The organism is Sphingomonas paucimobilis NBRC 13935 (assembly GCF_000739895.2).
Classification (GTDB): domain Bacteria; phylum Pseudomonadota; class Alphaproteobacteria; order Sphingomonadales; family Sphingomonadaceae; genus Sphingomonas; species Sphingomonas paucimobilis.
On sequence record NZ_BBJS01000014.1, the window covers coordinates 113,812 to 169,620 of the forward strand.

The 55,809-nt window shown below is 64.9% G+C and carries 56 protein-coding genes and 1 tRNA gene (2 of these 57 cut by a window edge); 34 read left to right on the plus strand and 23 right to left on the minus strand.

The window, feature by feature from the left end:
• From SP6_RS05165 to SP6_RS05180, 4 genes are all read right to left on the minus strand, one after another.
• Positions 1–460, minus strand: the 5' portion of a protein-coding gene (locus SP6_RS05165; protein ID WP_007403256.1) for an endonuclease/exonuclease/phosphatase family protein. Its footprint begins 236 nt before the window's first position; only the first 460 of its 696 coding nucleotides appear in the window; it begins with the start codon at positions 458–460; the stop codon falls past the left edge of the window.
• 56 nt (positions 461–516) lie between these two features.
• Positions 517–588: transfer RNA gene (locus tag SP6_RS05170), tRNA-Thr, on the minus strand.
• A gap of 19 nt (positions 589–607) precedes the next feature.
• A complete protein-coding gene (locus tag SP6_RS05175) occupies positions 608–1,471 on the minus strand; it encodes a hypothetical protein (RefSeq protein WP_007403574.1) in 864 nt (287 codons plus the stop codon).
• On the minus strand, positions 1,452–2,795 hold the full coding sequence (locus SP6_RS05180) for a replication-associated recombination protein A (protein ID WP_007403304.1): 1,344 nt from the start codon (positions 2,793–2,795) through the stop codon (positions 1,452–1,454). The genes SP6_RS05175 and SP6_RS05180 overlap by 20 nt, the downstream gene beginning before the upstream one ends.
• A 126-nt stretch (positions 2,796–2,921) precedes the next feature.
• Here SP6_RS05180 and SP6_RS05185 point away from each other — a divergent pair, with 126 nt between their 5' ends.
• A complete protein-coding gene (locus SP6_RS05185) occupies positions 2,922–3,536 on the plus strand; it encodes a PadR family transcriptional regulator (RefSeq protein ID WP_007403390.1) in 615 nt (204 codons plus the stop codon).
• Positions 3,533–3,823, plus strand: a complete 291-nt coding sequence (locus SP6_RS05190; protein WP_007403556.1) for a DUF2218 domain-containing protein — start codon at positions 3,533–3,535, stop codon at positions 3,821–3,823. The genes SP6_RS05185 and SP6_RS05190 overlap by 4 nt, the downstream gene beginning before the upstream one ends.
• A 3-nt stretch (positions 3,824–3,826) precedes the next feature.
• Here SP6_RS05190 and SP6_RS05195 read toward each other — a convergent pair whose 3' ends face one another.
• Positions 3,827–4,972: a glycosyltransferase family 4 protein gene (locus SP6_RS05195; RefSeq protein WP_037567638.1), complete on the minus strand. Its 1,146-nt coding sequence runs from the start codon at positions 4,970–4,972 to the stop codon at positions 3,827–3,829.
• 96 nt (positions 4,973–5,068) lie between these two features.
• On the opposite strand from SP6_RS05195, the gene radA reads away from it, so the two are divergent.
• The 18 genes from radA (at position 5,069) to mazG (ending at position 22,457) form a co-directional block, all read left to right on the plus strand.
• The gene (gene radA, locus SP6_RS05200) at positions 5,069–6,442 is read left to right on the plus strand and encodes a DNA repair protein RadA (RefSeq protein ID WP_007403417.1); all 1,374 of its coding nucleotides are present in this window, start codon (positions 5,069–5,071) and stop codon (positions 6,440–6,442) included.
• Positions 6,443–6,499: 57 nt separating this feature from the next.
• Complete coding sequence (locus SP6_RS05205) at positions 6,500–7,054, plus strand: CvpA family protein (RefSeq protein ID WP_126053112.1); 555 nt, start codon at positions 6,500–6,502, stop codon at positions 7,052–7,054.
• Complete coding sequence (locus SP6_RS05210) at positions 7,051–7,491, plus strand: iron-sulfur cluster assembly scaffold protein (RefSeq protein ID WP_007403583.1); 441 nt, start codon at positions 7,051–7,053, stop codon at positions 7,489–7,491. Before SP6_RS05205 ends, SP6_RS05210 begins: the two co-directional genes overlap by 4 nt.
• Positions 7,491–9,242, plus strand: a complete 1,752-nt coding sequence (locus SP6_RS05215) for a cation:proton antiporter domain-containing protein (RefSeq protein ID WP_007403500.1) — start codon at positions 7,491–7,493, stop codon at positions 9,240–9,242. The genes SP6_RS05210 and SP6_RS05215 overlap by 1 nt, the downstream gene beginning before the upstream one ends.
• A gap of 2 nt (positions 9,243–9,244) precedes the next feature.
• Positions 9,245–9,574: a DUF423 domain-containing protein gene (locus SP6_RS05220; protein WP_007403280.1), complete on the plus strand. Its 330-nt coding sequence runs from the start codon at positions 9,245–9,247 to the stop codon at positions 9,572–9,574.
• A gap of 46 nt (positions 9,575–9,620) precedes the next feature.
• The gene (gene metG / locus SP6_RS05225; RefSeq protein WP_007403317.1) at positions 9,621–11,177 is read left to right on the plus strand and encodes a methionine--tRNA ligase; all 1,557 of its coding nucleotides are present in this window, start codon (positions 9,621–9,623) and stop codon (positions 11,175–11,177) included.
• Entirely contained in the window at positions 11,177–11,953 is a 777-nt protein-coding gene (locus SP6_RS05230; RefSeq protein ID WP_007403493.1) for a TatD family hydrolase, read from the plus strand. The genes metG and SP6_RS05230 overlap by 1 nt, the downstream gene beginning before the upstream one ends.
• Entirely contained in the window at positions 11,950–12,714 is a 765-nt protein-coding gene (locus SP6_RS05235; RefSeq protein ID WP_007403221.1) for an MBL fold metallo-hydrolase, read from the plus strand. Before SP6_RS05230 ends, SP6_RS05235 begins: the two co-directional genes overlap by 4 nt.
• Positions 12,711–13,286: a retropepsin-like aspartic protease family protein gene (locus SP6_RS05240; RefSeq protein ID WP_007403492.1), complete on the plus strand. Its 576-nt coding sequence runs from the start codon at positions 12,711–12,713 to the stop codon at positions 13,284–13,286. The genes SP6_RS05235 and SP6_RS05240 overlap by 4 nt, the downstream gene beginning before the upstream one ends.
• Positions 13,287–13,467: 181 nt before the next feature.
• Entirely contained in the window at positions 13,468–13,788 is a 321-nt protein-coding gene (locus SP6_RS05245; RefSeq protein WP_007403276.1) for a transporter permease, read from the plus strand.
• A 4-nt stretch (positions 13,789–13,792) separates the two neighbouring features.
• Positions 13,793–14,440, plus strand: coding sequence for a YjbE family putative metal transport protein (locus SP6_RS05250; protein ID WP_007403320.1), 648 nt, complete (start codon positions 13,793–13,795; stop codon positions 14,438–14,440).
• Between the two features lie 184 nt (positions 14,441–14,624).
• Positions 14,625–15,908 (plus strand): PQQ-dependent sugar dehydrogenase, encoded by a 1,284-nt coding sequence (locus SP6_RS05255; protein ID WP_007403437.1) that lies wholly within the window; start codon positions 14,625–14,627, stop codon positions 15,906–15,908.
• Positions 15,909–15,949: 41 nt separating this feature from the next.
• Entirely contained in the window at positions 15,950–16,771 is an 822-nt protein-coding gene (locus tag SP6_RS05260) for a hypothetical protein (RefSeq protein ID WP_156146117.1), read from the plus strand.
• A 50-nt stretch (positions 16,772–16,821) separates the two neighbouring features.
• On the plus strand, positions 16,822–17,826 hold the full coding sequence (locus SP6_RS05265; RefSeq protein WP_007403242.1) for an alpha/beta fold hydrolase: 1,005 nt from the start codon (positions 16,822–16,824) through the stop codon (positions 17,824–17,826).
• A 117-nt stretch (positions 17,827–17,943) separates the two neighbouring features.
• Positions 17,944–18,948 carry an SDR family oxidoreductase gene (locus SP6_RS05270; protein ID WP_037567632.1) on the plus strand — a complete coding sequence of 335 codons (1,005 nt, stop codon included), beginning with the start codon at positions 17,944–17,946 and terminating at the stop codon, positions 18,946–18,948.
• Between the two features lie 56 nt (positions 18,949–19,004).
• Positions 19,005–19,205, plus strand: coding sequence for a hypothetical protein (locus SP6_RS05275; RefSeq protein WP_037567523.1), 201 nt, complete (start codon positions 19,005–19,007; stop codon positions 19,203–19,205).
• A gap of 131 nt (positions 19,206–19,336) precedes the next feature.
• Complete coding sequence (locus SP6_RS05280) at positions 19,337–21,631, plus strand: GH92 family glycosyl hydrolase (protein ID WP_007403362.1); 2,295 nt, start codon at positions 19,337–19,339, stop codon at positions 21,629–21,631.
• 88 nt (positions 21,632–21,719) lie between these two features.
• Positions 21,720–22,457 carry a nucleoside triphosphate pyrophosphohydrolase gene (gene mazG, locus SP6_RS05285; protein WP_007403595.1) on the plus strand — a complete coding sequence of 246 codons (738 nt, stop codon included), beginning with the start codon at positions 21,720–21,722 and terminating at the stop codon, positions 22,455–22,457.
• On the opposite strand, the gene hflX is transcribed toward mazG, so the two are convergent.
• The 7 genes from hflX to dusB are packed head-to-tail and all read right to left on the minus strand — an operon-like array spanning position 22,438 to position 31,550.
• Positions 22,438–23,730, minus strand: a complete 1,293-nt coding sequence (gene hflX, locus SP6_RS05290) for a GTPase HflX (RefSeq protein WP_007403325.1) — start codon at positions 23,728–23,730, stop codon at positions 22,438–22,440. The genes mazG and hflX overlap by 20 nt on opposite strands.
• Positions 23,727–24,329 (minus strand): RNA chaperone Hfq, encoded by a 603-nt coding sequence (hfq, locus tag SP6_RS05295; RefSeq protein ID WP_082052429.1) that lies wholly within the window; start codon positions 24,327–24,329, stop codon positions 23,727–23,729. Before hfq ends, hflX begins: the two co-directional genes overlap by 4 nt.
• Before the next feature lie 31 nt (positions 24,330–24,360).
• Positions 24,361–25,737, minus strand: a complete 1,377-nt coding sequence (gene ntrX, locus SP6_RS05300; RefSeq protein ID WP_007403616.1) for a nitrogen assimilation response regulator NtrX — start codon at positions 25,735–25,737, stop codon at positions 24,361–24,363.
• A gap of 7 nt (positions 25,738–25,744) precedes the next feature.
• A complete protein-coding gene (locus tag SP6_RS05305; protein WP_042468639.1) occupies positions 25,745–27,991 on the minus strand; it encodes a sensor histidine kinase NtrY-like in 2,247 nt (748 codons plus the stop codon).
• Between the two features lie 52 nt (positions 27,992–28,043).
• Positions 28,044–29,501 carry a nitrogen regulation protein NR(I) gene (gene ntrC / locus SP6_RS05310; protein ID WP_007403537.1) on the minus strand — a complete coding sequence of 486 codons (1,458 nt, stop codon included), beginning with the start codon at positions 29,499–29,501 and terminating at the stop codon, positions 28,044–28,046.
• The gene (locus SP6_RS05315; protein WP_042468641.1) at positions 29,498–30,565 is read right to left on the minus strand and encodes a two-component system sensor histidine kinase NtrB; all 1,068 of its coding nucleotides are present in this window, start codon (positions 30,563–30,565) and stop codon (positions 29,498–29,500) included. Before SP6_RS05315 ends, ntrC begins: the two co-directional genes overlap by 4 nt.
• The gene (gene dusB / locus SP6_RS05320; protein WP_007403299.1) at positions 30,549–31,550 is read right to left on the minus strand and encodes a tRNA dihydrouridine synthase DusB; all 1,002 of its coding nucleotides are present in this window, start codon (positions 31,548–31,550) and stop codon (positions 30,549–30,551) included. Before dusB ends, SP6_RS05315 begins: the two co-directional genes overlap by 17 nt.
• Before the next feature lie 91 nt (positions 31,551–31,641).
• Between dusB and SP6_RS05325 the strand changes: the two genes are divergently transcribed.
• From SP6_RS05325 to SP6_RS05335, 3 genes are read left to right on the plus strand one after another with little or no spacing between them, the layout of a single operon-like run.
• A complete protein-coding gene (locus SP6_RS05325) occupies positions 31,642–32,802 on the plus strand; it encodes a bifunctional 2-C-methyl-D-erythritol 4-phosphate cytidylyltransferase/2-C-methyl-D-erythritol 2,4-cyclodiphosphate synthase (protein ID WP_007403330.1) in 1,161 nt (386 codons plus the stop codon).
• Positions 32,799–33,329 carry a hypothetical protein gene (locus SP6_RS05330; protein ID WP_007403413.1) on the plus strand — a complete coding sequence of 177 codons (531 nt, stop codon included), beginning with the start codon at positions 32,799–32,801 and terminating at the stop codon, positions 33,327–33,329. Before SP6_RS05325 ends, SP6_RS05330 begins: the two co-directional genes overlap by 4 nt.
• Positions 33,329–33,829, plus strand: a complete 501-nt coding sequence (locus SP6_RS05335) for a CinA family protein (RefSeq protein ID WP_007403458.1) — start codon at positions 33,329–33,331, stop codon at positions 33,827–33,829. Before SP6_RS05330 ends, SP6_RS05335 begins: the two co-directional genes overlap by 1 nt.
• Here the strand turns inward: SP6_RS05335 and SP6_RS05340 are convergent.
• Both SP6_RS05340 and lipA read right to left on the minus strand, forming a co-directional pair.
• Positions 33,790–34,248 carry a type II toxin-antitoxin system RatA family toxin gene (locus SP6_RS05340; RefSeq protein ID WP_007403530.1) on the minus strand — a complete coding sequence of 153 codons (459 nt, stop codon included), beginning with the start codon at positions 34,246–34,248 and terminating at the stop codon, positions 33,790–33,792. The two genes, SP6_RS05335 and SP6_RS05340, sit on opposite strands and share 40 nt — an antisense overlap.
• Positions 34,248–35,171 carry a lipoyl synthase gene (gene lipA / locus SP6_RS05345; protein ID WP_037567519.1) on the minus strand — a complete coding sequence of 308 codons (924 nt, stop codon included), beginning with the start codon at positions 35,169–35,171 and terminating at the stop codon, positions 34,248–34,250. Before lipA ends, SP6_RS05340 begins: the two co-directional genes overlap by 1 nt.
• A 149-nt stretch (positions 35,172–35,320) precedes the next feature.
• On the opposite strand from lipA, the gene SP6_RS05350 reads away from it, so the two are divergent.
• Positions 35,321–35,977, plus strand: coding sequence for a carbonic anhydrase (locus tag SP6_RS05350; protein ID WP_007403421.1), 657 nt, complete (start codon positions 35,321–35,323; stop codon positions 35,975–35,977).
• Between the two features lie 94 nt (positions 35,978–36,071).
• On the opposite strand, the gene aspS is transcribed toward SP6_RS05350, so the two are convergent.
• The gene (gene aspS / locus SP6_RS05355) at positions 36,072–37,886 is read right to left on the minus strand and encodes an aspartate--tRNA ligase (RefSeq protein WP_007403455.1); all 1,815 of its coding nucleotides are present in this window, start codon (positions 37,884–37,886) and stop codon (positions 36,072–36,074) included.
• 172 nt (positions 37,887–38,058) lie between these two features.
• On the opposite strand from aspS, the gene rnd reads away from it, so the two are divergent.
• Complete coding sequence (rnd, locus tag SP6_RS05360) at positions 38,059–39,237, plus strand: ribonuclease D (RefSeq protein WP_007403490.1); 1,179 nt, start codon at positions 38,059–38,061, stop codon at positions 39,235–39,237.
• Complete coding sequence (locus SP6_RS05365; protein ID WP_007403487.1) at positions 39,234–39,521, plus strand: I78 family peptidase inhibitor; 288 nt, start codon at positions 39,234–39,236, stop codon at positions 39,519–39,521. The genes rnd and SP6_RS05365 overlap by 4 nt, the downstream gene beginning before the upstream one ends.
• On the opposite strand, the gene SP6_RS05370 is transcribed toward SP6_RS05365, so the two are convergent.
• From SP6_RS05370 to SP6_RS05385, 4 genes are read right to left on the minus strand one after another with little or no spacing between them, the layout of a single operon-like run.
• Positions 39,508–40,980 (minus strand): Ppx/GppA family phosphatase, encoded by a 1,473-nt coding sequence (locus SP6_RS05370; protein ID WP_007403507.1) that lies wholly within the window; start codon positions 40,978–40,980, stop codon positions 39,508–39,510. The two genes, SP6_RS05365 and SP6_RS05370, sit on opposite strands and share 14 nt — an antisense overlap.
• A 17-nt stretch (positions 40,981–40,997) precedes the next feature.
• Positions 40,998–43,163 carry an RNA degradosome polyphosphate kinase gene (locus tag SP6_RS05375; protein ID WP_037567517.1) on the minus strand — a complete coding sequence of 722 codons (2,166 nt, stop codon included), beginning with the start codon at positions 43,161–43,163 and terminating at the stop codon, positions 40,998–41,000.
• A gap of 20 nt (positions 43,164–43,183) precedes the next feature.
• The gene (locus tag SP6_RS05380; RefSeq protein WP_007403213.1) at positions 43,184–43,792 is read right to left on the minus strand and encodes a P-loop NTPase family protein; all 609 of its coding nucleotides are present in this window, start codon (positions 43,790–43,792) and stop codon (positions 43,184–43,186) included.
• Entirely contained in the window at positions 43,789–45,045 is a 1,257-nt protein-coding gene (locus SP6_RS05385) for a heavy-metal-associated domain-containing protein (RefSeq protein WP_007403342.1), read from the minus strand. Before SP6_RS05385 ends, SP6_RS05380 begins: the two co-directional genes overlap by 4 nt.
• 59 nt (positions 45,046–45,104) lie before the next feature.
• On the opposite strand from SP6_RS05385, the gene purM reads away from it, so the two are divergent.
• Genes purM through SP6_RS05405 form a run of 4 tightly spaced genes read left to right on the plus strand, consistent with a single transcriptional unit; the run spans position 45,105 to position 47,686 of the window.
• Positions 45,105–46,238: a phosphoribosylformylglycinamidine cyclo-ligase gene (gene purM / locus SP6_RS05390; protein WP_007403425.1), complete on the plus strand. Its 1,134-nt coding sequence runs from the start codon at positions 45,105–45,107 to the stop codon at positions 46,236–46,238.
• On the plus strand, positions 46,228–46,806 hold the full coding sequence (gene purN, locus SP6_RS05395) for a phosphoribosylglycinamide formyltransferase (protein ID WP_037567515.1): 579 nt from the start codon (positions 46,228–46,230) through the stop codon (positions 46,804–46,806). The genes purM and purN overlap by 11 nt, the downstream gene beginning before the upstream one ends.
• Positions 46,803–47,090, plus strand: a complete 288-nt coding sequence (locus SP6_RS05400; protein ID WP_007403269.1) for an MmcQ/YjbR family DNA-binding protein — start codon at positions 46,803–46,805, stop codon at positions 47,088–47,090. The genes purN and SP6_RS05400 overlap by 4 nt, the downstream gene beginning before the upstream one ends.
• Entirely contained in the window at positions 47,087–47,686 is a 600-nt protein-coding gene (locus SP6_RS05405) for a hypothetical protein (protein ID WP_007403536.1), read from the plus strand. Before SP6_RS05400 ends, SP6_RS05405 begins: the two co-directional genes overlap by 4 nt.
• A 52-nt stretch (positions 47,687–47,738) precedes the next feature.
• Here SP6_RS05405 and SP6_RS05410 read toward each other — a convergent pair whose 3' ends face one another.
• The 4 genes from SP6_RS05410 to SP6_RS05425 form a co-directional block, all read right to left on the minus strand.
• The gene (locus SP6_RS05410; protein WP_007403252.1) at positions 47,739–48,257 is read right to left on the minus strand and encodes a GNAT family N-acetyltransferase; all 519 of its coding nucleotides are present in this window, start codon (positions 48,255–48,257) and stop codon (positions 47,739–47,741) included.
• A complete protein-coding gene (gene ndk / locus SP6_RS05415) occupies positions 48,257–48,679 on the minus strand; it encodes a nucleoside-diphosphate kinase (protein ID WP_007403624.1) in 423 nt (140 codons plus the stop codon). Before ndk ends, SP6_RS05410 begins: the two co-directional genes overlap by 1 nt.
• Positions 48,680–48,903: 224 nt before the next feature.
• Positions 48,904–49,344 (minus strand): DNA polymerase III subunit chi, encoded by a 441-nt coding sequence (locus tag SP6_RS05420; RefSeq protein WP_007403233.1) that lies wholly within the window; start codon positions 49,342–49,344, stop codon positions 48,904–48,906.
• 19 nt (positions 49,345–49,363) lie between these two features.
• Complete coding sequence (locus SP6_RS05425; protein WP_007403229.1) at positions 49,364–50,830, minus strand: leucyl aminopeptidase; 1,467 nt, start codon at positions 50,828–50,830, stop codon at positions 49,364–49,366.
• A 180-nt stretch (positions 50,831–51,010) separates the two neighbouring features.
• Between SP6_RS05425 and SP6_RS05430 the strand changes: the two genes are divergently transcribed.
• The 4 genes in view from SP6_RS05430 to rsmA are tightly spaced (at most 58 nt apart) and all read left to right on the plus strand, a layout consistent with a single transcriptional unit that may run on beyond the window.
• On the plus strand, positions 51,011–53,239 hold the full coding sequence (locus SP6_RS05430) for an LPS-assembly protein LptD (protein WP_007403346.1): 2,229 nt from the start codon (positions 51,011–51,013) through the stop codon (positions 53,237–53,239).
• Positions 53,240–53,297: 58 nt separating this feature from the next.
• Positions 53,298–54,680 (plus strand): peptidylprolyl isomerase, encoded by a 1,383-nt coding sequence (locus tag SP6_RS05435; protein ID WP_170170834.1) that lies wholly within the window; start codon positions 53,298–53,300, stop codon positions 54,678–54,680.
• A gap of 13 nt (positions 54,681–54,693) precedes the next feature.
• A complete protein-coding gene (gene pdxA, locus SP6_RS05440) occupies positions 54,694–55,689 on the plus strand; it encodes a 4-hydroxythreonine-4-phosphate dehydrogenase PdxA (RefSeq protein ID WP_113667497.1) in 996 nt (331 codons plus the stop codon).
• Between the two features lies 1 nt (position 55,690).
• Positions 55,691–55,809 carry the beginning of a 16S rRNA (adenine(1518)-N(6)/adenine(1519)-N(6))-dimethyltransferase RsmA gene (gene rsmA / locus SP6_RS05445; RefSeq protein ID WP_007403531.1) on the plus strand. It continues 706 nt past the right edge of the window, so 119 of the gene's 825 nt are visible here — the first part of the coding sequence; its start codon is at positions 55,691–55,693; its stop codon lies off the right edge, out of view.

Sequence of the window (55,809 nt, forward strand, 5' to 3'; positions counted from 1 at the left end):
TCACGGTGGGATGCTGATGAAGACAACTGGCCAAATGCGACAGGATCGCGCCCGCCTGGCGCCGCCGCCACAGCCCCGACAAATCGAGATGCATGCCGACGATCCGCAATATGCCGGCATCGGTGCTCAGATCGGCCATCACCGCGCCGCGCGGTTCCAGTGAGGGAAGGTGGATCGCCTCGAAATCCAGCACCCGGGTCGATTTGCGCACCAAGAGGGTATTGCCGTGCCAGCCGAGCGACCGCGCCTTCATCCCATAGATGATCGGCTTCCAGTCGCTATGATCCTCGATCAGATGAAGCGGCAGCACGCCTTCGCGTTCGCCGAAGCGGCGATCGGCTTCCTGCAAGGCGACGATATCGGCATCGACCTCACGCAATACATCCAGGATACGATCGGGATTGCGCCGCCGGTCGGCGCCGATGCCCTTGCGAATATTGTAGCTGGCAACCTTGATCATTCCGCCACTGAAACGCAGCGATGGGGTTTTAGTGCCACCTGGATCAAGAAGGACGGTGCCGGATGAGGGGATCGAACCCCCGACCTTCGGTTTACAAAACCGCTGCACTACCGCTGTGCTAATCCGGCGTTGCCGATCCCCCTAGCGTCAAGCGACGCCAAAGGTCCAGCCCTCCGTTTGTGCGATCTGCAATGTCAGGCCCGAGGGATGCCAAAGCTCTTCGCGGCCCGCCATGGCGCGGAGCCATGCCGCCGTAAGGATCGCGTCCGTGCTATGATCGTCATAGACGGCAAGTGGCGTATGCGGTTCGCTGCCTAGATGCGCCAAGGCGGTGTCGAGCGCTTCGGCACTGCGCATCTTGCTACGCCCCCGCGATCGCCCGGCATCCCGCGCCGCGATCGAGGTGTAGATTTCGATCACCACCGCGCCGCTCGGCGGCACGGGATCGAAGGGCCAGATCGCGATTCGACCGTCCAACCGGTGGAGCAGCCGCATCCCCGCGAAGCTCGCCTTGGCGACCTGGGACGCACCGATCGCGTCATAGACGGTGGAAGGTTTACGCGTACCGTCCCCGGCCATTTCGCAGCGCCGCCAATGCAGAAAATCGGCCTTTCGCCCATCGGCGGCACCGAAATAGAAATGCCGCCCGCGCCGGGCTTCCAGAAAACTGCGCGCGCCCAGATCGGGATCGTCGCAACTCCGTTCGACATGAGCCCATAAAGCGCGCGCATCCGCCGTGGGCAAATCGCCGGGCAGATGCGCTCCGCGTTCCACGAACGGCGCCGAGAAACTGAAGTCGAACCCGATCAACAACGGCTCGTCGGCACGTTCGAGCAGCCACCGCGCCACACCTTCGCGCGACCAGAAACGGCCCGGTGGTGCGACAAGCGTCGGCGCGGCTTGCCCGGTCGTGCAGCAGGCCATGGCGATACCCTTGTGCGAATGGCCATGCGCCCCCGACCAGTCGATCGCGACGAAGCCGGAAAAACGGTCAGGCGCGATCTTCGTCACCGCTCGCGCCCTGAATGGCGCGCCGCCGCTCGTCCCACCAAGCCATGCGCTCGGCGATCCGCTTTTCCAGCCCGCGCCCGGACGGTTCGTAGAAAGCCTGCGCCGGCAGCTCATCGGGCCAGTAATTGGCCCCCGAAAAGCCACCATCGGCGTCATGATCATATTGATAACCGGCGCCATAGCCGATCTGCTTCATCAACTTGGTTGGCGCGTTCAGGATATTAGCCGGGGGCATCAGCGACCCGGTTTCCTTGGCGGTCCGCCAGGCCCGTTTCTGCGCCATATAGGCCGCGTTCGACTTGGGCGCGGTCGCGCAATAGAGACAGGCCTGAACGATCGCCAATTCACCCTCTGGCGAGCCCAGAAAGTCATAGGCCTCCTTGGCCGCCAGGCACTGGGTCAGCGCCTGCGGGTCGGCCAAGCCGATATCCTCGATCGCCGCACGGGTCAGCCGGCGTAGGAGGTACAGCGGTTCTTCACCGGCTGTCAGCATCCGCGCCAGATAGTAGAGCGCCGCCTGCGGGTCGGAACCACGGATCGATTTGTGGAGCGCCGAGATCAGGTTGTAATGCCCTTCGCGATCCTTGTCATAGACCGCGACCCGACGTTGCAGCAGCGCCGACAGTCCAGCGGCGTCGAGCGGCTCGGGCAGGTCGACCGAAAACAGCGTCTCGGCCTGATTGAGCAGAAACCGGCCATCGCCATCGGCACTGGCGATCAGGGCATCACGCGCCGCCGGTTGCAGGGGGAGGGGGCGCTCCATTTCCGCCTCGGCCCGCGTCAGCAACTGGTCGAGTGCGCTTTGTCCCAATCGGTGGAGGATCAGCACCTGAGCCCGGCTGAGCAACGCCGCATTGAGTTCGAAGGACGGATTTTCCGTGGTCGCGCCGACCAACGTCACCGTGCCATCCTCGACAAAGGGCAGGAAACCATCCTGCTGCGCCCGGTTGAAGCGGTGGATTTCGTCCACGAACAACAGGGTCCGCTGGCCGGCGCGGGCATGGTCACGCGCCTCGGCAAACACCTTCTTCAAATCGGCCACACCCGAGAACACCGCCGAGATCGCGGCGAAGCGCAGTCCCACCTCCGCCGCCAGCAGACGCGCGATGGTCGTCTTGCCCGTGCCCGGCGGACCCCAAAGGATCATCGAGGATAATCGCCCCGCCGCCACCATCCGTCCGATGGCGCCTTCCGGTCCGGTCAGGTGATCCTGGCCGACGACATCCTCCAACCGCTCCGGGCGAAGACGATCGGCCAGTGGCGCATTGGCCAGGGACTGGGCGGCAGGGGGGGCGGGGTCCATCCCCGCGAACAGATCGGCCATGGCGTGCATGTAGGCAGCGGAAGCGCCCTCGTCATCCTTTCAGCGAAGATATATCGCAAAGCATCTTGACTCTCGCGCACTAAGATATATCTTGATTGTGTTAAGAATAACGCAAGGCACTTTATCATGTTTCGCTTCCCTCACGGCGGCGGTCGCCGCCATCATCATCCGGGCATGGAGCACGGCTTCAACCCAGCCCTGGACATTGAGCGATTTTTTCACTGGGCCGAACGGCTGCACGATGGTGAGCATCGTCGCCGGGGCGGCGGCGGACGCAGCCGGCGCATGTTCGACGGCGGCGAACTGCGGCTCGTCCTCCTCAAGCTGATCGCCGACGAACCGCGCCATGGCTATGATCTGATCCGCGAGATCGAGGCGATGACCGGCGGCGCCTACGCGCCCAGCCCCGGCGTCATCTATCCAACGATCACCCTGCTCGACGAGATGGGCTTTATCGAGGAACAGCGTTCGGAAGGCGCCAAGAAGCGCTTCGCCGTGACCGAAGCCGGGCGTGCGCACCTCACCGAAAATGCCGATCAGGTCGAAGCGCTGTTCGCCCGGCTCCAGGCGCTCGGCGAACACCGGCAGCGCACCGATGCCGCCCCGATCCGACGCGCCATGAGCGGGTTGAAGATGGCCGTGGTCGAGCGCTTCGGCGGCGGCGACGCGTCGCAGGAGATGATCCATGAGGTCGCGGCGATGATCGACGAACTCGCCCAGAAGGTGGAGCGGCTGAAATGAGCGTCTCGGTCGCCCGGGTGCCGACCCTGTCGGCCAGCCGCTATCTCCAGCAACTGGCGAAGCATTGGAGCCACAAGATGGAGGTGGTCTTTACCCCGGAAGAGGGGACGATCGTCTTTCCCAACGGGGCAAGGCTCGAGATGCGGGCGGACAGCCAAACGCTCGACCTCGTTCTGACCGTCCCCGAGAGCGAGGACCAGGCCCGCATGCGCGAGGTCGTCGCCAGCCATCTCGACCGCTTCGCCTTTCGCGAGGCTCCGCTGACCTTCGACTGGCGCGAAGGCTGATCGTCAGGTGCCGTTGGCGAACAAAGCGCGATAGGCGTCGATCACGGCCTCATTCACCTTGTCCCACCGGTAATCGGCGACGCGGGCCCGCCCTGCGTCGCTGAACCGGCGGCGCAGGGCGGCATCGGTGGCGATCCGCTCCAGGGCATCGGCATAGCCGTTGATATCGCGGGGCGACACCAGAAACCCCGTCTTGCCATCGGCGACCAGGTCCATGGCGCCGGTTGCGTTCGCCGCGACGACAGGCACGCCGGCCGCCATGGCTTCGGTCGTGACGTTGCCGAAGGTTTCGGTGACGCTGGGGTTGAAGAAGATGTCCATCGAGGCCACCGCACGCCCCAGATCGTCGCCGGTCTGATAGCCCGCGAGGATCGCGTCCGGCGTGGCGCGCGCGAACCAGTCCTGCGCCGGGCCCTTGCCGATCACCAGCACCTTGTGCGGCACGCCCCGCTGTCGCAGTTCAGCCAGCACCTCGGCAAAGACGTCGAGGCCCTTTTCCTTGACCAGCCGCCCCAGGAAACCGATCGCCACATCCTGATCGCCGATGCCCAGCGACCGCCGCCATTCCAGGCTGCGTCGAGAGGGCTGGAACCGGTCATGGTCAATACCGCGCGACCAGATGCTCATCGGCGGCGTCACGCCCCATCGGCGCAACAGATCGATCATGCTGGGGCTGGGCGCGACGATCCGGTCGAACTTGTTGTAGAAGCGGGTCAGCAGCCGGATGATTGGCCGCTCCATGAAGCCTATGCCATAATAGGCCGGATAGGTCTCGAACCGCGTATGGACCGAAGCGAGCGAAGCGACACCCGTTTCGTGCGCCCAGCGAACGGCAGCATGCCCCAGAAATTCAGGCGCCGAGACATGGACGACATTGGGGGCAAAGGCCTCCAAATCGGCGCGCACCGACGCCGGCAACCCGCGCGCCAGCTTATAGTCCGCCCGGAAGGGCATCGGAAAGGAAGGAACATCGACCAGATCGCCGACCGGCGGAAAGGCCGGAGTCTTGGAGGTCGGCGAATAGACGCGCACCGCTACCCCGCGATCCAGCAAATGGCCGACCAGCAGGTTCAGGCTCTGGTTCGCGCCATCGCGCGTGTAATTATAATTGCCGCTGAACAGAGCGACGCGAAACTGATCTGGGGTCATGGAGCCCGCCCCATAGCGGTGTGACCGGCCGATGACCACCATCGCCGGTGCAACACGACATGTTCCATTTTCGTTCCGCGCGGGTTAGAGGGGGGCATGGCCAAGATCCAGAAGCGCTATGTCTGCCAGTCCTGCGGCTCGGTATCCTCGCGGTGGCAGGGGCAATGCCCCGATTGCTCCGAATGGAATACCATGCTGGAGGAAGCGCCGGTGCAGCTGACGCCCTTTGCCGCCAAGCATAATCTGCAAGGGGGCGGCCGGGCGATCCAGCTCGTCGGGCTGGACGCCGATATCCCGCTGCCGGATCGGATGGCGACCGGGATCGCCGAACTGGATCGGGCGCTGGGCGGCGGCTTTGTCGAAGGATCAGCCACGCTGATTGGCGGCGATCCCGGCATCGGCAAATCGACGCTGCTGCTCCAGGCGGCGGCGAAGCTGGCCATGGCAGGAAAACCGGTCGCCTATGTCTCGGGCGAAGAGGCGGCCGATCAGGTGCGCCTGCGCGCGCGGCGGCTGGGGCTGGGGCAGGCGCCGGTAAGGCTGGCGGCGGCGACCTCGGTGCGCGATATCCTGACCACATTGTCGATCGGCACGCCGCCCGCACTGCTCATCATCGACTCGATCCAGACCATGCATTCCGACCTGATCGAGGGTGCGCCGGGTACGGTCAGCCAGGTTCGTGCCTCGGGCCAGGAGCTGATCCGCTTCGCCAAGGAACGCGGCACGGCCGTCGTGCTGGTCGGCCATGTCACCAAGGACGGCTCGATCGCGGGCCCCCGCGTCCTCGAACATATGGTCGATACCGTTCTCGCTTTCGAAGGCGAGCGCAGCCACCAGTATCGCATCCTGCGTGCCATCAAGAACCGCTTCGGCGGCACCGACGAGATCGGCGTGTTCGCGATGCAGACCGAGGGCCTGACGGAGGTCGGCAATCCCTCGTCGCTATTCCTGACCAATCGCGAGGAAGGCGTGACAGGCGCGACCGTCTTTCCCGCGTTGGAAGGGACGCGGCCGGTGCTGGTGGAAATTCAGGCGCTGACCGTCCGGCTCGCCTCCGGTGCAACGCCGCGGCGTGCGGTCGTCGGCTGGGACAATGGCCGGCTGGCGATGATCCTCGCGGTGCTGGAGGCGCGGTGCGGGCTGAGCTTCTCCTCCGCCGAAGTCTATCTGAACATCGCGGGAGGCTACCGCGTCCAGGACCCGGCGGCCGATCTGGCGGTGGCGGCGGCGCTGATCTCGGCGCTATCGGAGCGGCCGGTACCCGCCGACGCGATCGTCTTCGGCGAAATCGCGCTGTCGGGTGAAATCCGCTCGGTCGCGCACGGACCATTGCGGCTGAAGGAAGCGGGAAAACTTGGGTTCGAGAAGGCCATGGTGCCGCGTTCCGTGGCAAACGACGAGGGCGGCCTGGCCATGACAGGCTTTCGCACGCTGGCCGAGTTCGTTGACCATATGCTGGGGCGGGGGTAGCGGAATAGTGCCGCGTCGCCCATTTCCGTGCGATCGGCATGGGAGTTGGGTACGAAGTTGACGGCGCTCGATATTCTCGTCCTGATCGCGGTGTTCGGCGCGGCCGTTCAAGGCTTTCTGCGCGGTTTCGTCACGGAAGTGCTCGCCCTTTTCGCCTGGATCGCGATCGTCGCGGCGCTCAAGCTCTTCCATATTCCGCTGGCCCAGGCGCTGACCGGCGTGGTCGGCACGGTGTCCGGTGCCGCGGTTCTGGCCTTTGCACTGATCGTTGGCGTGACCTATCTGGGCGGGCGGATCGTGGCGCGGGCCATCGGAGCACGCACCCGGACATCCGTGCTTGGTCCGATCGACCGCGCGTTGGGCTTTGGCTTTGGCGCCTTGAAGGGCTTGATCCTGGCCAGCCTGATCTTCCTGGTCGTGGCCCTCATGGTCGACACCGTCAGCGGTGGCCCCGCCCGGCGCCCCGAATGGATGGTCAAGAGCCGCACCTACAAGCTACTGAACGCGACCAGCGCCGGTATTGCCGATTTTGTTGATCGGCGGCGGCGGGGCCTTCCGGTCTTTGGCGCGCCCACGCCGCCCGCCGACAATGCCAGCGAGACCCCATCATGAACGCCCCCCTCTACAATGCCGAAATCCTGCGCCTGACGACGGCCATTTCCCATGACCAGCGTTTGACCGACCCGATGGCCAGCGTCGAGCGGCGCTCGCCCATCTGCGGCAGCCGGGTTACGGTGGACGTCAATCTCGATGAGCAGGGCCGGGTGCTCGAAGTCGGGATGCTCGTCCGCGCCTGTGCCCTGGGTCAGGCATCGGCCGCTCTGCTCGCGCACCATGTGGTCGGACGCGACGTACGCGAACTGGCGGACATGCGCGACCGGCTAACCGAGTGGCTGGCAGCCGGGGAGGGGACGGCCCCCGAATGGCCGGGCATCGATGTGTTCACGCCTGCCTTGCCCTATACGGCACGGCATCCATCCATCCGCCTCGCCTTTGAGGCCGCCGCCCAGGCGGCCGAAGAGGCCGCCGCCGTCGGAGCGCCGCGCTGATGCACGGGGAAGCCTCGCTGTTGCGCGACGGCGCGATCCTGCTCGGCTTCGGCCTTATTTTCGTTCTGATCTTTCGTCGCATCGGCCTGGGTGCGACGCTGGGCTATCTGGTCGCGGGCGCCGTGGTCGGCCCGCATGTGTTGGGGCTGGTCGGCGACGCGGAGTCCAAGCTCGGCATTGCCGAGATCGGCATCACCCTCCTGCTGTTCATCGTCGGCTTGGAACTCAATCCGGCACGCCTATGGCGGATGAAGCATGAGATTTTCGGGCTCGGCCTGATCCAGGTCGTCGCCTGCGGCCTTGCGATCAGCGGGATCGTGATGCTCGCCCATTTCTCGCCCGAAGCCGCGCTGGCACTCGGCCTGCCGCTCGCGCTGTCCTCGACCGCGCAGGTCCTGCCGATGCTGCAATCCTCCGGCCGGCTGCGCACGCCCTTTGGCGAGCGGGCCTTTTCGATCCTGTTGTTTCAGGATCTGTCGATCGTCCCGCTGATTACCATCGTGGCGGCCATGTCGCGTAACCCCGCCGATCATTCGGGCCCGCCGGGATGGGTTTTGGGGTTGGAGACCGTCGCCGCGATCGTCGGACTGATCGTCGCCGGCCGTTTCCTGCTGCGCCCGTTGTTCCGCCTCATCGGCAATATGGGCGAGCGGGAGATGTTCGTCTTTGCCGGACTGTTCACCGTCATCGCCAGTGCGGCGGTGATGGAATTGCTGGGCCTTTCGACCGCGCTCGGTGCCTTCATCGCCGGCGTGATGCTGGCCGACAGCCCCTATCGCCACGAGCTGGAGGCCGATGTCGAGCCGTTCCGCTCGATCCTGCTCGGCCTGTTCTTCCTGGCGGTCGGCATGATGCTGAACCTGCCCGCCATCGCCGAGCGGCCGCTGTTCGTCGCGACGATGGCGTTGGCGCTGATCGCGACCAAGACGCTGGTCATCGCGCTGATCGGACTGGCCTTTCGTATGAAGTGGCGCTCGGCCTTCGCGCTGGGCGTGTTGATGAGCCAGGGTGGCGAGTTCGGCTTTGTCCTGTTCGCCCAGGCGCAGGCCGGCTATTTGATCGCGCCGGAGGCTGCTAGCTTGTTCGGTGCGATCATCACCCTGTCGATGGCGACCACGCCGTTCCTGATGCGCGCCACCCGCGCCATTCGCGAAGAGCCGATCATCACCCGTGGCAGCGACGAGCGGGAAGGGCCGATGACCGATGGCGCCAACGCGCTGGTCGTCGGCTATGGCCGTTTCGGACAGACGGTCGCGCAGATGCTGATCGCCAGCGACATTCCCGTGACCCTGATCGATCGCGACATTGAGATGATCGATATCGCCGCCGAATTCGGGGCCAAGGTCTATTATGGCGATGGCACCCGGCTCGACCTGCTTCGTCAGGCGGGTGCGGCCGAGGCGGAGTTGATCCTGTTCTGTCTGGACGATGACCAGATCACGTTGGATTTCCTGGAAAGCGTTCATACCGCCTTCCCCCAGGCCACGATTCTGGTCCGCGCCTTTGATCGTCGCGCCGTGCTCCGCCTGAAAGGTGGCCCCGCGGCCTATATCGTTCGTGAAGTACTCGAGTCGGCGATTAAGATGGCACGGCTGGCGCTGGGTAGTCTGAAGATCGACCACGCCGAAATCGATCGGATCGAAACCATGTATCGCACCCGCGACAAGGAACGGCTTGCCGCACAATTGGAAAGCGGCGACCTTCATGCCGCCAGCGATCGGATGATCACGCAGGAAGAGCGAAAGGGCTGATCATGGGAATTCTGGCGATATTGGCGGCGCTGTCCGGGGCGATCGCCATCGCTGCCGGCGCCTTCGGCGCACACCGGGCGGAGGGCGTCGCGATCGAATGGTTGCGCACCGGCGGGCAATATCAATTGATCCACGCCGTCGCGGCGCTGGTCGCGCTCAAATGGGATGCGCGCGGACCGGCCTGGGCCTTCGTCATCGGCAGCGCGATCTTTGCGGGCACGCTCTATGCGATGGCATTCGGGGCACCGCGCTGGTTCGGGGCGATCACGCCGATCGGGGGGACGATATTGATCCTGGGCTGGCTATGGTTCGCCTGGGGGCTTCGCGGCTGAGCCGGCCGGGCTTCACCTGCGCGAAACGATGCTTTAGGGACCGGCCATGGCCGATCCATTCTACATCACCACCGCTATCCACTATCCCAATGGCCGCCCGCATATCGGCCATGCCTATGAAATGGTGGCGGCCGACGTCATCGCCCGGTTCCAGCGCCAGGCGGGTCGCGACGTCCTGTTCCAGACCGGGACCGACGAGCATGGCCTGAAAATGGCGCAGGCGGCGCGGGCACGCGGCATCTCGACGCGCGAGTTCGCTGATGAAATGTCCAGCTATTTCCATGTAATGGCCGACCGTCTTGATATCTCTTACGACCGGTTCATCCGCACAGTCGATGCCGATCACTATGCCGCCAGCCAGGCGATCTGGAAGGCCATGCAGGCCAAGGGCGATCTGTATCTCGACCGATACGAAGGCTGGTATTCGGTGCGCGACGAGGCTTTTTACGACGAGGCCGAACTGACACTCGGGGAGGATGGTACCAAGCTGTCGCCACAGGGCACGCCGGTCGAATGGACCGCGGAGGAAACCTGGTTCTTCCGGCTGTCCAAATATCAGCAGCCGCTGCTCGATCTCTATCGCGACAATCCCGATTTCATCCGCCCCGAAAGCCGCCGCAACGAAGTGATGCGCTTCGTCGAGGGCGGGCTGTCCGACCTGTCGGTGTCGCGCACGAGCTTCGACTGGGGTGTGCCAGTGCCCGACAGTCCCGGCCATGTCATGTATGTCTGGGTCGATGCACTGACCAATTATCTGACCGGGACCGGCTATCCGAACAAGGACAGCGAACTGGCCCGTTTCTGGCCGGCCAATCTGCATCTCATCGGCAAGGACATCGTCCGCTTCCATACCGTCTATTGGCCCGCCTTCCTGATGTCGGCCGATCTGCCCCTGCCGCAATCGGTGTTCGGGCATGGCTTCCTGCTCCACCGGGGTGAGAAGATGTCCAAGTCGGTCGGCAATGTCGTCGATCCGATGGGGCTGGCCGATGCGTTCGGCGTCGATGCGCTACGCTATTTCTTCCTGCGCGAGGTCAGCTTCGGCCAGGACGGTTCCTATTCGGCCGAAGCGATCGTGACGCGGGTCAATGCCGAGCTGGCCAACAGCTTCGGCAATCTGGCGCAGCGGACCTTGTCCTTCATTGCCAAGAATCTGGGTGGCGCTCTTCCCGAGGCGGGGCGGAGCGATCCGACCGACGCCATGCTGATCGAGGAGGTCGTGGTCGCCTGTGCGGGCCTGAAGACGGCGTTCGACGATCTGATGCTCAGCCAGGGAATTGAGGCGTGGATGCGCGGCGTCTACGCCTGCAACCAGTATATCGATGTTCAGGCGCCGTGGTCGCTGCGCAAGACCGATCCCGAGCGGATGCATGCCGTGCTGGGCACGCTCGTCCGTGCGATCCGGATGCTGGCCATCGCCATCCTGCCGGTCACGCCGCGCGGAGCCGGGCAGGTGCTCGATACGCTGGGCGCCGAAGAGCGCGACCACGCCGCGATCGACGATGATGGCTGGTATGCGCGCCGGGCTGCGACGGGCGTTCCGCTCTCACCACCGACCCCGGCCTTTCCCCGCCTAGAAATCCCTGCGGAGGCGGATGCCTGATGCTTGCCGACAGCCATTGCCATCTGAACTATAAGGGGCTGGCGGAAGAGCAGGGCGCCATTCTCAAGCGCGCTCGCGATCGCGGCGTGACCGCGATGCTCAACATCTCGACGCGGGAAAGCGAATGGGATGCGGTCATCGCGACCGCAGAACGCGAACCCGATGTCTGGGCGACGGTGGGCATCCACCCGCACGAGGCCGACGCGCATCCGCATATCGATACGGCCAAGCTGATCGAGCGCGCCCGCCACCCTCGCGTGGTCGGCATCGGCGAAAGCGGACTCGATTATTATTACGACCATAGCGACCGTGAGCGCCAGCAGGCGAGCTTTCGCGCGCATATCGCAGCCTGTCGGGAAACCGGCCTGCCGCTGGTCGTGCATACCCGTGATGCGGAGGCCGATACCGCCGCGATCCTGGCGGAGGAAATGGGGAAGGGGGCCTATCCAGGCGTCATCCACTGCTTCACGGCCAGTGGAGATTTTGCCGATAAGACATTGGCCTTAGGACTTTATATATCCATCTCGGGTATCGTGACCTTCAAGAATGCCAAGGATCTGCAGGAGACGGCTGCTCGGCTGCCGCTCGATCGGCTGCTGATCGAAACCGATGCGCCATTCCTCGCGCCCGTGCCCCATCGGGGAAAGACGGGGGAGCCGGCCTTCGTTGCCGACACCGCCAAATTCCTGGCCGACCTGCGCGGCGAAAGCGTCGAGACCCTGACCCAGGCGACGGCCGAGAATTTCCACCGGCTGTTCGCAAAGACCCGCGCATGAAAATCCGGATCCTGGGGTGCGGCACGTCGTCGGGTGTGCCCCGGATCGGTAATGACTGGGGCGCGTGCGATCCCCAGGAACCACGCAATCGCCGGATGCGGCAGTCCGCGCTGGTCGAGCATGATAACGTTCATATCCTGATCGACACCGGCCCCGATATGCGCGAACAACTGCTCGCGGCGGATGTCGCGACGGTCGATGCCGTCATCTGGACCCATGATCATGCCGATCATTGCCACGGCATCGATGACCTTCGCCAGATCTACCACGCGTTGGGCGAGCCGGTGACCGGCTATGCAAGGCCGAACACGGCGCAATCGCTGCAAAACCGGTTCGGCTATGTCTTTCATGGCAAGACGGGATATCCGCCGACAGCGACGATGGCCGCGTTCGAAGACAGCTTGACCATCGGTGACATTCACATTCGATCGGTCGATCAGCCGCATGGTCGCATATGCTCGGCCGGCTTACGCTTCGAGTGCAATGGCAAGTCGATCGGCTATGCCACTGATTTTCATGACCTGACACCTGAGATGGCGGCGCTGTACGAGGGCGTGGACATCTGGATCGTCGATGCGCTTCGCCGTCACCCGCATCCGGCCCATGCCGACCTGCCGTCGGTGCTGCACTGGATCGAAGCGCTCCGGCCCAAGCGCAGCGTTCTGATCCATATGGACCAGTCGATGGACTATGCCACGCTGTGTCGCGAACTGCCCGATCATGTCGAACCGGCCTATGACGGCATGGAGTTGATCCCGTGAGCACCGATCGGGTCATGGACTTCGTTTATTACGGCCTGATCCTCCTTTTACCGCTCAGCGCCTTGGCCGCACGCCGAATACCGTTGGGACAAGCGGCCAAGCTGGCCTTGATCTGGGTCGGCATCTTTGCTGCGGGCTATCTGGTGATCGCGCAGCGGGATCGGCTGTCCGGTCTATGGACTCATCGGGACGCCATTCAGGGCAGTGCCCGAATTCCAATGGCGGAAGACGGGCATTTCTGGGCGGATGTTCAGATCAACGGCATCAACCGTCGCATGCTGATCGACAGCGGCGCCACGACCACCGCGCTGTCCGCCGCTACGGCCACGGCCGCCGGTCTTGATCTCGACGAAAGCCCGTTTCCACGACTGATCGATACCGCCAATGGCACGATCACGGCGCGTCATACGACGATCGGGACCTTGGTGATCGGATCGATCACGCTCCACGATGTCGGAGCGATTTCGTCACCGGCGTTTGGGGATCAGGATGTTATCGGGATGAACATTCTCGATCGGCTGAACGCCTGGCATGTCGAACGGGGAGTTCTGGTTCTCAACGGCAAATCCTGACCATATTTTACATAATACATATTATCGATTTATGGCTGGTGGTTCGGTTAGGAGGTCGATTCATTCCCATCGCTGATCTTCGCGGCGGGCATCTTCACGGGCGTCCTGTCGGGCACCGGCATGGTCGAGGCGATGAGCAAGGAAGTCGTCGGTTTCGTCCCGCCGGTGCTGGGCCCCTTATATGGCGCCGATCACCGCGATGCTCAGCCTGCCCTTCACCTTCTTCATCTCCAACGACGCCTTTTATTTCGGGATGCTCCCGATCCTGGCCGAGGCCGGCACGCATTATGGCGTCTCACCGATGGCCATCGCCCGCGCCTCGCTGATGGGACAGCCGGTGCATCTGCTCAGCCCGCTCGTCCCTTCCACTTATCTGCTGGTCAGCCTTGCAGGAATCGATATGGCCGATCATCAGCACTTCATGCTTGTGCCAACCGCCATGATATGCGCGGTCATGACGCTGCTCGGGATGGCGGTCCTCGCCTTTACGTTGATGGGATAATATGATGGACACGCTCTGGCAGCATATCCTTGCCGACTTCGCCGCGATCGGCACACCCGCCGCGCTGGCCGCTTTCATACAGGTCGTGATGATCGACGTCCTGCTCGCCGCCGACAACGCCATCGTCGTCGGCGCGCTGGCCGCCGGCCTGCCCCCGGCGATGCGGCGCAAGGTGATCCTGGTCGGGGTCGTCGCCGCGCTGATCCTCAGGATCGGCTTCGCGCTGGTGGTGACGCAATTGCTCCAGATCGTCGGGTTGGTGCTCGCGGGCGGGCTGCTGCTGGTCTGGGTGGCGTGGAAGATGTGGCGCGAGCTGCGCGGCGGCGCGGAGAATGACGATCCGCTCGTGGAGCAGGCGCCGCGTCGCTTCTGGTCCGCCGCCTGGGCCGTGGCGGTGGCAGACGTATCGATGAGCCTCGACAATGTCCTGGCCGTCGCCGGCGCGGCGCGCGACCATCCCGGCATCCTCGCCATCGGCCTGATCCTGTCGGTCGCGCTGATGGGCTTGGCCGCCAATGTATTGGCCCGCGTGATCGAGCGCTATCGCTGGCTGGCCTATGTCGGCTTGCTCGTCATCCTTTGGGTCGCGGGCAAGATGATCTGGGAAGGGCTGACCGACCCGACCCGAGGTGTCCTGACCCTGTTGGCCTGACGGATCGCACAAGAGCGCCCGCTGGAGAAACTTTGGCTGGGGGCGTCCAAAGCGTATGCGACGGGTGCAAAGCCTTTCGCCCATCCGGCACGGATCGGCATAATCCATGTAAGTTTTTGTGTCTGACGGACCGACGGGCCGGTGGAACAGTTCGCACTCCGACCAACAGGGAACTGGAGCGCTTATGAAGATCATTGCCGCCGCCGGCCTCGCCGCGTTGTCCGCATCCGCCACCACCGCCGCTGGCGCACAGACCACTCCACGGCCCGTGCTCGGCGCTCCGACACAGCCCGATCCCTATGCCACCGAGTCTGTGGTGAACCACCCCCGCACCATAGGCTGGCTGGAAGGCCGGACACCCGTGGCGCCGCGTGGCTATAAGGTCGTCAAGTTCGCTGGCGGGCTCGACTATCCGCGTCAGGCGCTTCTGCTGCCCAATGGCGATGTGCTGGTGTCCGAGGCGCGGACCCTACCCAAGCTCGACGCGGAGCCCGAGGTAGAGCGTGGTCAGGCCCTGTCGAAAACGACCGGCTTCAGCGCCAATCGTATCACCCTGCTGCGCGATGCGGACCGTGACGGCGTCGCCGAGCAGCGTTTCGTCCTGCGCGAGGGCCTGAACCAACCATTCGGTATGCAATATGGTGCGGGCCGCTTGTACGTCGCCAATACCGACGGCATCGTAAGCTTCCCCTATCAGCTTGGCCAAACGCGGATCACCACCGCGCCGCGCACCCTCGCGACGCTGCCTGCGGGCGGCTATAACAATCACTGGACGCGCAATCTGCTGCTGAGCCCGGACGGGCGGACGCTGTACGTCTCGGTTGGCTCTGCCTCCAATGTCGGCGAATATGGCATGGACGAGGAAAAGCGCCGCGCCGCGATCCTCGCGATCGACGTCGCAAGCGGGCGCGAGCGCCTCTACGCCAGCGGTCTGCGCAATCCCGTCGGCATGGACTTCGCACCGACGACAGGCACGCTATGGACTGCCGTCAATGAACGCGATCATTTCGGTGACGACATCGCTCCCGATTATCTCGTTGGCGTGCGCGAAGGTGGCTTTTACGGCTGGCCGTACAGCTATTATGGCAAGCAGGATCCTCGCCATGCCAATGAACGGCGTGACCTGCTGGCAACGACCTTGATACCCGACGTGGCCGTGGGGCCGCACGCCGCCGCCCTCGGCATCGCCTTCGCCAAGGATAGGCCCGCGGGGAACCAGCTCGCCTATGTCGCGCGGCACGGATCGTGGAATCGATCGTCCTTCATCGGCTATGACGTCCTCGCCGTGCCCTTTGCGCAAGGCCGGCCGACCGCCGAGCCGCAGCCTTTCCTGACCGGCTTCGTCGCCGATGCGAAGAAGGGCGACGTCTATGGCCGGCCGGTCAGCATCCAGACGCGCGACGACGGTGCGATCTTCGTTGTCGACGATGCCGGCGACACCATCTGGCTGGTCCGCCGCGCTTCGTGATCGCACGAGCGACCGCGTGCATCCTGCCGGTTTTGTTGACCGTGGCGATTCCCACCACGGTCACGGCCCAGTCTCAGCAGGACGTGCCCATAATCGATACCGAGGATGCGACGCTTGGCTCGGCCAGCGTCGGTCCCGGTGCATTGCGCCTGATGGGCAGCGTCGACCTGCGCAACGGCGATTATGCGCGGGGCGCTTATGACGATGACAATGCCGATCTCAGCCGCCTTCCGGTTCACGCCGCATTGGGCTTTGCGGCCGTGTTGCGGAAGCGGCAGGATGGTGAGGGATCGCTGTTCCTGATCGGCCAGACGTCAAACGGCTTCCATGCTCCGGCATCGGATGAAACCCGGTCGCCCCGCAGTTGGTACGAGAGCAATTCGATCGTCGCACTCGCCGCCCGGCCGGTCCAGGGCCTGACCACGGCAATCGCTTATGCGGTGAAGGTCAGCCCCAACAACGTCTCCGCGACGACGCACGAAGCCAGCCTTTCGACCGTCTATAGCACAAAGGACGGGATCGGCTGGTGGCGGCCGACCTTCGTCACGACCCGGCGCACCAAAGGCGATGGCGGGATCTTCACCCTGATCGGCGTATCGCCGGAAGTCGAAGCGGGGGCGCTGACGCTCTCCTTCCCCGTCAATGCGGGGATCGGCTGGGGCGGCTTCTACGCTCCGGATAGCGGTAACCGGACCTATCTCAGCCTGGGTTCGTCGGTGGAGCGGTCGATCGGCAAAAGGACCGCGCTTCGCCTTCAGTTCGTCACGCTCATCCGCGACCGTCGTCTCGCCGATCTCGACGCGCCGCGCGGGACCGATGCGCGCGTCGTGCCGGTCGTCACTCTGGCGCTGACCATCCGATGATGCGGCGGCGGAGCCGGGATATGCTTTGCCGGTCGGGGGTTCTGCCTGTCATGCGCCCCTTTCTCACCGCCCTCGCCTGCCTGACCGCCCTTCCCGCCGCCGCACAGACCGTGCCGCTCGGTGCCAATCTCGAGCGGTTCGACTATCCCGCACCAGTTCGCTGGTTCGAAATGAATTCGCAAGACCGGCCCGTCCGCATGGCCTATCTCGACATCGCCCCTACCGCCGCTGCGAATGGCGAAACGGTGGTCCTTCTCCACGGCAAGAACTTCTGCGCCGCGACCTGGGGCGAAACGGCGAATGGGCTTGCCGCCGCCGGCTACCGGGTCATCGCGCCCGATCAGGTCGGCTTCTGCAAATCCTCGAAGCCCGCGGGCTATCAGTACAGCTTCCACGCCATGGCCGCGCTGACCGCAGGGCTGCTTGATCGAGCAAGCGTGCAGAGAATTACGCTTGTAGGTCACTCTACCGGCGGTATCCTCGCCACCCGGTTTGCGCTCCTCTATCCCCAGCGTGTTGCCAAGCTCGTCCTCGTGAACCCGCTCGGGCTGAATGATACGCTGGCCGAAGGCGTGCCCTATACCGATCTCGGCCGCCTCCGCGCCGAGGAAGCCAAGACCGATGCCGCGTCGATCAAGGCCTATCAACGGCGCAACTATTACCATGGTGAGTGGCATCCCGCCTATGACCGCTGGGTCGCGATGCTTGCTGGACAATATGTCAGCGACGACGGCGACATCGTTCGCGATGCGCAGGCGCGATTGTCCGATATGATCGAAACCCAGCCCATCGCCGCCGAACTGCCGCGTTTGACCATGCCGGTCGCGCTCATCATCGGGCAGCGCGACCTTACCGCCTTTCGCGCCAACACCGCACCGCCAGGCACGCGCGTCCGCACTGTTCCCCAGGCCGCCGAAGAGGCAGTGACGCGCATTCCCCGCGCACAACTGATCCGGTTGAAGGAGTTGGGCCACTCACCTCAGGTCGAGGCGCCTGCGCTTTTCCTTCAGACGTTGCGGACTGCGATCGGCCTTCCAACCTCCGATATTCATTAAAGACGCACGCGTCCCGTTCGCTTCTGTGACGCCTTTATCCGGTGGAGTTGCTCTCTCACGAAGGAAACCAATCTCCATCACGCGCGTCGGGCAAGTGCAACCGGACAAGGATGGATGATGGCGGGCACAGCAGTGGTGACGGGCGGCAGCGCAGGTATTGGGCTTGCCACGGCGGAGAGGCTGGCAAAGGCTGGATGGAATGTCGCGATCGTCGCGCGAGACGCCCAACGGCTGGAAGACGCGCGAGCCATGTTGTCCCAATATGGCGGCCAGATACTGGCGATCAGCGCCGATGTCGCCAATGCGGTGGACGTCGATGCCGCCGCCGACCGGATCGAGCGTGAACTCGGCCCGATCGATGCCTGGGTCAACAACGCCATGTCGACGGTGGTCGCCCCCGCTGATCGGATCAGCGCCAGCGAGTATCAGCGCGTCACCGCCACGACCTATCTCAGCCAAGTGCACGGCACGCTTGCCGCTTTGCGGTACATGAAACCGCGTCGGCGCGGCGCCATCATCCAGGTATCGTCCGGCCTCGGTATCCGCGCGGTGCCACTCCAGGCCGCCTATTGCGCGGCCAAGTTCGCGGTTTCCGGCTTCACCGATTCCCTGCGGGCGGAGTTGATTGCCGACAAGGTGCCGGTCACGCTGACCGTCGTCTATCTGCCGGCCGTCAACACGCCGCAGCCCGGTTGGGCCCGCAATCACACCGGTCGCGAACAGGTGCTACCCGATCCGCTCTTCGACCCCCGGCTGTGCGCCGAGGCGATCGTGTCGGCCATCGAAAAGCCCGAGCGTGAAATCTGGGTGGGACGCTCGACCTTTCAAATGGCCATCGCCCAGGCGCTCGCCCCGGGCTTCGCCGATCGGCAGGCGAGCAGCTTCGCCGAGGATCAACTGGGCGGCCCGATCGGCGAAAAGCCGGGCAACCTGACCGAGCCTGTCCCAGGCCCGGCGCGCATCGACGGCGATGCGACCGACCGCGCGATCGACAGCCGACGCGAGTTCTTCACCTCTCGGCAGCGCGATCTGTTCAAGCTCGGTGTCGCCACCAGTCTGGCGGGTGTCGGTGCGCTCGCCGGATGGGGCGTATCGCGGCTTGTGCCGACGCCTCGACGTTGATGATCGTCCGTCGCATGACCGTCTGTGCGCGGCGCAAAATTTCGTAGGTTTTTCGAATGGCCCTGCACTTCGTGGGCTTTCGCGGCGACGAATATCTCCGCGCGGTGCAGGTCTTCGGACGGCCGGACTTCATCCATATCGGCTGGGATCGCTGGGCCAAGCTTGAGGTGTTTCCAGGCGATGTGGCGGTGTTCGCCAAGGGAACGGCGGACGACGCCCCCTCGGTCTACAGCTTTCCCGATATCCGCGAAGAGTGACACTGCGGGGGTCTTTTGATAGTAAAATGATCCACTTATCGCCATGGCGCGATCCCCGGATGGTCTTGGCAAGACGGCGCGTATCGGGAAGGATGGCCCCGTAAAGCCAATAGGGAGTGGGGCGGATGACGATGCGTGGGATGATCCTGGTCCTGGCGATGCTTTCCGCCAGCGCTTCGGCACAGCGCGCCACGGTGGACGAAGTCGATCCCTTTATCGGCACGAGCGGAGAGGGACATACGTTCCCCGGGGCCGTGGCGCCGTTCGGCATGGTGCAGCTTTCGCCGGATACCGACACGCAATGCGCCCTGCGCGAATGCTATGGCCATGCGGCGGGTTATCGGCATGACGATCCGACGATCGAGGGTTTCAGCCACACCCATTTCTCGGGCGCGGGGCATTCCGATCTGGGCGATCTGCTCGTCATGCCAGTGTCCGGCGACGATGTTCCAATGGACCCGGGGACGCCAGACAAGCCGGGCTATCGCTCCCCTTTTCGTCACGCGACCGAGGTGACGCGTCCCGGCTATTATGCGGTGACGTTGGATCGCCCGGGGGTGCGAGCGGAACTGACGGCGGCGACGCGCGCGGGCGTTCACCGCTACAGCTTTCCCGCTGATAAGGCCGCGCATCTCGTTATCGACCTCCGCTCCTCGCTCTACAATTATCCAGGCAAGATCCTGTGGTCCGGGCTGCGGCTGCGCCCCGATGGGACACTAACCGGCTTTCGTGAGACGCGTGGCTGGGCGCCGGGCCGCAAGTTCTTCTTCGCCATGCGCTTTTCCGCGCCGCTGGTCGCTCATGCGCTGGTGAACCGCGAGGCGGATATAGCCTATAAGGGATTTCAGGGCCCTGGGCGCGGTAGCGATGCGGTGGCCGAAAGACTGGGCCGCGCACTGATGGCACGGCTTGATTTCGGAAAGCTCGACCGACCGCTCGAGGTGAAGGTCGCGATCTCCGGCGTCGACGAGGCAGGCGCGATCGCCAATCTCGACAGCGAGCCGGGCAATTTCGATGCGATCCGCAACCGGACCAACGCCGCCTGGACCCAAGCGCTGGGCGCGATCGAGCTGGAGGGTCCCGCCCCCATGCGCCGGATGGTCGCCACGGCGCTTTATCACAGCCTGCTCGCGCCCAGCATCTGGAGCGACAGCGACGGCCGCTATCGCGGGCCCGACGATCAAGTGCACCGGGCACAGGGTTTCACCTTCCGCTCCACCTTCTCGCTCTGGGATACGTTCCGCGCCGAGCATCCGCTGCTCACCCTGATCCAGCCGGAAAAGGTCAATGCCGAGATCATCCAGTCGCTGATCGCCAGCCGCGAGAACAGCCCCGATGGCATCCTGCCGGTCTGGCAATTCCATGGACGCGAAACCTGGACGATGATCGGCTATCACGCGGTTCCCGTCATCGCCGACGCCTATATGAAGGGCATCAGAGGTTATGACGCCGATGCCGCGCTCGACGCGATGGTCGCGAGCGCGCGGTACGCGCCCTATGGCGGCCTGGGCGAATATATGAAGCGCGGCTATGTTCCGATCGATCGCGAACCCGAAGCGGCATCGAAGACGGTCGAATATGCCTATGACGATTGGGCGATCGCCCACATGGCAGCGGCGATGGGACGGCGCGACATCGTCACCGAGTTCACAAAGCGCGCGGGCAACTGGCGCAACAGCTTCGATACGAAGACCGGCTTCCTGCGCGCCCGCAAGGCCGACGGCAGTTGGCGCGAACCGTTCGATCCTACCGCGATCAACTATGGATCCGACTATACCGAGGGCAATGCCTGGCAATATAGCTGGTTCGTGCCGCACGATCAGGCCGGATTGTTCCAGACGATGGGTGGCGACGCGGCGGTGGTCGCCAAGCTCGATCGCATGTTCGACTATGACAATTCCAAGCTCGACTATAGCCATGCCGAGGATATTGCGGGCCTGATCGGCCAATATATTCATGGCAACGAACCCAGCCACCATGTCGCCTATCTCTACAGCTATGCCGGGCAGCCATGGCGGACGCAGGAACGGCTGAAGCAGATCGTCGACAGCCAGTACAAGCCCACGCCCGATGGCCTGTCCGGCAATGACGATCTGGGCCAGATGTCGGCGTGGCTGGCGTTCACGGCAATCGGCTTCTACCCGGTCACCCCCGGGACCAACCAATATGTCATCGGTCGCCCCTTCCTTCGCCGCACGGTGCTCAACCTGCCCAACGGCAAGCGGTTCGTAATCACGGCAGAGGGACTAAGCGATGCCAATCGCTATGTCGGATCGGTAACGCTCAACGGTCGGCCGCTGGCTCGCGGTTATATCCGGCACGAGGAGATCGTGGCCGGCGGTACGCTGGCGTTCCGAATGACGGCGCGACCCAATCGGACATGGGCCGTCGCCGCCCGTGATCAACCCTATTCCGATACCCATTGAGACCCGCGCCCGTCGTGCGAACCCAAGTGGCGCCCCGCCATTCTCCTTGCTAGACGCCGTCCGATTGTTACCGGCAAGGACTGAATCGATGGAGCGGCTGCTCACGATCATGAAGCGACTTCGCGACCCCGCCACAGGCTGCGAATGGGATGTGGCGCAAAGCTTCGAGAGCATCGCGCCCTACACCATCGAGGAAGCGCATGAGGTTGCCGATGCCATTGCACGCGGCGATATGGCGGAGCTGAAGGACGAACTCGGCGACCTGCTGCTTCAGGTCATCTTCCATGCCCAAATCGCCGAAGATCTAGGGCATTTCGCTTTCCCTGACGTGGTCACAGCGATCAGCGACAAGATGGAGCGCCGCCACCCGCACATCTTCGGCGAAACGGCCGAAGGCGGGCATCATCTCTGGGAGCAGATCAAGGCGGAGGAACGTCGTGCCAAGGCGGCGGGTGGCACGCTCGATGGTGTGGCCTTGGGGCTGCCGGCGCTGATGCGCGCGGAAAAGCTTCAGAAACGCGCGGCGCGGGTTGGATTCGAATGGCCCGATGAAAGCGGTCCCCGCGCGAAGATCGACGAGGAATTGCAGGAAATCGCCGAGGCGGGACCGGAAACCCTGGAAGAGGAATTCGGCGACCTGCTCTTCTCCGTCGTGAACTGGGCCCGGTATCGCGGTATCGATGCGGAGGCGGCACTTCGTTCCGCCAATGGCAAGTTCGAGCGCCGCTTCCGCGCGATGGAGGCCGAGGCCGGCGAAACATTCGCCGATCTCGACCTCGACGCCAAGGAAGCCCTATGGCAGCGCGTCAAGCACCGCGACGGTTGAAGCGCTCATAATCGGACTCGGACAGGCGAACCTCATAGGTCGCCTCCGTCCCCTCGATCACCTGATCGAGCACTTCGCCATGCGCATGGAGCCAAGCGGCCCCCGCCCCGTCGCCGGCGTCCAGCGTGATCCAGTAACGCCTATGGCCCGAGGTCAGCGCGGCAGCAACCTGTTCGACCAACTGGTCGATCCCCTCGCCGCTCATCGCCGACACGGCGACGATATGGGGGCGTCGCCCCGCTTCGGCGAGCAGGTCTTCGCGCAGTTCGCCCTCGACCAGATCGATCTTGTTCCACGCCTCGAACCGCGGCGTTTCGGGATCGACGCCGATCTCGGTCAGAACCGCCTCGACATCGGCGCGCTGCGCCTCGCTGTCCGGATGCGCGATGTCGCGCACATGGATCAGCAGGTCGGCGGACACCACCTCTTCCAGCGTCGCCTTGAACGCCGCCACCAACTGCGTCGGCAGATCGGAGACGAAGCCTACCGTGTCGGACAGGATCGCCTTATCGATGCCGGGAAGCTGAATCTGGCGCAAAGTCGGGTCGAGTGTAGCGAAGAGAAGATCCTTCGCCATGACATGAGCGCCGGTCAACCGATTGAAAAGCGTGGACTTCCCCGCGTTCGTATAGCCGACCAGCGCGATTATCGGCCATGGCGCCCGCTGCCGCCGATCACGATGGAGTCCGCGTGTCCGGCTGACCTGATCCAACTCACGCCGCAATCGCGCCATGCGATCGCGGATCATCCGACGATCGGCCTCGATCTGCGTTTCACCTGGGCCACCGAGAAAGCCGAAGCCCCCCCGCTGCCGTTCCAAGTGAGTCCAGCTTCGCACCAGACGCCCGGCCTGGTAGTCGAGATGCGCCAGTTCGACCTGTAATCGCCCTTCGGCGGTCGCGGCACGCTCGCCGAAGATTTCGAGGATCAGGCCGGTCCGGTCGATGACCTTGGCTTCCAGCGTGGTTTCAAGATTGCGCTGCTGGACCGGGGTGAGCGAACCGTCGAAAACGACCAGTTGCGCTTCTTCCATCCGGACCTGCTGCGCGACCTGTTCGACCTGGCCGCTGCCAATGAGCGTCGCGGGCTTGGGCGAACGGACCCGCAATGCGATCCGCTCGACCACATCCAAGCCGATCGCCATGGCGAGACCGGCGGTTTCGTCCAATCTCGCCTCAGCGTCGCGGGCCGCATCGCCCTGATCGGGAAGAACGATGACGGTGCGGGCACCGCGGGCAAACTCGCCGCGATCGCGGTCAAATCCTGTGCTCAATCCTCGGCCGATCCCGCCTGTTCTTCGGCCAGGTTCAGCGGCCGGGCCGGCTGAATGGTCGAAACGGCGTGTTTGTAGACGAGCTGCGCCATGCCCTCCCGCTGCAGGAGCATGCAGAACAGGTCGAAGCCCGCAATCTGACCCTGCAGCATCACGCCGTTGATCAGGAACATCGTGACGGGGTCTTCGGACTTGCGCACCGCGTTCAGGAAGATTTCCTGGAGTAGCGGCTGCTTCTTCTGATGCTCGTTCATGCCCTCGACGATCGCGGCGACGTCGAGCGGACCCGACGGCATGATCGTGGAAATGGCATGCTTGTAGATGAGCTGGGACTGGCCATCACGGCGCAGCAACACGGAGAAATTGTCGAACCAGGTAACGATGCCCTGAAGCTTCACGCCCTTGACGAGGAACATCGTGACGGGCGCCTTGGAACGGCGCAGCGCGTTCAGAAATAGGTCCTGCAGCGAACCCGATTTGTCGGCCATGGAAGAGCCCTTGTTCTTGGCGGGTCCGTGCCCGCGAGTTGCGCCGTTTCCCGGCGTCGGAACCACGCCCGTGCACCGAGCGCGTCCGATATCTATGGATTGGCGGGGCATTCGTCCAGAGGTCGCTCTGTCCCCGCCACGATCATTCCTCGCGCGTCTCGCTGATCCCCAGCAGTTTCAACTTACGGTGAAGCGCCGAGCGCTCCATTCCGATGAAGCTCGCCGTGCGCGAGATATTGCCCGAGAAGCGACGGATCTGGATGCGCAGATATTCCCGCTCGAAGCTTTCTCGGGCCTCCCGCAAGGGCGCCCCCATGATCGCGGTCGCCCCGCCTCCGCCCATATCGGCCCCGTCGCCCAGCACTTCGGCCGGTAGAAGGTCGAGGTCGATCCGCCCGATCCGGTCGCCGGGCGCCAGGATGATCGTTCGCTCGACGACGTTGCGCAACTGGCGGACATTGCCCGGCCAGTCATAGGATTGCATCGCCACCATCGCGTCCGGCGCGATTTCCGGCGTGCGCACCCGGCGCTCGGCGGCATAATGCGCCATGAAATGCTCGACGAGCGGCGGAATGTCCTCGCGCCGCTCGGCCAGCGACGGGATAGTCACCGGCACGACGTTGAGGCGGTAATAGAGGTCTTCGCGGAAACGTCCCTCGGCAATCTCCCGCGTCAGATCGCGTGCGGTGGCGGAGACGACGCGGACGTCGACCTTCACCACGCGGGTGCCCCCGACACGGCTAAAGCTCTGATCGGTCAGGACACGCAGGATACGCGCCTGGGTCGCGATCGGCATGTCGGCGATCTCGTCGAGGAACAAAGTACCGCCATGCGCCTGCTCAAGAAGGCCGGTACGGACAAGGTCTCCCCCCTCCTCCACCCCGAACAACTCCTCTTCCACCCGCTCGGGCGTCATACGGGCGGCGCTGACCACCACGAACGGCGCATTCGCCCGGTTGCTCCAGCCATGGAGAAGACGCGCCGCCACTTCCTTGCCGACGCCTGCCGAGCCCATGATCAACACCCGGCTGCCCGTCGCCGCCACACGCTTCAGCGTTGCGCGGATGCCGTTGATGGCGTTGGACGAGCCGGTCAGATCGGTTTCGCGCCCGGCACTGGCGCGCAGCGAGGCATTCTCGCGCCGCAGCCGCTCGGTCTCGGTCGCTCGGCCGACCATCAGCAACAAGCGCTCGGCCTCGAAGGGCTTCTCTATGAAGTCGGCCGCCCCCTTGCGGATCGCCGCCACCGCCGTGTCAAGATTGCCGTGCCCCGAGATCACTAGCACCGGGATCGATGGATCACGCCGCTTGATCTCGTCGAGCAGTTCCAGACCGTCCAGCTTCGACCCTTGCAGCCACACATCGAGCAGGACGAGCGACGGACGCCGCACCGCCACCGCCTCCAGCGCCGAATCGCTATCGGCCGCAACGCGAGCCTCATAGCCTTCGTCTTCCAGCACACCCGCGACGAGTTCGCGAATATCGAGTTCGTCATCGACGACGAGAATGTCCAAAGCCATGGTCTTTTTACGTCCGGGTACGAGTCAAAGCGGTGAGCTGGCCCTCCCCGGCCAGTTCAGGTTCGGCGCCCCCCTGGTCCAGCGCCGCGAGGGCGCCGGCATCGAACATCATCGACACGATCGTGCCGCCAGTCGGATTGTCGGAAAAGCCGATCGTGCCGGCATGTTCCTCGATAATCTTGTTGACGATCGCGAGGCCCAGCCCCGTGCCCCGCGCCCGCGTCGTCATATAGGGTTCGATGATACGATCGCGTTCGGGCGGCAGACCGACGCCATTGTCGGCGACCGTGATCGTGACCATGCTCGCCTGCTGGCCGACGATCATCAGAACCTTGCCATCCTTGGCCCCTTCAGGCCTCGCTTCAATGGCTTCTACCGCATTCTTGACGATATTGGTGAGGGCCTGGCTCATCTGTCGGCGGTCGCAGACGAGGGAGGGGACCGGATCGTCCTGAACAAGCTCGAACCGGATCTCGGGATGCGCGACCTCGTGCAGGAACATCGCCTGTGCGCAGATATCGGCGATCGCCTCCTCGCGAAAAACGGGCTTGGGCATGCGCGCGAAGGACGAGAATTCGTCGACCATCCGCCGCAAGTCGCCCACCTGTCGGACGATCGTCTCGGTCAGGCGGCCGAACGTCTCGTCCTGGGGATCGATCACCTTGCCATAACGACGCTGCAGCCGTTCCGCCGCGAGTTGGATGGGGGTCAGCGGGTTCTTGATCTCATGCGCGATGCGGCGGGCGACGTCGGACCAGGCGGCACGGCGCTGATCCAGCAATTGCTGGGTGATATCGTCGAAGGTCAGGATCGGGCCATCGCCGGTCTGCGCGATCCGCACCGCCAGGGTACGCATATCGCCATGAAGCGCGATCTGCACCGTCGCCTCGCGTCGTCCCTGATCGAGCAGTTCGTCCAGCTCGGGCGCGACCTCGCCCAGCTTCCGGCCGACCAGACCGCCCTCATCGGCACCGAGCAGCAGGTCCGCCGAATTGTTGGCGATCCGCACCTGCCGATCGCGCCCGACGGCCATGACGCCTGCCGAAACGCCCGCCATCACCGCCTCGATCAGCGCGCGGCGATTGTCCAACTGCGCATTGGCGGTGACCAGTTCGGTGTTCTGCTGCTCCAACTGGCCAGTCATCTGATTAAAAGCATTGGCGAGCGTGCCGACTTCGTCGCGCGTCCGGGGATCGGGCACGCGCGCGGTCAGGTCGCCCCCTGCGATCCGACGAGCCGCCTCGACCAGTTCGCCGACCGGGCGCACCAACCGGTCCGCTACCGCCAACGCGATCCATACCGCAATACCGACGATCAGCAGCGCGACGGCGAACAGCGCCAGATTGAACTTCAACTGGAGCGAGCGCGCCCGGCCCTGCAGCGCCCGGTAACCGTCCACGACATCCTCGGCGGCGAAGTGCTGCTTGCTGAGGAACTCGGCATTCACGCTGGTTCCGACATAGAGCATGATGCCGCTGCTGTCGGGCAAGGGCGTGACGACCCATACGCGCCGTTCATTGATCCCGACCTCGGGCCGATTGGAACGGCTCGCCTGGTCGATCATTTCCGGTGTCACCAGCTCACGGAAGGTGGCGTCCGAAGGCTGATTGAAGAAATCGTAGAATTTGAACTTCTGCTTGGCGTCATAGGAGAAGAGCACCGCCTCCTCCATGTCGCGCACGATGGTCTGCTGGACGAGATAGTCGTGGAAATCGCGCCGATTCTCGCGTAGCACCGGAAGGTTGCGGCCCAGATCCTGCGACATGGCCCTACCGGCAAAGACCCAACGATTGATGATCTGCTGCTGCGACTGCCGCGCGATGTTCATCGCGTCACCGAACGCCTTGCGCGCCCGATCGGAAATCCAGAACTCGGCCGAGGACTGAAACATCATCGATGCGGTGACGACGGTCAGCAGGATCGGGACACTGGCGGTCAGCGAAAAGATCGCGACGAGCCGGACATGCAGCCTGCCGCCACCGCCAACCGCCGACGCGGCCGCCCGCCGCATCGCCACCCGGCGACCGAGCAACATCAGCAGGAGAATACCGGGGACCAGATTGAGCGCCAGCAATCCTGCGATAACGGGCGGTGCGATCAACCCTTGTGCATCGGTGCGGTGGGCGATGAACCAATAGGTGCCGATGGCGATGGCAACGGCGCCGACGATCACCACGATCTCGATCGCCGGCGTCACCGCAAAACGGTTACGCGGCGTGTCGGTAGGATCAGCAGGCTTCAAAAAGGCCAACATCGTTGCAATCGTACAACGTATAGCGTGACCTGCAAGACACAATCCGTAAAAATCACGTGGCCGAATCGGCCCCTTCTTCGTCTGGCGAAACCGAGATGTTCAAGCTGTCGAGCCTTTTGCGCAGCGTGTTGCGATTGATGCCCATCGCCCGCGCAGTCCGCAGCTGATTGCCGCCATGGCGCGCCAGCATCGCCTCGATCAGCGGACGCTCCACTTCACCGATCACCCGGTCATAAAGCGTGCCATCGTCGAGTAGCAAGGGCCGCTCGATCGCCAAACGCGCCAGATAGGCCCGAACCGCCGCAGCCAGATCGGGTACGGCCGCACGCCCCGACCCAGCGGTCGTCGAATGGAAGGCCGTTTCGCCGAGCATCGTACGGATCGCCTCGGCATCAATCACTTCGTCGCGCGCCAACACCGCCAGCCGGCGCATGAGATTTTCCAGCTCGCGCACATTGCCGGGCCAGTCATGGACGACAAGCACGTCGAGAGCCTGCGCATCGATCTTGCGACGCGGCAAGCCCTGCGCGGCGGCATTTTCGAGGAAGTGCCGCGCCAGCAGCGGGATATCCTGTCGCCGCTCGCGCAGCGCCGGCAAGGCGATCGGCACGACGTTGAGGCGGTAGAACAGGTCTTCGCGAAACTGGCCGGACGCCACCTGTTGGCTCAGGTCGCGATTGGTCGCAGCGACGATGCGGACGTCGGTGCGGATGGTACGCGCGCCGCCGACCGTGGTGAATTCGCCGGACTGAAGGACGCGCAGCAGCCGGGTCTGCGCCTCCATCGGCATGTCGCCGATCTCGTCGAGGAACAGGGTGCCGCCCGCCGCCTGCTCGAACCGCCCCGCGTTGCGCTGGGCCGCGCCGGTAAAGGCGCCGCGCTCATGCCCGAACAGCTCGGCCTCGATCAGCTCGCGAGGGATCGCCGCCATGTTGATCGCGACGAACGGCGCGGCACGGCGGGGGCCCAGATCGTGGATCGCGCGCGCCACCAGCTCCTTGCCGGTACCCGATTCGCCCGAGATCAGGACGGTCAGGTCGGTGGCGACCACCCGCGCGATGATGCGATAGACGCTCTGCATCGCCTGCGACCGGCCGATCAGCGGCAGGGCGCGATCATCCTCGCCCAAGCCATCCTCGACCAGCACGCCACCCCGGGCCAGCGCCCCCGCGACGGCATTGGTCAAAGCATCGAGATCGAAGGGCTTGGGCAGATACTCATAAGCGCCGACTTCGGCCGCACGTACGGCGGTCGTCAGGGTATTCTGGGCCGACAGGATGATGATCGGCAGTGCGGGGAAGCGTGCGGCTACACCGCGAATATGGTCGATCCCGTCGCCATCGGGCAGGATCACGTCGGTCACCAGCACATCCGGCGCCCCACCGGCCAACAGCCGGTCGAGCCGCGCCAGCGTCTCGACGGTCGTCACCTCATGCCCTGCGCGGCGCAAGGCCTGGCCTACGACGGTGCGGATGGCGGCGTCGTCATCGACGACCAGCACATGGCTCATGCCCGGGCCCTGGGAAGCAACAGGCGCAGCACGGTCATTTCGGGCGAACCCTCCCTGGCATATTGGATGATCCCGTTCATGTCGCGCGCCAGCTTGTCGACAAGGGCAAGGCCCAGCCCCTGCCCTTCGCGACGGCCGGATACGAACGGGTCGAACAGATGGTCGACGATATCGGACGGTGCACCGGGGCCATTGTCGATGACGCAGATTTCGATCGGCAGCGGCAACCGCTCCTGTCCCGACCCGATGCTGACCGACATGCCGTGGCGATAGGCGGTGGTCAGGATGATCCGCGGATTGCGTTCCTGGCGCACCGCTTCCCGGGCGTTCTTGAGCAGATTGATAACGATCTGGAGCAGCGCATCCCGGTTGATCCGCGCCGGGGGAAGCGACGGATCGAAACGTTCCTCGATCTCGATCCCCCTAGCGAACCCCGCCAGCGCCACGCCGCGTGAATGGGCGAGCAGCGGATAGATATTCTCTGCCGCCAGCGGCAGCGGCCGGGTATCGCTGAAATCCTGCATGCGGTCGATCAGCGCGGCGATCCGGTCGACCTCCGTGGTGATCAACGTCGTCAGTTCGCCCCCGTTGAGCAGCTGGGCCGCGCCCCGAATGCCCGACAGCGGGTTCTTGATCTCATGCGCCAGCATTGCCGCCGCACCCACCGCCGCGCGTGCGCCGGCGCTTCGGTCGGAGGCATGGCCCAGTCGCCGCGAGGGCCCCGCGCTGTGCAGCGTGATCGCCCGCCAGCCGGGATGATCGGGGATTTGCGCCTCCACGAAATCCACCCGGATCTTGGGACCGTGCGGCATGGTGATGACGGTATCATAGACCGCAAAGCCATGTCCGTCGCGGCTGCGGGGCGCATCGGGCGGGGGCAGGATGGCGTTCAGCGGTTGACCGATCATCAGCCGTTCGGACAGGTTCAGCAATTGCTCGGCCAAGCCATTGGCGTGGGCGATCCGGTCATCCGGATCGACCACGACCACGGCAACGGGCAATGCGGCGAACAGCGCCGCAAAACCGGGTCGACCGTGACGGGCCGGTTCAGGCCGCAGCGGCAAGCTCGATCTGCGGCATGTAGAAGTCGTGGAGCATCGTCTTCACGCGATCGGCGCTCGGTTCCTGGTTCACCTTGTTGCGGAACTCGGCCGAGCCGTGCAGGCCGCGCGTGTACCAGCCGATATGCTTGCGCGCCATGTTGACCCCGGTCTCGGTGCCATAATGGTCGAGCATCGCGTCATAATGTTCGGCGACCGCGCGATATTGTTCGTCAAGCGACGGATCGTCCAGCCGCTCGCCGGTTGCGAACCAGTGCATCACCTGCCCCAGCAGCCAAGGCCGGCCATAGGCACCGCGCCCGATCATCACGCCATCCGCCCCCGATTGGTCGAGCGCCGTATCGGCATCATCGATCGAGCAGATATCGCCATTGGCAATGACGGGGATGCTCACCGCCTCCTTGACGTTACGGATGAAGCCCCAGTCGGCCGATCCCTTATACATCTGGTTGCGAGTGCGGCCGTGAACGGTGATCATCTTCACCCCGATATCCTCGGCAATGCGCGAAAGTTCGGGGGCGTTCAGGCTGTCATGGCACCAACCCATGCGCATCTTCAGCGTGACCGGTACGTCAACGGCCTTGACCGTCGCGCGGATGATCTCCGACGCCAGCTTCAGGTCGCGCATCAGTGCCGAGCCCGCGTCGCCATTGACGACCTTGCGCACCGGGCAGCCCATATTGATGTCGATGATCGCGGCGCCCCGATCGGCGTTCAGCTTGGCGGCCTCCCCCATCTCATAGGGCGTGCAGCCGACCAGCTGCATCGACACCGGCTCTTCCAGCGGATGCCAGGCGGCCTTCTGGATCGACTGGCGGGTCGCGCGGATTGCGGCCTGGCTGGCGATCATCTCGGTCACGTTCAGGCCCGAGCCATAGCGCCGGACAAGCGTGCGGAACGGCATGTCGGTCACGCCGGTCATCGGCGCCAGAACGACGGGGCTATCGATCGTCACCGGACCGACCTGAATGGGAGCGAGGTTACGCATAAAACTGCCTGAAAAATGAGCAGCCGTGTAATCCAAACCGCAGCGAAAGGCAATGTTGCCCACCATGCCCAAAAGCCGTTAGGCGAAGGCCATGAGCCAGACGGAAAAGATCGCCGCGCTGATCGTCGCAGCGGGCGGCGGCACGCGCATGGGTGGCGGCACGCCGAAACAATTTCGCGATCTGGGCGGACGCCCGATGCTCGCCTGGAGCCATGACGCGTTCCGCACGCATCCGGCCATCGCCACCGTCCTGACGATGGTCGCGGGCGATCAGATCGATTTTGCCCGGACGCTGCTGCCCACCGCCGATATTGCCGCCGGTGGCGCCAGCCGGCGCGAGTCGGTTGCCTTGGGGCTTCGGCAATTGGCGCTGGAGGGGGTGACGAAGGTCCTGATCCACGACGCGGCCCGCCCCTTCCTGTCACATGACGTCATCGACCGCGTGCTCGCCGGCCTGGCCTCGGCGGATGGGGCCATGCCGGTGCTGCCGGTGGCAGACACGCTCGCCCGTGACGCAGACGGCACTCTGGGCGAGACCGTGCCCCGTGACGGGGTGGTACGCGTCCAGACGCCGCAGGGTTTTCACTTGCAGGCCGTGATCGCCGCCCATGCCGCCTGGCCGGCGGAGGCGGAAGCCACGGACGATGCGCAAATGGTGCGACGGCTTGGCGGGCGCGTCGCTTTGGTGCAGGGCGATACGATGCTCGAAAAGATCACGTATCCCGATGACATGGCTGGTGCCGACATGCGCCTGGCATGGGAAACCCGGACCGCCATGGGCTTCGACGTTCACCGGCTGGAGGATGGCGAGGAGCTATGGCTCGGCGGCGTTCTCATCCCGCATCATCAGGGGTTGTCGGGGCATAGCGATGCCGATGTCGCGCTCCACGCGCTGACCGATGCACTGCTCGGTACGATCGCCGCCGGCGATATCGGTACGCATTTCCCGCCTAGCGATGCGCAATGGAAGGGTGCCGAGTCGGGCCAATTCCTGCAACACGCCGCCAAGCTGATCGCCGATAAGGGCGGACGGATCGATTTCGTCGACCTGACGATCATCTGCGAAGCGCCCAAGATCGGCCCGCATCGCGCCGCCATGGTCGAGCGGATCGCCGCCCTGCTTCAGATCGACCAGAGCCGCGTCAGCCTGAAGGCGACAACGACCGAACGCCTCGGCTTTACCGGACGCGGCGAAGGCATCGCGACCCAGGCGGTCGCCACAGTCCGCCTGCCCATGGGGGCGCGGGCATGAAGCGGCTCGGCCTGGCCCTCGCACTGATCGGCATGAGCGCGCCCGAAGCGGCGATGGCGCAACAGCGTGCCTGCATCACCGCGCCGGAAGCAGAGGCGATGACGCTGGTCGCGATGCCCGATATCCTGCGCGAAACGGGCCGGGTCTGCGCCGCACGGCTGCCGGCGAACAGCCTGATCCGTGGCAACGGCACGCTAATCGCAAAATATGAGACGGCGGCCGACCAGGCCTGGCCGGCGGCGCGAGCGGCGATCGTCAAGCTGTCCGACCCAACGGTCGATACGCTGTTGCAGTCCGACTTTGCCCGGCCGCTCCTGACCTCATTGCTCGTCCCCTTCATCGTTGGCCGGATCGGGCTGGAGGATTGTGGGGTGATCGACCGCCTGGCGACGCAGCTTGCTCCCCTGCCGCCACGCAACATGGCGTCGGTGGTGGTCACCGCGCTCCAATATCTGAAAAGCGAAAAGGCGCGCGGCCGGCAGGTTGCGGTGCCCGATCTGCCGCTCTGTCCGAACGGAAACCGCTGATGGACGTGCTTCTTCCCGCCGATCTGGTCGCACTGGCCGAACGGGTCGTCATTGCCAACCGCGCGATCGGTCGCCGGGTCGCACTGGCCGAAAGCTGTACCGGTGGGCTGGTGTCCGCCGCCCTGACTGAAATCCCGGGCTCGTCCGAGGTGGTCGAGGCCGGGTTCGTCACCTATTCGAACAAGGCCAAGATCGACCTGCTGGGCGTCAGCTCGGAGCTTATCGAGACATTCGGCGCGGTCTCCACCGCCACCGCCTGGGCGATGGCGCAAGGGGCGCTATCAGCCAGTGATGCGGATATCGCGGTCGCTATTACGGGCGTCGCCGGCCCCGGCGGCGGTACGGCGAAGAAGCCGGTCGGCACCGTCGTCTTCGCCCAGGCGCTACGTGGTGGCGATCCGGAAGCGGTGAAGGCCGAACGCCACGAATTCGGCGATATCGGGCGCGGCGGTATCCGGCTTCAGGCGGCGCTGTTGGCGCTGGAACTGTTGCTGCCGTAAAGCTTGGCGGCGCGATCCTCGAACGCGCCAATCATGCGGCGCAGCGCGGTGCCGAACACCTGCCCCGCCAGCATCTCGAACACCCGGTTCTTGAATGCGAAATCGACGGTGAAGTCGACCGCGCAGCCCTGCTCCTCGGGCCGGAAACGCCAGTTGTTGCGCAAATATTTGAGCGGTCCGTCGAGATATTCGACATCGATCGCCTCCGGCCGGGTCTTGGTAACTCGGCTGGTGAAGGTTTCACGCAGGCCCTTGAACCCGACGATCATGTCGGCGACCGTTTCTTCGTCCGAATCCGACCGCACGCGCATCGCCGATACCCAGGGCAGGAACTCCGGATAGCGCGCGACATCGGCGACCAGATCGAACATCTGCTCCGGCGTGTAGGGCAGATGCCGTGTCTCGCTATGCTTGGGCATCAGCGCGCGCTTGCGAGCTTCGCCTCGCGCGCGGTGCGCAGCCGCTCGAAATCATCACCGGCATGATAGCTCGACCGGGTCAGTGGCGAGCTGGCGACGAGCAGGAAGCCCTTGGCCCGCGCGATGGCGGCATAAGCGTCGAACGCCTTGGGCGTGACGAACTCCGCCACCTTGGCATGACGCGGCGTGGGCTGAAGATACTGGCCCATGGTTAGGAAATCGATATCGGCCGAGCGCATATCGTCCATCACCTGATGGACCTCCAGCCGCTCCTCGCCCAAGCCGAGCATGATACCCGATTTGGTGAAGATCGACGGGTCATGGCGTTTCACGCTCTCCAGCAGGCGCAGCGACGCATAATAGCGCGCGCCCGGTCGGATCGTCGGATACAGCCTGGGGACCGTTTCGAGATTGTGGTTGTACACATCGGGCCGCGCCTCGACGATCGACTCGATCGCGGCCTGCGCCTTGTTACGGAAATCGGGCGTCAGGATTTCAATCGTGGTGTCGGGGGTGGTCCGGCGCAGCGCCTGGATCACCTTCACGAACTGCGACGCGCCGCCATCGGGCAGGTCGTCGCGGTCGACCGAGGTCACGACGATATGGTTCAGCCCCATCTGCGCCGCCGCATCGGCGACATTCTGAGGCTCCATCGCGTCGACCTTGCGCGGCATGCCGGTCTTTACGTTGCAGAACGCGCAGGCGCGTGTGCACGTGTCACCGAGGATCATGACGGTCGCATGCTTCTTGGACCAGCATTCCCCGATATTGGGGCACGCCGCCTCCTCGCAAACGGTCGTCAGGCTCTTTGACCGCATCAGTTCGCGCGTAGCGGCGAAACCTGCGCTCGTCGGCGCCTTGACGCGAATCCAATCGGGCTTGCGTGCGCGCACAGGCGCGGCCAACGGTGTCAACTCGTTCATGGGTTGCGAAATAGCGACGCACCCGGCCGGACACAATGCCTGCCGATGTCCCATCCTTCCGCGTCGGACATACTTTGATATGGAACCGACATGGCCCTGTCCGGTTCCACCGTTACAATGCCGTTTCCATAACTGGATAAGAGAGAGCAATGACCGACTTTAACGACCTCGTGGATGGCTATCAGCGCTTTCGGACATCCGATTGGCGTCGCCAGCGCGACCGCTGGGCCGAATTGAAGGAAGGCCAGAGCCCTAAGGTGATGGTGATCGCCTGCTCAGACAGCCGCGTTGACCCGGCTCAGATTTTCGACACGCTACCCGGCGAAATCTTCGTCGTACGTAACGTCGCCAACCTCGTGCCGCCTTTTGAAACCGGCGGCGGCCATCACGGCGTATCGGCCGCGCTGGAATTCGCGGTGACGCAGCTCGAGGTGACCGACGTCGTCGTCATGGGCCATGGCGCGTGCGGCGGTTGCAAGGCGGCACTGACGCAGGGTTTTGCGCATGCGCCTCAGGGCGAAGGCGGTTTCGTGTCTGACTGGGTGAGCTTGCTCGATGAAGCGCGCGAAAAGGTCATTGCCAAGCATGGCGACGCGGCCGACGCCGACGCGATGCGCGAGATGGAGCTGGAATCGGTCCGTACCTCCATTGCCAATCTGCGCACCTTCCCCTTCGTCACCAAGCGTGAGGACGCGGGCACGCTGACGCTGCGGGGTGCCTATTTCGCGATCGCCGATGGCGTGCTGCACCTGATGGACGAGAATGGCGAGTTCAAGCCCGCCGCTCCGGCCTTGGCTGCGGCGTAAGGAACTCGGTCCGGGTCCTTGACCCGGACTCGAGACGCAAAAAGGGCGGACGCCGCATCCGGCGCCCGCCCTTTTCATTGGCCTGTCGTGCGGATCACCCCGCCGAAGCGGCAACGACCTGATCGACATCCTTCTTCGGCTCTGCCGTCGAACGAAGTGCCAGTTCGCGCATCTGCTTGGCGCTGAGCAGGCTGGGCGCACCCATCAGCAGGTCTTCGGCGCGCTGGTTCATCGGGAACAGCGAGATTTCGCGCAGATTCTGTGCACCGCAGATCAGCATGACGATGCGATCGACACCGGCGGCCATGCCACCGTGCGGCGGCGCGCCGTACTGGAAAGCGCGGTAGAGGCCGCCGAAGCGCTCCTCGACATCCGCCTTCGACAGACCGACCTTCTCGAATGCCGCGACCATCAGTTCGGGGCTCTGGTTGCGGATCGAACCCGATGCGATCTCGAAGCCGTTGCAGACCAGATCATATTGATAGGCCTTGAGCGACAGCGGATCGGCGGAGGTCAGCGCCTCCATGCCACCCTGCGGCATCGAGAAGGGGTTGTGGGCGAACTCGACCTTCTTCTCGTCTTCGTCCCATTCGTAGAAGGGGAAGTCGACGATCCAGCACAGCCGGAACGCGCCCTCCTCGATCAGGCCGAGCTGCTCGGCGACGCGGGTGCGCGCCAGACCCGCCAGCTTGGTCGCCGCCTCAACCTTGCCCGCCGCGAAGAACAACCCGTCATCGGGGCCCAGGCCGAGCGCGGCATAGATCGCCTCCATGCCCTCGGTGCCATGGTTCTTGGCGATCGGACCGCCGAACTCGCCGCCCTTGCGGGTGACATAGCCGAGACCCGCATGACCCTCGGCGCGCGCCCACTCGTTCATCTCGTCGAAGAACTTGCGGCTCTTCTCGGCGGTGCCCGGTGCCGGGATCGCGCGGACGACGCCGCCCGAGCCGACGATCTTCTCGAACAAGCCGAAGCCCGAGGTCGTGAAATGCGCGGACACGTCCGTGATGATCAGCGGATTGCGCAGGTCGGGCTTGTCGTTGCCGTATTTCAGCATCGACTCCGAATAAGGAATACGCGGGAACTGACCGATCGGGGTGACCGTGCGGCCATCGGCGAACTTCTCGAAGATGCCGCCGATCACCGGCTCCATCGTCTCCCACACCTCTTCCTGCGTGACGAAGCTCATCTCGAGGTCGAGCTGGTAGAACTCGCCCGGCAGGCGGTCGGCCCGGGGGTCCTCGTCGCGGAAGCACGGCGCGATCTGGAAATAGCGGTCGAAGCCTGCGACCATCAGCAGCTGCTTATATTGCTGCGGCGCCTGGGGCAGCGCGTAGAACTTGCCCGGATGGATGCGGCTGGGCACCAGGAAGTCGCGCGCGCCCTCGGGCGAGGAGGCGGTCAGGATCGGGGTCGAATATTCAGTGAACCCCGCCGTCTCCATGCGACGACGCATGTCGGCGATCACCTGGGTACGGCGGACGATGTTGGCGTGCAGCGTCTCCCGGCGCAGATCAAGGAAGCGATAACGCAGGCGGATATCCTCGGGATATTCCTGCTCGCCCGCGACCGGCATCGGCAGTTCCTCGGCGGCCGACAACACGGTGGCACCCTTGGCGAAAATCTCGATCTCGCCGGTTGCGAGGTTCGGATTGATAGTACCCGCCGAGCGCGCCTTCACCACGCCATCGATCGTCACCACCGACTCGACACGCACCGCCTCCAGAATGGCGAGTGCGGGAGTATCGCTGTCGGCAACGATCTGGGTGATACCGTAATGGTCGCGCAGGTCGACGAACAGCACCCCGCCATGATCGCGCTTGCGATGGACCCAGCCGGACAGGCGGACCGTCTGGCCAACCGCTTCGGCGGTCAGCGCGGCGCAGGTGTGAGTACGATAGGCGTGCATGGCGGGCATTCTTCCGAACGTCTGATGAAAGTGTCGCCGCTTCCCCGCCCGTCCCGGCTTTGTCAATCACAATGTACCCGGACAGGGCAGGCCGCGCAGCGAAAGCGCGGCTGATCGTAACGGCTTCGTCTTCTTCTTTGTCAACCCGCGCATGGGCCGCTATGTGCGGATGATGCACGTCCATCCGTTGATTACCGACAGCGCCACGCTCGCCAATCTCTGCGCCCGCCTTTCGCAGGCCGACTTCATCACGGTCGATACAGAGTTCATGCGCGAGAGCACCTATTGGCCCGAGCTCTGCCTGATCCAGATCGCCGACACACAGGAAGCCGCCGCGATCGATCCCAAGGCCCCTGGCCTAGACATGACGCCGCTGCTCGACCTGCTGGTCAATAATGACGAGGTGCTCAAGGTCTTTCATGCCGGCGGGCAGGATATCGAGATCATCTACAACCTGACCGGCAAGACCCCTCACCCGCTGTTCGACACACAGATCGCTGCCATGGCGCTGGGGCAAGGCGAGCAGATCGGCTATTCCAATCTGGTCGACAGCTGGCTGGGTATTCAGGTTGACAAGGGCGCGCGCTTCACCGACTGGTCGCGCCGCCCGCTCGACCAGCGGCAGGTCGATTATGCGATCGGCGATGTGACGCATCTGTCGGACATCTTTCCCCGGATGCTGGAACGGCTGCGCAAGACCGGGCGCGGCGCGTGGCTGGACCAGGAGATGGAGCGGCTCGCCGATCCCGAACATTATGCCAATGATCCTAATTCCGCCTGGAAGCGGGTGCGGGTGTCGGGGCGCAAGCCCGACATGCTCGGCCGGATGAAGGCGCTCGCCCGCTGGCGCGAACTGGAGGCGCAGGCCAAGGATTTGCCGCGCGGCCGTATCGTCAAGGACGAGACCCTGGCCGACCTCGCCGGCCATCCCCCACGCAAGCAGGCCGATCTGGCCAAGGTGCGCGGCCTCTCCGCGACCTGGGCGACCAATGATATCGGCGGCCGCCTGATGGACGCGCTGGAGGCGGCGACGCCGCTCAGCGTCGACGAACTGCCCGCGCGCGACGATCGCAAGCCAGGCTTGGGCCGTGAGGGGGCGCTGGTCGCCGATTTGCTCAAGCTGCTGCTCAAGATCCGTGCGCGCGACATCGACGTAGCCCCGCGTCTGCTCGCCCGGTCGGACGATCTGGAAATGCTGGCGGCGGGCGTTCGCAGCGGACTGTCGGTGCTCGATGGCTGGCGTTTCGATCAGTTCGGCCGGGACGCGTTGGATCTGGTCGAGGGACGGCTGGGCTTCGTCGTCAAGAACGGCAAGCTGAAGATGGTCCGTACCGAGGAGGAAGTCGCGTGATTCGTTTTCTAGCTCTGGCGGCGCTATTGCCCGTCGTCGCCTGCGCCACTGCGCCCAAGGCGGAGGACATGACCGAGTCGCTTGGCTGCGGCGAGACCAAGGTCGGTGATCTGGTCGGCAAGCCATGGACCGAGGCCCTTCGGGCGCCGACACTGAAGCGCTCGGGCGCGCGCACGCTTCGGGTGATCGCCCCCGGCGATGCGGTGACCATGGATTACCGCACCGACCGACTCAACATCGAGACCGATGCCGCCGGCCGGGTCATCAGGGTCAAGTGCGGCTGAGCCGTACCGGATTGCGTCCCATGGCGGTGGCCAGCGTCGCATGGCGGCGCTCCACCGCTTCGCCGTAGAAGCCGCGATCCTCGTCGCGCATCGCCAGACCCAACGTCGTGGCGTCCAGCACCAGTCCGCTGCGCTCCAGCGGACCGGCAAGACCACCGCTCAATCGCTGGCCCAACCGGATCGCCAGCCCCCAGCTCGTCGCCAGCTTCAACTGAGCCGGGCTTGCCAGTTCGGCCAGCGGGTTAGGCACGTCGAGCCCCCCGCCCAGGCTGGTATGCAGCGCCTGGGCCAGCATCGCGCGACCGACCGCGTCGATCCCCACCCAATTGCCGTGCAGCGCGATCTCAACGCCCCGTTCGGATCGGAATTCGGGGTTCGCACGCCAGCCGACATCCGCCAGCAGGCACGCCGCATGACGGAGCCGCACCTCGGCCGTGGCTTCGCCACTGAATAAGGGTGCGATCCAGCTTTCCAGCAGATCGCCATGCTCCGGAAATCGGCCGAGCAGCCGCCCTTCCTCGCGCGCGGCGACGATCAGCGGATCGAGCGCCCGCGTCTTGGCGTCGAGCCCGCCATAGAGCAGCCCTTCGCGCAGGCCATAGGCCGAGGCGACCGTCGTGCTGCTGCCCAGATGTTTGAGCAGGACGCTGAGCAAGGCGGTGGCGTCGCCCAGCGTCGCAGCACGGCTGGACGACAGGCCTTTGACCTCGCGCAATCGCGCCTTGCTGAGATGCGGGATGGTCCGCGACAGCCGCAGGATATCGGTCGGGGTCAATTCATAGTGATGAATGATCGGCAGCGGATAATCGGCGAGCGTCATGTCGAGCCGCGCCAGCGCCCGCCACGATCCGCCGACCAGATAGAAGGGCAGGCCCCGCCCGCGCCCTTCCCATCCGGCCTCGTCGATCAGTCGTGCGATATGCCGCTCGAACGCCTTGCTGCCACGCTCGCGTAAGGCGGGAATGCGGAGCACGCCGAGCGGAAAGGACACGCGGTCCTCCACATTGCCATCGCGGATCCGCACCAACTCCAAACTGCCGCCGCCCAGATCGCCGACGATGCCGTCCGCGTCCGGAATGGCGGACAAGACACCCTCGCCCGCCCCCTTGGCTTCCTGCTCGCCCGACAGCAGCTCGACCTCAAGCCCCAGCGACTCGGCGCATTCGATCAACTCACCGCCATTGGCCGCATCGCGCACCGCCGCCGTCGCCACGGTGCGCAAGCTGGTGACGCCCATCTCCCGTGCCAGGCTGGCGAAACGGGCCAGCGCCACCCGCGCCTTGTCGAGCGCGACCGGATCGATCGCGCCGGTTGCGGCCAATCCCCGGCCGAGCCCCGCCATCACCTTCTCATTGAACAGGATCGCCGGCAATCGTGGCGGCCCCTGATAGACGACGAGGCGGACAGAGTTGGACCCGATATCGATGATCGCCGTGCGCGGCGCGCTTGCCCCTGCCATGGTTCAGCGTTCGCCCGTCATCGTTGCCGCCGCAGCGACAGGGTCGGCACCGCCTTGCTGGTGTCGAGCGCAGCGCCCCGCCCGGAAAGCGAGGGATTGGTCATGAAATACCGATGCAGGTTGAAGGGGCGATCGCCTGGTTCCTCGCGGACATAGCGGCCATCGGGCTCGAGCTCCCAACTCTGTTCGTTATCCAGCAGATTGGCGACCATCACCTGATCCAATATCTGGTCGTGCACCGTGGGGTTGAGGATCGGCAGCATATACTCGACGCGACGATCGAAGTTGCGCGGCATCCAGTCGGCCGATGAGATGAAGACCTTGGCCGCATCGTGCGGCAGCGTCTTGCCATTGCCGAAGGCCCAAATGCGGCTATGTTCGAGGAAGCGGCCGACAACCGATTTGACACGGATATTCTCCGACATACCGGGCACGCCGGGCCGCAGACAGCAGATGCCACGGACGATCAGATCAATCTCCACCCCTGCACCGCTGGCTTCGTACAGCTTTTCAATCACCTGCGGATCGACCAGCGAATTGACCTTTACCCACAGACTACCGGAACGTCCCGCACGGGCATGGGCGATCTCGGCATCGATCATCGTCATCAGATTGCGCCGCAGATCGCGCGGCGACAGGCTGACCCGGTTCATCGCGATCGGCTCGACATAGCCGGTGATATAATTGAACATCTGGGCCGCATCGCGCCCGATCAGGGGATCGGCAGTGAAGAAGCTGAGATCGGTATAAATGCGCGCGGTGATCGGGTGATAATTGCCCGTGCCAAAATGGCAGTAGGTGCGGAAATCCGCGCCCTCGCGCCGCACCACCATCGACACCTTGGCGTGCGTCTTCCAATCGATAAAGCCATAGACGACCTGCACGCCCGCCCGCTCCAGCGCCGAAGCCCAGTAGAGATTCTGCTCCTCGTCGAACCGCGCCTTCAACTCGACGACGGCGGTCACCGACTTGCCCGCCTCCGCCGCGGCGATGAGCGCGTTGATGATCGCCGACTGCTTGCCCGCGCGGTAAAGCGTCTGCTTGATCGCGACGACATCCGGATCGGCGGCGGCCTGTTTCAGGAAGGCGATCACCACCTCGAACGTTTCGTACGGGTGGTGGACGACGATGTCCTTGGCCTTGATCGCCGCGAAGCAGTCGCCGGCGAATTCGCGGATTCGTTCGGGAAAACGGGGGCTATAGGGCGGGAACTTCAGATCAGGCCGGTCCTCGTCGACCAGCATGTCGAGATCGCCAATGCCCAGTAGATTGCCGCTTTCGGTGATGATAGCGTCGCTACCGCCCAGCTCGTCGCGCAGCACATCGGCGAGTTCGTCGGGCATGCCCGTCTCGAGCTCCAGGCGGATCACCCGCCCACGCCGCCGCCGCTTGATCGCGTTGGCGAAATAGCGGACCAGATCCTCCGCCTCTTCCTCGATCTCGATATCGCTGTCGCGCAGGACGCGGAACGTGGCCGCGCCGTTAACGACATAACCGGGGAAGAGCAGTCCTGAAAAGCGGCGCAGGATCGTCTCGATCGAGACATAGCGTGCGCCCTCCCCTGGCAACCGGACGAAACGGGGCATGGTCGCGGGGATCATCACCAATTCGCGGATCGGCGCCTGGTCCGACACGCGGGTCAGGTCGAAGATCATCGACAGACCCTTGTTGGGGATGAAGGGGAAGGGATGCGCCGGGTCCAGAGCCTGCGGCGTCAGGATCGGGAAGATCTGGTCGCGGACATGCCCCTCCAGCCAGGCATTGGCCTCGGCATCGATGGCATCGCGGCGCAGGACGAAGATGCCCGCCTCGTCGAGCAAAATGCGCAGGTCGCCCCACACTTCCTGCTGGCTCGCCATCAGCCGGTCGGCCTCGGCGACGATCCCGCTAAGCTGCTGCCCCGGCGTCAGTCCATCGACCGAGCGCTGCTCGACATCCTGTGCCTGCTGCCCCTTGAGGCCGGCCACGCGGACCATGAAGAATTCGTCGAGGTTCGATCCCGAGATCGACAGGAAGCGCAGCCGTTCGAGCAGCGGATGCGCCGGGTTGCACGCCTCTTCCAGCACACGGCGGTTGAACGCCAGCCAGGACAGTTCGCGGTTGAAATAGCGGTCATTGGGCTCCGGCGTGAAATGATCGTCATCCGGCTCGGACATTTGCGCGATATGGGCAGGACGGGTCATATTTCTCGCTCGGACTGCGTTCAGGGCTCGGCGAGAAGGCCGGCCGTGATCAAGGTGGATCGTGCAAGAGCAATGGACAAGCGCGCGCGCCGTTCCATCGCTCCCTGGTCGAGCATATCGACTGCGCGGATGACAGAAAGGTGACTACGCTCCACGCGAGCGGTCAACCACTCGATCAGATCGGGCCGCGCATCGAGTCCGCGCCGCTCGAACAGATGCTCGAACAGGGCGGCGACCAACTCATCGTCCGGCGCGCCGATTTCGGCCAGGCTGCTATTGGCGAGACGCGAGCGAAGGTCGGGCAGCTTGACCGACCAGCGTGGCGGCGGCGCGTCCGCGACGATCAGCAGCGGGCGCCGCTCGGCCTGTGCGGTGTTCCAGGCGTGGAAGATCTGCACCTCGGGCACCCGCTCGGCATCGTCGATGATCGTGCCGTTGCTGCGCGCCGCGAAGATGCGCGCCAGCAGCGACCGGCCCGACTTGCGGGGGCCGGTCAGGATCGCGGCCATGGTCGGCCAGCTTTCCCATTGCTCCAGCATCCGTGCCGCCAGGCGGTTGGAATCGGTCAGCAAAAAGGCGTCCGATCGGGGGTCCGCTGGCCATTGCAGCGGAAGCGCCATCTGGTTCATCCGGTCGTCACAGTATCCGTAGAGGGCGTCGGTGTCGGCAGGGCCGCCCGACGTACGCGCAAGGTGGTGCCGGTGCCCGACACCTGAAAACCACGCTGTTCCAGCGCGCGGCGAAGCTGATCGGGATCGCCGTCATAGGTCACCGCCATCAACGACACGCCGCCCAGCGCCAGGCTGGTCGTGCCCGCCCGCACCACGCCCGGAATGCCGCGCACCAGGCTCTCGACATTGGCGACCGCGCTGGCGGTGGGCGCATCATATTGGAGGGTGACGGCGATGCCGGCCCCCGACGAGGCGATCGCGGCGTCAAGCCCTTCGATCGGTTCCTCGCCGGTACTGCTATCGTCGGTAATTTCTACTTGCGGCTTGGGCGGCGGGGCGAGCGTGGGATCGCCCTGTAGCAGGCCGCCCGCCAGCGCCCGTTGATAGAGCGCATCGAGTCGTGCCACGCCGGTATCGAGCAATTGCCCCAGACCTTCGGTGCTGCCGACCCGCAGCGTGACCGAGCCGAGCAACTGATTGTCCGGCCCATGCCGCGCCTCAAACACGCCGATCACCGGGCCGCCGGGCCATTGGCGATAGAGGCGGACGACGGGGATCAGGATATCCGACGCGCCATATTGATCGAGGATCGAACGCCACCAACCGCGCGACCGCCGCCCGATCTGCCCGGCATTGAGCAGCAACGGATCGGCGCCGGTGCCCGAGGGCCGAACATAATCGATGGTGCTGTTACCGGTGCGGAACCGGGCCCAGGCCTGCTGCCAGGGCGTCCGCGTCTCGAACATCTGCGACACGCCGCCCGATACCTGCAGCGGCATGACCAGCATCGGCGGCGAGCGATCGGCATAGGCCGACACTCCCAGTACCGACGCTGCCCGCGTGCGATCGAACAGGACCCCCAATCGGGCGACATAGCGGGTCGGGCCTATCTGCTCATTCTCGACGACGATGCCCGACACGAGCGAGTCGAGCATCCCGTCCGACGCCCCGACCCCGCTGCGCCCCAGCCGCTGCGCCAGCATCGCCCAGCCCTTGCGCTGCGCGATCCGCCAGCCGCCTAGCCGCGCATCCTCCGCCGTCTTGCCAGAGACATCCACCGTGACGCCCGAGACCTCATAAGCGCTGCCGCTGTCAATCGGCATGACGCCGCGATCCTGCCCCTCGATCTGGGCCAGGACCGCGCTGGCCCCGACGCCGACCCCGGCCAGGGCGGCAAGACCGAATATCCGATGGGGCAATCGCAAACGCATCGCGGCCTTTTGGCGAAGCAGGCGTGGAAATCCAAGCGCGATATAGCTAACGGGCAAACATGACCGACAACAGCACGCCGTCCACCCCCTCATCGCCCGCCGAAACCGGCGCGTCCTATACCTATGCCGATGCTGGCGTTTCGATCGCCGCGGGCAACGCGCTGGTCCGCGCGATCGGCCCGCTGGCCAAGGCGACACGCCGGCCGGGCGCCGACGCCGATCTGGGCGGCTTTGGTGGTTTCTTCGACCTGAAGGCGGCGGGCTTCACCGATCCGCTGCTGGTCGCGGCCAATGACGGCGTCGGCACCAAGCTGAAACTGGCGATCGAGCATGACCGTCATGACGGCGTCGGTATCGACCTGGTCGCCATGTGTGCCAACGACCTGATCGTCCAGGGCGCCGAGCCGCTGTTTTTCCTGGATTATTATGCGACCGCCAAGCTCGAAGGCGACGTGCCCGAGCGGGTGATCGCCTCGATCGCCGAGGGCTGCCGCATTGCCGGTTGCGCCCTGATCGGCGGCGAGACAGCGGAGATGCCGGGCATGTATGCGCCGGGCGATTATGACCTGGCCGGCTTCTGCGTCGGTGCGGTCGAACGCGATCAGGTGCTGACCGGCACCACCATCGGCGATGGCGACGTAATCCTGGGCCTGGCTTCGTCGGGCGTTCATTCCAACGGCTTTTCGCTGGTCCGCCGCCTGGCCGCCGACAAGGGCTGGAAGCTCGATCGCCCCGCTCTGTTCGATCAGGACCAGTTGCTGATCGAAGCACTGATGGCGCCGACTCGCATCTATGTCCGCTCGCTGTTGCCGTCCATCAAGGCCGGCGCGATCAAGGGGCTGGCGCATATCACCGGCGGTGGTCTGCTCGAGAACATCCCGCGCGTGCTGCCTAAGGACGCGCATGCGGTCGTCGATGCCGATGGCTGGGAACAGCCGCGCCTGATGGCGTTCCTGCAGGCGCAGGGCGGGATCGAGCCGGAGGAGATGGCACGGACCTTCAACTGCGGCATCGGCATGGCGGTGGTCGTCGCCGCCGATCAGGCGGAGGCGGTCGCCGCCACCCTGGCGGAAGCGGGTGAGACCGTCCTGATCATCGGCCGTATCGAAGCCGGCGAGCGCGGCTGCACCGTCAAGGGTTCCGCGGGCACGTGGAGCGCCAAGGCGGACTGGACCGCGACCCATGCGGCCTGACAGCCCGGTGAAGGTCGGTATCCTGATTTCCGGCCGGGGTTCCAACATGCAATCGCTGGTCGCGGCCGCGCGCGAGGCGAATGCGGGTTACGAAGTCGCGCTGGTCGCCTCGGACAAGCCCGAGGCAGCCGGGCTGGCCTGGGCCCAGGAACACGGCATCGCGACCTTCGCGCTCTCACCCAAAGGTATCGGCAAGCCGGCCTATGAGGCGGCGATCAATCAGGCGCTGAGCGAGGCGGGCGTCGAAGTGATCGCGCTGGCGGGGTATATGCGTCTGCTGTCGGGCGATTTCGTGGCGCGGTGGCGGGGACGTATCCTCAACATCCACCCCTCGCTGCTGCCGCTATACAAGGGCCTCAACACCCATGCGCGCGCGATTGCGGCTGGCGACACGAAGGCCGGCTGCTCGGTCCATATCGTCACCGAGGAACTCGACGATGGCGAAGTGCTGGGCCAGGCGGAAGTGCCGATCCACCCCGGCGACGACGCCACGGCACTCGCGGCGCGCGTGCTCGTTGAGGAGCACCGACTTTACCCCCAAGTGCTGACGGAGTTTGTGCGTCGATGACCGATATTCTCGCCCGCATCCGTGACATCGCCATGCTGCTGCCTGGCACGACCGAGCAGGCGCCGGACGGCGAAATCCGTTTCCTGGTCGAGGGCGAGCCATTCGCTCGGGTCAGCGAAGGGACGTCCGCTCTGCATCTGCGCATCGCGGATGAAGGCCACGCACCGCATTGGAGCGAAATCACGCTGTCCGCCGACAGCGACTGGACGCTGATCGAGGATCGGATCGCGCGCAGTTGGGAGTTGGTCGCACCGACCGAATTGCTGGAGGCGGGCGGCCGATGAGCGGCACGGCGGGCGAAGAGGCCGCCGAGCGGGCCAAGTCGCGCCGCCGGCTGCTGACCCTTGCGGAGTTCGTGGCGGTCGCCGGCCTGATGGTCGCCGCGCTGACCCTCTATCTCAACTGGTCCCAGCGGCGCAGCGACGCCGCCGACAAGGCTGCCGCCGCCAGCGCCCAGCGTCATGAGCGGGCACGGCTGGACCTGAGCGCGACGGTGGAAAGCGATGGCCGCCGCCTGGCGCTGCGCGATCCGAACCACGACCTTCAGGAATTGACGATCGATTTTCCGACGAAATCCGGCATTGGCCGCCAGGTACCAGTCGGCGACCCGGTGATCGAGGCCGAGCCCATTGCCGGACCGATGCTGGCGCTGACGGATGGTGAGGCCGACACTCGCGAGGGGCGGCTCCCTGCGCTGATCACCACCCGCTATTGGGACGGCGATACGGCACGGACCGTGACCGGTCTGTACGACGTCATCTGGAGCACCCATGGCCGCCTGTTCCGGGGCCGCACCCTGCGGCTGGAAGGCTTGCGGCTGCGTGATCGGAACGGGACGAAGGCAAAGCTGGACGCCGCCTGGGCGGCGCGGCGCGGCTGATCATATTCCACGCACCTTCCCCTTACGGGGAAGGACGGGTTGGGTGCCTTAGTTACAGCGCCCGCGCATAGACGACATCGTCGTAAACGGCTTCGCCCACCCGAAACTGGCGCGTGCCGGTCAGCGTGAAACCTTCCCGCTCGTAAAAAGCCCGTGCCTGCTCATTGATGCCGAGCACTCCCAGCAGCATACGGCGCCGGCCGAGCGCCCGGGCGTCGTCGATCGCCCTGGCCATCAGCTTGTGGCCAAGACCCGTGCCGCGGGTCAGCGACAACGCGTAGATACGGCGGAGTTCGATATCATGCGCATCCGTCTCGATCGGCAGATCGGGGGGCACGAGAAGCGTGTAACCAACGGGTGCGGCCCCATCGGGATGCTCGGCCAGGGTGGCCACGCAGTTGGCGTCGGCGATCCACGCATCGAATTTGGCGGCCGAGCTGTTGAGGGTGCAATGGCGCACCATGTCGGGACCGGCGATGATCCCGGCAAAAGTCTCGAGGAAGCTGGCGGCCGCGACGAGCGACAGCGCGGGCGCATCGCCCGGCCCCGCCCGCCGCAGCCGCCAGGTCATCAGCCGACGATTTCTTCGGGCTTGAAGAAATAGGCGATCTCGATCTCGGCATTCTCGTCCGAGTCCGAGCCATGCACGGTGTTGGCTTCGATCGACTCGGCCAGTTCCTTGCGGATCGTGCCCGGCTCGGCGTTCGCCGGGTTGGTCGCGCCCATGATGTCACGGTTGCGCTGCATGGCGTTCTCGCCCTCGAGCACCTGCACGACGACCGGACCCGAGATCATGAACTCGACCAGATCGTTGAAGAAGGGACGCTCCTTGTGGACCGCGTAGAAGCCCTCGGCCTGCTCGCGGGTCATCTGGATGCGCTTCGAGGCGACGACGCGCAGGCCGGCTTCCTCCAGCATCTTGGTGACGGCGCCGGTCAGGTTGCGGCGGGTGGCGTCGGGCTTGATGATCGAAAAGGTACGGTTCGCGGCCATGATGGTCACGCAGCTCCTGAAATAGGTGTTGGCTGGAAGTGGCGCCGCCCTAGTCGGGGCTCGGGCGCAATGCAATGTCTTATGGAAATCGCAAGCCTCCCCGACACGGGAAGGTGGCAGACCGAAGGCCTGACGGCGGGGATGTACCGCGAGGGTTGTCCTTCGTGGAGAGCCCCCTCCACCAGCTTCGGTGGTCCCCCTCCCCGTAAGCGGGGAGGATCACGTCACGCCGCCTGTTCCCAGCGGCCCTGGTCGTTCTGTTTCCAGTAACGCCGCTCCACCCCGTCGCGGTCGGCCAGCGCACGCCAGGCCGACCGGGCCTCGGCAATGCGATCGCCGTCGAAGAAGTGGAAGGCACGGTCGAAGGTCAGCGCGTCGTCCCGCCATAGGCCATCCGCCAAGGCGACATGGCGCGCGCCGTTGGCCGGATGAACCTCGGCCGCGATCAGTACCGGCTGGGCACTGTCATTCCCCTCGCCCGCCTGGGCATGGGGCAGGAAACTGTCCGCCGGCACCATCCAGAGCTGACGATCGAGCGCCGCACGCTGGTCGGCATCGCCGCTGACGATCAGCAAACGGCCGCCGCCCGCCATCACGCGATCGGCGATGACGGGCAGCAGCCGATCGAGCGGCGCCATGGTCAGATGATAGAAGTCGACCTGCATCGGCGCCGCTCCTGTTGGCTCAGGCTTCGAACCGGTCGGCGACGAAGCGGTCGAGCAGGCGGACGCCATAGCCCGTGGCGCCCTTGTCATGGTTGACGCCCGGCTTGTCCGACCAGACCATGCCAGCAATGTCGAGATGCGCCCATGCGACGCCGTCATTGATATAGCGCTTCAGGAACTGCGCCGCCGTGATCGAGCCGCCGCCACGCGGGCCGACATTCTTCATGTCGGCGATCTGGCTGTCGATCAGCTTGTCATAGGCATCGGACAGCGGGAAGCGCCACAGCTTCTCATCGGTCGCCTTGCCCGCCGCGAGCAGCGATTCGGCCAGCGAATCGTCATTGGCGAACAGACCGCCATGTTCATGGCCCAGGCTGATGATCATCGCGCCGGTCAGCGTGGCAAGATCGACGATGGTCGAAGGCGAATGCGTCTTCTGGACCCAGGTCAGCGCATCGCACAGGACCAGGCGCCCTTCCGCGTCGGTGTTGATGACCTCGATCGTCTGACCCGACATGGAAGTGACCACGTCACCCGGGCGCTGCGCATTGCCGTCGGGCATGTTCTCGACCAGACCCATGACGCCGACGACATTGGCCTTGGCCTTGCGCGTGGCGATCGCCTTCATCGCGCCCGCGACCGCACCGGCGCCGCCCATGTCCCACTTCATGTCTTCCATGCCAGCGGCCGGCTTGATCGAAATGCCGCCGGTGTCGAAGGTCACGCCCTTGCCGACCAGCGCCAGCGTCGGGGCATCGGCGGCTCCGCCATTCCACTTGAGGACTAGCAACCGGCCTTCGCGGACCGAACCCTGGCTCACGCCCAGCAGCGCCCCCATGCCCAGATCGCGCATCTGCGCCTCGTCCAGCACGGTGACCTCCAGACCCAGCCCCTCGACGTCGTTCAGGACGCGCTCGACAAAGCTTTCCGGATAGAGCTTGTTCGGCGGTTCCGACACCAGTGTCCGGGTCAGTTCCAGCCCGCCGTTGACGGCATGGATCGCGGCATAGGCGGCTTCGGCCTCCGCTGCCGCGCCGACGATGGCGATTCGCGTCAGGGTCGGCCGGGACGTCTCGGGCAGCTTGGTGCGATAGACGTCATAGCGCCAGGCGCGCTGCACGGCCGCACCGGCAAAGGCCGTCACGGCATCGAGCGAGGGCGCGGTGGCCAGTGCGTTGAGGTGGACCGACGCGCTCGACGCCTGAGTCAGCAGCTTGGCCGTCAGCGCGCCGCCGGCCTTGCGCCAGTCGGTCTCGCTGCCCGAACCGACGCCGAGCAGGACAACGCGGCCGACCTTGCCGTTCCCCGGCACGAAGACTTCCAGCGTCGAACCGGCATCACCCTTGAACGTGGACGCCTTCGCCGCCAGCGGGGCCAGGTCCGCGATCTCCGCTACACCCCATTGCGCCCGGTCGATGCCGTCCTTCTCGATCGGGAAAACAAGGACATCGTCCGCTTGCGCGACGGAAGAGAAGGCGATCTGCATGGGAAACCCCTGATGAACAAATAACTGTTGCTACCATCTAGGCACTGGGGCGAGCGTGGCAAGCGCGCGATTGCAGCGAACGTCCGGTGATGCGATAGGCGGACCATTCGCGCCGTCACCCTGCCGGGGGGAGGCTTTCATCATGTCGGCAAGGACGGATCTGGTATCATCGTGTTGCGAATGACCCTTTTGACCGGCAGCGCGCTGCCCCTCGCTCTTTTCGCAGCCCAGCCCGCCTTTGGCCAGGACCTGCAGGATCGACCGGCGTCGCCGCCACCCGCGGACAGCCCCGCGCCCGAAAACCCCGACCAGGTGCGGTTCAGCGCCGGGCAGCTCGAATATGACATCAATGCCGATATCGTGACGGCGACCGGCGATGTCCGCATGAACCGCCAGGGGGAAAGGCTGCGCGCCGACAAGGTTACCTGGAACCGTAAGACCGGTAAGGTGCTGGCCACCGGCAATATCGCCGTGACCAACCCGCAGGGCGACATCGCCTATGGCGACCAGATCGAGCTGACCGATTCGCTGAAGGACGGCGTGGTCGACAATATGCTCGTCGTGCTGGAACAGGGTGGGCGCCTGGCGGCGGTCCGGGGTACGCGTCAGGAGAACGGCACGGTCAATCTCGAACGTGCCGCCTATACACCCTGCGCCGTCGAAACATCGGAAGGATGCCCCAAGGAACCGTCCTGGAAGATCACCGCCGTCCGCGTCACCTATCGCCCTGATCGCGAACGCGTCTATTTCAACGGCGCGCGGCTCAATCTGTTCGGCCTGCCCAGCATTCCCCTGCCCCGCCTGTCCGCCCCGATCGGGTCGGGCGGCGACAGCGGCTTCCTGACCCCCGATATCCGGCTCGACCGCGTCAACGGCATCGAGGTGGCGGTGCCCTATTATTGGCGGCTCGCCCCCAATCGGGGCCTGACCGTCACGCCGCACGTCTTCACCGCCGTGCTGCCGATGATGGAGGCGCAATATGAGGCGCTCAATTCGCTCGGCGCCTATCGGATCACCGGCTACGCCACCGCCAGCCGTCGCAGCGACGACCTCAACACACTCAACCCGACCGATACGAGCCAGGCGTTTCGCGGCTATCTCGACGGTGTCGGGCGGTTGCAGTTCTCGCCCGAATGGAGCCTGTCGGGCTCGCTGCGTCTGACGACGGATCGCACCTTCCTGCGTCGCTACGATATTTCGCGAGACGACCGGCTGCGCACGACCGCCAGCCTGGAGCGCATCGACCAGAACAGCTATTTCGCGATCAACGGCTGGTACGTCCAGACATTGCGCGTCAACGATCCGCAGGGACAACAGCCGATCGCGCTGCCCGAGATCGATTATCGCCGCCGGTTCGACGATGGGCTGGTCGGCGGCAAGTTCGAGCTGCAACTCAACACGCTGGCGATCAGCCGTACCCAGGGCCAGGATACCCAGCGCGCCTTTGCTAGCATGCGTTGGGATCTGCGCCGCCTGACCAATTGGGGTCAGGAAGTGACCTTTACCGCCTATGCGCGCGGCGATGCTTATAACGCCAACAACATCGCCACGACGCCGCTTATCTATCAGGGGCTGGAGGGCTTTCAGGGCCGCGCGATCGGTGCGCTCGCGGTCGATGTGAAATGGCCGTTCGTCGGCGAGCTCTGGGGCGGGACCCAGCGTTTCACGCCGCGCGTCCAGATCGTCGCCAGCCCCAAGATCCGCAATATCGAAATCCCGAACGAGGATGCGCGCGCGGTCGATCTGGAGGACTCTAACCTCTTCGCGCTCAACCGCTTCCCCGGCTATGACCGGTTCGAGGACTCGACCCGCATCACCTATGGCGCGCAATGGGCGCTGTCGCTGCCGGGCTTCACCTTCGACACGCTGGTCGGGCAGAGCTTCCGCCTGAACGACCGGCCGACGATCCTCTATCCGGGCACGGGCCTGTCGGATCGCTGGTCCGATATCGTCGGGCGTACCGAATTGCGGTTCCGAGATTTCGTGTCGCTGACCCACCGCTTCCGCATCGACAAGGACACGTTCGCCGTTCGCCGCAACGAGCTGGACGCGACAGTGGGTTCGCGTTCTACCTATGTGCAGGCGGGGTATATCCGCCTCAACCGCAACATCTTCACTTCGATCGAGGATCTTCAGGATCGCGAGGAAATCCGGCTGGCGGGGCGGGTGCAGTTCGCGCGCTTCTGGTCGGCGTTCGGATCGACCGTCGTCGACCTGACCGACCGTTCGGAAGACGCGCTGTCGCTGTCCAATGGTTTCGATCCGATCCGACACCGCGTCGGCGTGCAATATGAGGATGATTGCCTTCGCCTTGGCTTCACTTGGCGACGTGATTACGTAAACACGGGGGACGCACGCGCGGGCAACAGCTTCCTGTTGACGCTGGCGTTCACCAATCTCGGCCGCTAAGCCCCTATTCAGCATGCTCGACCCATATCGCGACGGTTACGCGCCCCATGCAGGCGTGATGAGGATCACAAACACGGTGAAGCAGGACATTCGTATCAAGGGCCGTTTCTTCCGCGGGGCTGCCGCCATGATGCTGGCAGCGGTCGCGGCCGGCGCGCTGGCGCAGACGGTGCCGGACCAGACGGTGCCCGAAACCGGCGGTCTGGACATTCCTTCCAATCTTCAACTGTTCGGAAAGCTGGACCCCAATGTCCGCAAGCCGACCGCGATCGTCAACGACACAGTCCTGACCGGGACCGATCTGGACCAGCGCATGGCGCTGGCCATGGCGCTGAACAATGTTACCAAGCTGTCGCCCGAGGATCGCGACCGGCTGCGGATGCAGATCCTGCGGCAGTTGATCGACGAGACGTTGCAGATTCAGGAAGCAAAGTCCGCCGAGATCACGGTGACCGCGCCTGAAATCGACCAGGCCTATGCCCGCTTCTCGCAGCAGTTCGGCAAGACGCCGACGCAGATGACCGCCTTTCTGCGCCAGGTCGGATCGTCCGAGCGCTCGATGCGCCGCCAGATCGAGGGCGAGCTGGCATGGAACCGTTACCTCCGTAAGCGCGTCGAGCCGTTCATCAATGTCGGCGACGAGGAAGTGAACGCCATTCGCGCCCGGCTGGAAGCGGCCAAGGGTACCGAGGAATATAATCTCAAGGAAATCTTCCTCTCCGCCAATGAGGCGACACAGCAGCAGGTCTTCGCCAATGCGCGCCAGATCATCGCCGAAATCCAGAAGGGGCAGCAGCCCTTCGAATATTTCGCGCGCAGCTTCTCCGAAGCCTCGACGCGCGCGGTGAACGGCGATCTGGGGTGGGTCCGCGCCGCGCAGTTGCCGCCCGAGCTTCAGTCCGCCGCGCAGTCGATGCAGGTCGGGCAGGTTGCCGGGCCGATCCCGATTCCGGGCGGCTTCTCGATCCTGTACCTGACGGACAAGCGGCAGGTGCTAACTGCCGACCCGCGCGATTCGCGCCTGTCGCTCAAGCAGCTGACCATCAAGTTCCCGGCCGGCACGACCCAGGCGCAGGCAACCGCACGTGCCGCCGATTTCGCCAAGGCGACGCAGGCCATTCGCGGTTGCGGCGACGTGGAACGCGTGGCGACCTCGCTCAAGGCCGAGGTGGTCGACAATGACCAGGTCACCATCCGCCAGCTACCCGCACCGCTGCAGGAAATCCTGCTGAAGATGCAGATCGGCCAGGCGACGCCGCCCTTCGGCTCGCCCGAACAGGGCGTCCGCTCGCTGGTGCTGTGCGACCGCGAGGAACCGCGCTCGGGCAATCTGCCGACCAGCGACCAGATCCAGAACCAGGTCGAGCAGCAGCGGGTCAATCTGCGCGCGAACCAGAAGATGCGCGATCTTCGCCGCGACGCGGTCATTGAGTATCGGTGACCGACGCATGAGCATGACCCGGCCTCTGGCGATCTCCATGGGCGATCCCGCCGGCATCGGGCCGGAGATCATCGCCAAAGCCTGGGCCGTGCGGCATTCGGCCGGGCTGCCCCCGTTTCTGGCGGTCGGTGACGCCCGTGCGATCGAGAAGGTGTGGGACGGCCCCACCGTCCGCGTCAGCGACATCGGCGCGGCGGTGGCGGCGTTTGATCAGGCACTGCCGATCCTGTCGGTCGACGATGCGGGCGAAATCACCCCGGGCCAGCCGGATGTCGAAGGTGCACGCTGTGCACTCCACGCCCTCGAACTCGCGGTCGGGCTGGTCCGCTCGGACGCGGCCTCCGCGCTGGTGACGGGGCCGGTCAGCAAGGCGCAGCTTTACGATATCGGCTTCACTCATCCCGGCCAGACCGAGTTCGTCGCCGAGCGTTGCGGTGTGGCGGGGGCTAATGCGGTGATGATGCTCGCGGGGCCCTCGCTGCGCGTCGTGCCGATCACCACCCATGTCCCGCTGGCGGCGGTGTCGGGCCTCTTGTCGATCGAGTTGATCGTCGCCAAGGGTCGCGCCACGGCACGGGGCCTGTGCCGCAATTTCGGGATCGAAGCGCCCCGCCTCGCCTTTGCCGGGCTCAATCCCCATGCCGGGGAAAGCGGCTCCATTGGGCGCGAGGAGATCGAATTGATCGAACCCGCGATTGCCCAACTCCGTGCCGAGGGGATCGATGCGACCGGGCCGTTCGCGGCCGATACGCTGTTCCACCCGCGCGCGCGGACCGCTTATGACGCGGTGCTGTGCTGCTATCACGACCAGGCACTGATCCCCATCAAGACGCTGCATTTCGACGAGGGGGTCAATATCACGCTGGGTCTGCCGCTCGTCCGCACGTCGCCCGATCACGGCACCGCTTTCGGTATCGCCGGGCAGGATCAGGCCCATCCCGGCGCGATGATCGCCGCCATCGCCATGGCAGGAGAGGCCGCGCGTCGTCGGGCCAGCCTCGCCAACTGACATGGACCCGATCACGCCCCTGCCCCCCTTGCGGGATGTCATCGCGCGCCATGGCCTGTCGGCATCCAAGTCACTGGGTCAGAATTTCCTGTTCGACGGGCAGTTGCTTGCGCGGATCGC

Bases quoted from the DNA above. Each gene is read 5' to 3' on its own strand.
- SP6_RS05180 (WP_007403304.1), bottom strand. From the start codon at position 2,795: ATGGCCGATCTGTTCGCGGGGATGGACCCCGCCCCCCCTGCCGCCCAG.
- SP6_RS05185 (WP_007403390.1), top strand. From the start codon at position 2,922: ATGTTTCGCTTCCCTCACGGCGGCGGTCGCCGCCATCATCATCCGGGC.
- SP6_RS05190 (WP_007403556.1), top strand. From the start codon at position 3,533: ATGAGCGTCTCGGTCGCCCGGGTGCCGACCCTGTCGGCCAGCCGCTAT.
- SP6_RS05195 (WP_037567638.1), bottom strand. From the start codon at position 4,972: ATGACCCCAGATCAGTTTCGCGTCGCTCTGTTCAGCGGCAATTATAAT.
- radA (WP_007403417.1), top strand. From the start codon at position 5,069: ATGGCCAAGATCCAGAAGCGCTATGTCTGCCAGTCCTGCGGCTCGGTA.
- SP6_RS05210 (WP_007403583.1), top strand. From the start codon at position 7,051: ATGAACGCCCCCCTCTACAATGCCGAAATCCTGCGCCTGACGACGGCC.
- SP6_RS05215 (WP_007403500.1), top strand. From the start codon at position 7,491: ATGCACGGGGAAGCCTCGCTGTTGCGCGACGGCGCGATCCTGCTCGGC.
- SP6_RS05220 (WP_007403280.1), top strand. From the start codon at position 9,245: ATGGGAATTCTGGCGATATTGGCGGCGCTGTCCGGGGCGATCGCCATC.
- metG (WP_007403317.1), top strand. From the start codon at position 9,621: ATGGCCGATCCATTCTACATCACCACCGCTATCCACTATCCCAATGGC.
- SP6_RS05230 (WP_007403493.1), top strand. From the start codon at position 11,177: ATGCTTGCCGACAGCCATTGCCATCTGAACTATAAGGGGCTGGCGGAA.
- SP6_RS05235 (WP_007403221.1), top strand. From the start codon at position 11,950: ATGAAAATCCGGATCCTGGGGTGCGGCACGTCGTCGGGTGTGCCCCGG.
- SP6_RS05245 (WP_007403276.1), top strand. From the start codon at position 13,468: ATGGCGCCGATCACCGCGATGCTCAGCCTGCCCTTCACCTTCTTCATC.
- SP6_RS05250 (WP_007403320.1), top strand. From the start codon at position 13,793: ATGGACACGCTCTGGCAGCATATCCTTGCCGACTTCGCCGCGATCGGC.
- SP6_RS05255 (WP_007403437.1), top strand. From the start codon at position 14,625: ATGAAGATCATTGCCGCCGCCGGCCTCGCCGCGTTGTCCGCATCCGCC.
- SP6_RS05265 (WP_007403242.1), top strand. From the start codon at position 16,822: ATGCGCCCCTTTCTCACCGCCCTCGCCTGCCTGACCGCCCTTCCCGCC.
- SP6_RS05270 (WP_037567632.1), top strand. From the start codon at position 17,944: ATGGCGGGCACAGCAGTGGTGACGGGCGGCAGCGCAGGTATTGGGCTT.
- SP6_RS05275 (WP_037567523.1), top strand. From the start codon at position 19,005: ATGGCCCTGCACTTCGTGGGCTTTCGCGGCGACGAATATCTCCGCGCG.
- SP6_RS05280 (WP_007403362.1), top strand. From the start codon at position 19,337: ATGCGTGGGATGATCCTGGTCCTGGCGATGCTTTCCGCCAGCGCTTCG.
- mazG (WP_007403595.1), top strand. From the start codon at position 21,720: ATGGAGCGGCTGCTCACGATCATGAAGCGACTTCGCGACCCCGCCACA.
- hfq (WP_082052429.1), bottom strand. From the start codon at position 24,329: ATGCCCCGCCAATCCATAGATATCGGACGCGCTCGGTGCACGGGCGTG.
- ntrX (WP_007403616.1), bottom strand. From the start codon at position 25,737: ATGGCTTTGGACATTCTCGTCGTCGATGACGAACTCGATATTCGCGAA.
- SP6_RS05305 (WP_042468639.1), bottom strand. From the start codon at position 27,991: ATGTTGGCCTTTTTGAAGCCTGCTGATCCTACCGACACGCCGCGTAAC.
- ntrC (WP_007403537.1), bottom strand. From the start codon at position 29,501: ATGAGCCATGTGCTGGTCGTCGATGACGACGCCGCCATCCGCACCGTC.
- dusB (WP_007403299.1), bottom strand. From the start codon at position 31,550: ATGCGTAACCTCGCTCCCATTCAGGTCGGTCCGGTGACGATCGATAGC.
- SP6_RS05325 (WP_007403330.1), top strand. From the start codon at position 31,642: ATGAGCCAGACGGAAAAGATCGCCGCGCTGATCGTCGCAGCGGGCGGC.
- SP6_RS05330 (WP_007403413.1), top strand. From the start codon at position 32,799: ATGAAGCGGCTCGGCCTGGCCCTCGCACTGATCGGCATGAGCGCGCCC.
- SP6_RS05335 (WP_007403458.1), top strand. From the start codon at position 33,329: ATGGACGTGCTTCTTCCCGCCGATCTGGTCGCACTGGCCGAACGGGTC.
- SP6_RS05340 (WP_007403530.1), bottom strand. From the start codon at position 34,248: ATGCCCAAGCATAGCGAGACACGGCATCTGCCCTACACGCCGGAGCAG.
- lipA (WP_037567519.1), bottom strand. From the start codon at position 35,171: ATGAACGAGTTGACACCGTTGGCCGCGCCTGTGCGCGCACGCAAGCCC.
- SP6_RS05350 (WP_007403421.1), top strand. From the start codon at position 35,321: ATGACCGACTTTAACGACCTCGTGGATGGCTATCAGCGCTTTCGGACA.
- aspS (WP_007403455.1), bottom strand. From the start codon at position 37,886: ATGCACGCCTATCGTACTCACACCTGCGCCGCGCTGACCGCCGAAGCG.
- rnd (WP_007403490.1), top strand. From the start codon at position 38,059: ATGCACGTCCATCCGTTGATTACCGACAGCGCCACGCTCGCCAATCTC.
- SP6_RS05370 (WP_007403507.1), bottom strand. From the start codon at position 40,980: ATGGCAGGGGCAAGCGCGCCGCGCACGGCGATCATCGATATCGGGTCC.
- SP6_RS05375 (WP_037567517.1), bottom strand. From the start codon at position 43,163: ATGACCCGTCCTGCCCATATCGCGCAAATGTCCGAGCCGGATGACGAT.
- SP6_RS05380 (WP_007403213.1), bottom strand. From the start codon at position 43,792: ATGAACCAGATGGCGCTTCCGCTGCAATGGCCAGCGGACCCCCGATCG.
- SP6_RS05385 (WP_007403342.1), bottom strand. From the start codon at position 45,045: ATGCGTTTGCGATTGCCCCATCGGATATTCGGTCTTGCCGCCCTGGCC.
- purM (WP_007403425.1), top strand. From the start codon at position 45,105: ATGACCGACAACAGCACGCCGTCCACCCCCTCATCGCCCGCCGAAACC.
- purN (WP_037567515.1), top strand. From the start codon at position 46,228: ATGCGGCCTGACAGCCCGGTGAAGGTCGGTATCCTGATTTCCGGCCGG.
- SP6_RS05400 (WP_007403269.1), top strand. From the start codon at position 46,803: ATGACCGATATTCTCGCCCGCATCCGTGACATCGCCATGCTGCTGCCT.
- SP6_RS05405 (WP_007403536.1), top strand. From the start codon at position 47,087: ATGAGCGGCACGGCGGGCGAAGAGGCCGCCGAGCGGGCCAAGTCGCGC.
- SP6_RS05410 (WP_007403252.1), bottom strand. From the start codon at position 48,257: ATGACCTGGCGGCTGCGGCGGGCGGGGCCGGGCGATGCGCCCGCGCTG.
- ndk (WP_007403624.1), bottom strand. From the start codon at position 48,679: ATGGCCGCGAACCGTACCTTTTCGATCATCAAGCCCGACGCCACCCGC.
- SP6_RS05420 (WP_007403233.1), bottom strand. From the start codon at position 49,344: ATGCAGGTCGACTTCTATCATCTGACCATGGCGCCGCTCGATCGGCTG.
- SP6_RS05425 (WP_007403229.1), bottom strand. From the start codon at position 50,830: ATGCAGATCGCCTTCTCTTCCGTCGCGCAAGCGGACGATGTCCTTGTT.
- SP6_RS05430 (WP_007403346.1), top strand. From the start codon at position 51,011: ATGACCCTTTTGACCGGCAGCGCGCTGCCCCTCGCTCTTTTCGCAGCC.
- SP6_RS05435 (WP_170170834.1), top strand. From the start codon at position 53,298: ATGAGGATCACAAACACGGTGAAGCAGGACATTCGTATCAAGGGCCGT.
- pdxA (WP_113667497.1), top strand. From the start codon at position 54,694: ATGACCCGGCCTCTGGCGATCTCCATGGGCGATCCCGCCGGCATCGGG.